The sequence below is a fragment of the Streptomyces sp. bgisy130 genome, from assembly GCF_057708345.1.
In genome coordinates this window covers 340,070-396,612 of record NZ_JBYISA010000003.1, presented here as the reverse complement: position 1 = coordinate 396,612, position 56,543 = coordinate 340,070, and the positions used below count along the sequence as shown (strand labels likewise).

Sequence of the window (56,543 nt, the reverse complement as noted above, 5' to 3'; positions counted from 1 at the left end):
GCGTAGAGCTTCTTGTCGGCGGGCGCGAGACCGTCACCGGCGGCGCAGATGACCGAGCCGACGTCGCGGAGGACGTTCAGCATCTCGTCGTTGGAGAGGGTCGCGCGCCAGCCCGGGATGGCTTCGAGCTTGTCGAGGGTGCCGCCGGTGTGGCCGAGGCCCCGGCCGGAGAGCTGCGGGACGGCCGCGCCACAGGCGGCGACGAGCGGGGCGAGCGGCAGCGTGATCTTGTCGCCGACGCCGCCGGTGGAGTGCTTGTCGGCGGTGGGACGGGGAAGAGATGAGAAGTCCATGCGCTCGCCGGAGGCGATCATCGCGGCCGTCCAGAGGGCGATCTCCGTGCGGTTCATACCGTTGAGGAAGATCGCCATCGCCAGGGACGACATCTGCTCGTGAGCGACCTCGCCGCGGGTGTAGGCATCGATGACCCAGTCGATCTGATCGGGGGTCAGCTCACCGCGGTCGCGCTTGGTGCGGATGACGGAGATGGCGTCCATGGACGGTTCCTTTCGAACGGGTAGGTACGTTCTACACGCATAGATGCGGGGGTGGCCAGGGAGGCGGGCGGGGGCCGCCCCGGGGATGGTGCCAGGGACGGCCCCCAAGGGGCGGTGTTCTGCGTCCGGCCCCTGCGTCCGGTCGCCGGTGTTGGCTACAGCGCCCAACGGTGGGTGTGCCCGTCCGGCGCCGCGCCCGTACGAACAAGGCAGGGACGACTCATCCGAATGCCTCCGCCGGAAGCCGCAGCCTGCTGCCCTCCTCGTTGATGTCCTGGTCACCGTGGCCTTCATCGGCCTTGGGGGCGTCATCGTCCGGCGGCGCGGGCAGGCGCGCGCCCCTGCTCTCCGCGACCCGGCGTACGTCGGCGAGGGAAGTGGCCAATTCCAGGGCCAGCAGGTGAATTTCTCCGGGAGTCCATGCACGGCCCGCAAGGATGCGGTGCGCCTCCTCGCCGAGTTCGGCGGCGGAGTCGAGCTGCGCCTCCTCCATCTCGTCGGCGAGCCGGGATACATAGCCGGTCCCGTCGCCTACGAGGAAGCACGGCTTCCCGTCCGGGCTCGACCAGGGCAGGAGCCGGGGGGTGTCGGTGGGACTCATCAGCCTGCCGCCTCCAGGCCGTGAATCCAGCGCCCGGCGGGGCTCGTGCCGTACGTCGCGAGCCACCTCTCCAGCTGCTGTACATGCTGCGATCGTCGCTCTTGGCGTTCCTCGGAGATGAGGACGTAGGACTGCGCCCGAGCCCGCACCTCCGGACGCCGCACGGTCGCGTCTTCGCCGGCAGCACGATGGCGCCCCGACCTGGGATTTAACAACCGAAACAGTGATTCGAAGATGCGAGCGATAGAGTTCGGCATGTCGACCTGCTTTCCTCAGGTTGGCCGTTCCCCCGGGCCGTCCCAATACGGTCGCGGGGGTCCCTTCGCCGCAACTGTCGCGCCGTGGCAAGCAGTCGTCTTCCCATCCATGGGTATCCCCATCATGGGTAGGCTGCTGGCCAGACCATTGCTGCACACTGTCACCAGCAGGCGCGACGGGACCCTCTATGACGGCTTACCAACCGGCTACGGCGTTGCCGCGAGACTTACTGAGCCGGGACGACGTGAGAGCCGCGATTTCGGCTCACGATTTCGGCATGGTCTTCCGTTTCGCACGTAGCGAAGCCGGAATCAGCTATTCAAAGATTGCGGCTGAGTGCGATATCAAACCCGAACGAGTTGGCGCTCTGGCGCGCGGGCACGGCAGCGTCACGAGCTTTGAAAAAATCGCAAAGATCGCAGATGCACTACGCATCCCGGGTGCCCTGCTCGGCCTCGCTCCACGCATGTGGGAGTCGATCGCGCAGCCTGGCCGCCCGCCCGTCGTGTCCGCACACACCCCCACCGAGAGCCAGGACGGAGAAGACACAGTGCGGCGTAGGGAATTCTTCAAGGCATCGGCCGGCGCTGGTTTGGCTGTCGGTCTGCCAGAGTTCAGCCAGATCAGCATCAGCCGACGGATCGGCGGCACCGTCCCTGACCAGCTGCGCAGGCGCACGGCACGCCTGCGACGCCTTGACGACGTTCTGGGTGGGGGTGACACCTACCGCGTCTATCTCGGCGAGCAACTGGCCACCAAACGCCTGATCCGAGACTGCGAGTACGACGAGAAGACGGGGCTCGCTCTCCTCTCGGTGCTCGCCGAACAGGCTCAACAGGCAGGGTGGGCCGCATTCGACAGTGGCAACCACACCGATGCCCGCAGCCTGTACGAAGAGAGCTACCAAGCTGCCACCCAGGCTGGAGATACCGCCCTCGCAGGCAACGCGTTGGCCTTCCTCTCCTATCAGAAGATCAGTGGAGACCGGCAAGCAGGAATCGAGACCGCCCTCACTGCATGCCGCACTGCTGGCCCCGACGCTCCACCTGGCGTACGTGCGCTGCTGCACGAACGACTTGCCTGGGCTTACGCCGTCGCGGGGCAGGTGCACGGCACGGAACAAGCTCTCAACGATGCGGAAACTGCACTCGACGAACCCGACGGGATGCTGCAACCGGATTGGGCGGCATGGGTCGACCGCAACGAACTTCAGATCATGACTGGTCGCTGCTGGACAGAGCTGCGCCGCCCGCTCCGCGCTGTGCCCGTATTGGAGGACGCCCTGGCCAGGTACGAGGACACCCATGCCCGCGATAAGAGCCTGTACCTTTCTTGGCTCGCGGACTCATACATGTCTGCCGGAGAAGTCGAGCAAGCGGCAAGCACCGCCCGACACTCCCTGGAGCTCTCGGCCGGTGTGGCGTCCGTGCGCCCACGCCAACGCATCGAACCGACCCTGCGCAGACTCAGCTCTCATCGCGAACTACCTGCAGTGGCCGAGGTACTGGAACTGGCCGGGGCCTGACGTCAGTCCGGTGCCGTGGTCGTCTCCAGCCAGTGCAGATACGCATGCGCCCCGGCAACGATCGGAACTGCGGCAACTTCCGGATTCTGCCAGGGGTGGTGCTTGAGCAGATGCGCCTCTACCTCGTCGTAGCGGTCGGCGCGGACCTTGAGGACGAGTTGCCATTCCTCGCCCGAGCCGAACTCGCCCTGATGCCAGAACACCGACCCGACCGGGCCAACGATCTGCGCCCCGGCTGCGAGCCGCGCCGAGACGACCGACTGCGCCAGCTTCACCGCCGCTTCACGGTTCTCCGTTGCTGTGGACACCTGAAGAAAGTCAGTCATGCGGCGACTGTAGTGGCGAAGACATCAGCTCTCACCGTGAACTACCCGCAGTGGCCGAGGTACTGGGACTGGCCCGGGTCTGAGGACGAGTTGCCATTCCTCGCCCGAGCCGAACTCGCCCTGATGCCAGAACACCGACCCGACCGGGCCAACGATCTGCGCCCCGGCTGCGAGCCGCGCCGAGACGACCGACTGCGCCGGCTTCACCGCCGCTTCGCGGTTTTTCGTGTGGGAGAGCCACCGCACCGGAGCAGTGACCGGAAGCCTTCGGTCGCCCCACAGAACATGTTCATGTCACGCAATACATGGCCAAACCACCCCATTCGGCGCCATCCGCTCCCTTTCGATGCCCGCATTGGGTATCAATAGATGGATTAGCAGCGATTTGCCGAGATGTGAATATGGATGAATTCGAAACGCGAATGAGGCAATTCAGGTAGTGACGTGGATCACTTGACACATTCACCGGATAGGTCTTCACTTTCCATGGCAGTTGAAATGAATGCCGGGAATTCTGACCGGTCTCTATATCTTCTGCCGTTGAGCAGGTATCTCGTTCGCCACGCAGATGGAGGTGCTCATGAAACTCGTTCGCATCGTCAAGAAGTTCCGCCCGGAAAAGAGTCTCAAGGCATACGCCTGGTACGGCTGGATTTAACTGGACAGTTTCCCTGCCGGGCTCGCGTCGGTCAGGAATTCTGGCCGGCGCGAGCTGCCTACCCACGGAGTTCATCTATGCCTGTGCACCGCGTCGGCGAGAGCGGTCGGCTCATCGAGTTCGCGCCGAGAATCGACGAACTGTTAAGCCGCTATCGTGGTGCATCGCTTTTCCGTCTGGAGCCCGACACGATCGGTATATCCGACGCCGAGCTGATGGACAGCTTACTCCGTAGCAGGCCGGCCAACGCGGAGGAGAGGCCCACCTTCAAACCCGTCCAGGGACGGCTCGTTACCCGTACGGATGCGTCCACCTTTATGCAAGCCGTGGGCTCGGACGTGCGGAACGCGCTGCACCGTCCCCTCGATGAGGCGTTCGACCTGACCGGCCGCTGGCCGCATGTGGCGCACGTTTACCTGCGGAATCTCGTTTTCGGAAACGAACGTCTGCGATTCCGGGTTCTGGTCGACCGCAGGCTGGAGTTGACACCGAAACTGACCTGGTCGGCCGTCGCCTCTGGCGCCGCTTTGCTGGGCAGACCCGGGCAGGGCGTGCCGCTGTCAAAACTTGCCGCTCTCGTGCTCGATTCCAAGACCTACAGTGACCGGCGCTATGCCATGTACCTGTATCGGCGGGTGGCAGCACCGGTGTGCTTCACCGTATCCGCGCTGGTCACCAACGCCCTGTGGCTCGGGGCTCCGTTCAGCGATGACGTATCGAATCGGAACATCCTCCTTGAGGCACTCCGGCTGCTTCCCCCCTCATGGAACATCTTGCGCATGGCTTCTCCGGAGTTCTCGGACGTGGACGCACGGATCGGCCCGAAAGACGATGTCCTGTTGCTTCCCCTGCTGAGCCACCGCGACCCCAAGCTCTGGGACGAACCCGACGCGTTTCATCCCGACCGCTGGGAAAAGCTGGACGGAGACAACCACCCCGGATATCTCCCCTTCGGCCACGTAAGCGAACGATGCTGGGGCCGGCATATGGTCCTTCCCCTGGCCGAACGGCTCCTGGACATCGTGCGCCGGGACGGACTGGTGGTGAGTCCGGGCCAGACCAGGGGGAAGGTCGAACTCGACGGATTGCTCGAAGTGTCCGAAGTGCAGATGACTCGGCCGATGGCTCGACCGTGACGGCTGATCATCCGTCCCACGTGAACGGCCGCGATGACACGAGTTCGACCTCAGTAACCCATGTGCCCGCCCGGCCCCTTCATGCGGCTGCCACAGACGTTCGGCGGCGTGGCAAACGGAGTTGACGTGCGGAAGGGACTCGGGTGTTCTGCTGCGATGTCTGATCTTCGTATTCAGCAGCCGGAGGGCGATGCTGCCCTCAAGGACTGGCAGTACGTCCACAACGTGATTATTCCTACCCACCTGCTTTCGCTGGAGGAGGTGCGGGAGCGGGCACAGCGTCATCACTTGGAGGTCGCGTATGCCGGTGAGGAACTCATTGGATGCAGCACGGTGCGCCCGCCTGCGGAGGGCACGCTGACGGTGACCGTGATCGCCCGTGTGCTGGAAGCTCATCGTGGTCGGGGGTTCGGGGAGGAGCTGTATGCGCGCGGGCTCGGCCGGGCGCGGGAGCTGGGCGCCGAAGTGATCGAGACCGTGGTCCTGTCCTCCAACGAGGACGGGCTGCGGTTCGCGCGGAAGCACGGGTTTGTCGAGACCGAGCGATATCTGCTGCCGGGGGACAGCATTCCCTGGGTCGATCTGCGCCTTGACCGGGCCTGACGCCCCGGGTGGCGGGGGTGGGTGGCGGGGGTGGAGCCACTTGCTGATCGCTTGCGGCTCCATGCCGTACCGCGCGGAGCCCCCTCACCCCCTCAAATGCCCCGCCCCGAACGCATCCGGCAGCAGTTCCGACAGTGGGCGAATGCCCGCCGTCGTGTCCACCAGGAGCTCCGGGCCGCCGTGTTCCCACAGGAGTTGGCGGCAGCGGCCGCAGGGGACGAGCAGGGCGCCCGCGCCGTCCACGCAGGTGAAGGCGGTCAGGCGGGGGGCGGGGCCGGCGTTGTCGGGGCGACCGGCGAAGAGTTCTGAGATCAGGCCGCATTCGGCGCAGAGAGCCAGGCCGTAGGAGGCGTTCTCCACGTTGCAGCCGGTGATGGTGCGGCCGTCGTCCACGAGGGCGGCGGCGCCTACGGGGTAGCCGGAATACGGGGCGTAGGCCCGGGACATCGCGTCCCGGGCCTGCGCGCGCAGTGCGGTCCAGTCGACCGGCACCGGTGGTGTCATGTTCCTTGTCCTCGGCGGTAGGGCTTGCCGTTCGCCTTCGGCGGCCGGAGCCGCTGGGAGAAGAGGGCGAGTACCAGCAGGGTGGCGATGTACGGGCTCGCCTCGACCAGTTCGAGCGGAACGGTGTCGGCCAGGAAGTACCAGATGACCAGAACGGCGGCGGCTATGCCGGCCACCACGCCCTGCGTGCGCTTGGCGGCACGCAGCCGGAGCAGTGCCAGGACCGCGAGGAGGGCGGCCAGGCCCAGCAGCAGCGCGTGGACGGTCGGGCCGCCGCTGCGCAGCTGCATGGCGTCCATGAAGCCGAACAGGCCCGCGCCCATCGCGACGCCGCCCGGCCGCCAGTTGCCGAAGATCATCGTGGCGAGACCGATGTAGCCACGGCCGCCGGTCTGGCCGTCCTGGAAGAAGTGCACACCGATGGAGAGGAAGGCACCGCCGAGGCCGGCCAGGGCGCCGGAGACCAGCACCGCCGCGTACTTGTACGAGTAGACGTTGACGCCCAGGGTCTCGGCCGAGATCGGGGCCTCGCCGCAGGAGCGCAGCCGCAGTCCGAACGAGGAGCGCCAGAGGACGTAGAAGGTGCCGATGAACAGGCCGATGGTGAGCAGGGTCAGCCAGGAGACGTTGGTGACCGCGGCGCCGAGGATGCCGGCGATGTCGGAGACCAGGAACCAGTGGTGGCCCTCCAGGGTGTTCAGCGCGTCCGACAGGCCGGGGACGGTGAACGTCGGCATGTCGGGCATCGGCGGCGACTGCTTGTCGTTGCCGCCGGCCAGCATGGCCGCGCTGCCCTCCTGGCCGAACCAGATCGTGGCCAGGTACTGGGTGGCACCGAGCGCCAGGATGTTGACCGCGACGCCGGAGACGATGTGGTCGACGCCGAAGGTGACGGTGGCGATGGCGTGGATGAGGCCGCCGAGCGCGCCGCCGATGACGCCGGCCGCGGCCGCCGCCCAGGGGCCGTGCTGCCAGCCGACCCAGCCGGCCGCGAACGAGCCGAGCATCATCATGCCTTCGAGGCCGATGTTGACCACGCCGGCCCGCTCGGACCACAGGCCGCCCAGACCCGCCAGGCCGATCGGCACGGCGGCGCTCAGCGCGGCGCCGAACTGGCCGGTGGAGGTGAGGTCCGCGGTGCCGGTGATGGCCCGGAGGACGGAGACGGCGACCAGCCCGACGGCGATGATCAGCAGGATCCAGGGGTAGGTCAGCTTGCGCCGGCCGCCCTTCCCGGGGACCGCGAGCTTCGTCGCGGTCTTGAGGTCCGTACTCACGCCGACACCTCCGGCTTGCCGCTCTTGTCAGACTTGTCGGCGTTGTTCGTGCGGGACAGGGCGGCCAGCTCCTCGCCGACCTTGCGCTGCTGAAGGCTCAGCCCGTAGCGGCGCACGATCTCGTAGGCGATGACCACGCAGAGGACGATGACGCCCTGCATGACGCCGACGATCTCCTGGGCGTAGCCCTCGAACTCCAGCCGGGAGCCGGTGCGGTCGAGGAACGCCCACAGCAGGGCACCGAAGGCCATGCCGATGGGGTGGTTGCGGCCGAGCAGCGCGATGGCGATGCCGGTGAAGCCGATACCGGCCGGGAAGTCCGTGCCGTACTGGAAGGACTCGCCGAGCAGGGTGGGCATACCGACCAGACCGGCCGCGGCGCCCGACAGCAGCATGCTGCACAGGACCATGCGCTTGACGCTGACTCCGCTGGCCTCGGCGGCCGGCTCGGAGGCGCCCACGGCGCGCAGGTCGAAGCCGAAGCGGGTGCGGTTGATCCCGAACCAGTAGAGCGCCCCGGCCAGGATCGCGATCACCACGAAGCCGTAGACCGGCTTGGGGTGGGTCGGGAAGGAGAAGAAGTGGCTGGACTCCGGCAGGAACTTGGTGTGCAGGAGGTTGCCGTCCTTGATGGCGAGGCGGCCGTCCTGGAGGAAGTAGCCGATGATCGAGGCGGCGATGGCGTTCAGCATGATCGTGGTGATCACCTCGCTGACGCCGCGGGTGGTCTTCAGCAGACCCGCGATGCCCGACCAGATGGCGCCCACCAGCATCGCGATGACGATGAGCAGGATGATCTGGAGCGCGCCGGGGAGGGCGATGGCGCCGCCCACGGCCGCGGCGGCGAAGGCCGCGAGGCGGTACTGGCCGTCGACGCCGATGTTGAAGAGGTTCATGCGGAAGCCGATGGCGACCGCCAGTGCCGAAAGGTAGTACGGCACCGCCTTGTTGATGATCCAGACCTGGCTGTCGCTGTAGTGACCGTAATCGGCCATGATCGCGTAGGCGCGGAACGGGTTCTCTCCCGACGCCAGGAAGATCAGCGACGAGATCACTATCGCGGCGACGATGGCGAGGACGGGCGCGGCGATCGCCAGGATCACCTTGTCGCGGGTGGCGCTCTTGGCGATGGCGTCCACGGTGGGGTTCTTGGTGGAGGTGCTCACTGCTCGTCGCCCTCCTGGTCACCGGCGTCCTGCGACGCACCGTCTTCCGGCGTGCTGTCTTCCGACGCGCTGAGGTGGCCTCTGGCGGCACCGGTCATGGCGGAGCCCAACTCCTCCGGGGTGATGACGGCGGGGTCCGCGTCCGCGACCAGCCGGCCCCGGTACATCACCCGCAGGGTGTCGGACAGCCCGATCAGCTCGTCCAGGTCGGCAGAGATCAGCAGCACCGCCAGGCCCTCGCGGCGCGCCTCGCGGATCTGTTCCCAGATCTGCGCCTGCGCACCGACGTCGACCCCGCGGGTGGGGTGGGCGGCGATCAGCAGCTTGGGGTGGTGGCTCATCTCCCGGCCGACGATCAGCTTCTGCTGGTTGCCGCCGGAGAGCGAGGACGCGGTGACCTCGATGCCGGGGGTGCGCACGTCGTACTGCTCGACGATGCGCTCGGTGTCCTTACGGGCGCCGGGGATGTCGAGGAGCTTGCCCTTGCTGTTGGGGCGCTCGGTGACATGGCCCAGGATGCGGTTCTCCCACAGCGGGGCTTCCAGCAGCAGGCCGTGGCGGTGGCGGTCCTCGGGGATGTAGCCGATGCCGCCCTCGCGCCGGGCGCGGGTGGAGGCGCCGGACAGGTCCGTGCCGTCCAGGGTGATCGTGCCGTGGTCGGGGCGGCGGGTGCCCATGACGGCCTCGACGAGCTCGGCCTGGCCGTTGCCCTCGACACCGGCGACGCCCAGCACCTCACCCTTGTGGATGGTGAAGGAGATGCCGTCCAGAACGGTGCGGACCACGCCGTCGGAGTCGGTCGCGGAGAGGTGGACGTCGCTGACGCGGAGCATCTCCTCGTCCGTGACGGTCGATTCGCGGGTCTCGGGGGACGGCAGTTCGCTGCCGACCATCAGCTCGGCCAGCTGCTTGGGGGTGGTCCCGGAGGGTTCGACCGAGGCCACGGTGGTGCCGCGGCGTATGACGGTGATGTCGTCGGCGACCGAGAGCACCTCGCCCAGCTTGTGCGAGATGAAGATGACAGTCAGGCCCTCGGACTTGAGCTCCCGCAGGTTGTCGAAGAGCGCGTCGACCTCCTGCGGGACCAGCACGGCGGTCGGCTCGTCGAGGATGAGGGTGCGGGCGCCGCGGTAGAGGACCTTGAGGATCTCCACCCGCTGGCGGTCGGCGACACCGAGGTCCTCGACCAGGACGTCGGGCCGGATGTTCAGCCCGTACGCGTCCGAGAGTTCCTTTATCTTGGCGCGGGCGCCGGCACCGATGCCGTGCAGTTTCTCCGCGCCGAGAACGGTGTTCTCCAGGACGGTGAGGTTGTCGGCGAGCATGAAGTGCTGGTGCACCATGCCGATGCCGCGCGCGATGGCGTCGCCCGGGGTGTGCAGGGTGACCTGCTCGCCGCCCAGCGCGATGGTGCCCTCGTCCGGCTTCTGCATGCCGTAGAGGATCTTCATCAGGGTGGACTTGCCGGCACCGTTCTCGCCGCACAGGGCGTGGACGGTGCCGCGGCGCACGGTGAGATGGATGTCGTGGTTGGCCACGACGCCGGGGAACCTTTTGGTGATTCCGCGGAGTTCTACAGCGGGGGCGTCCGGGACGGCGGGGCCGCTGCTCGTGGATGCTGCGTTGATGGCGCACTCCCCTCAGGGATGAAGGAGCGGAAAGGACGGAAAGTCAGGGACCGGAAGGTCACAAGGGGGGGGACGTGGGGCGCGTCCCCGGGGTCCGGCGCTGCGGCGACCCGGGGCGGCGGTGGTCCCGGGCTACGGCGTCTCCTTGACCTTCACCTTGCCCTCGATGATCTTCTTCCGGGCCGCATCGATCTGCGGCTGGATGTCCTTGATGAACCCGCCCGAGGTGGCGAGCGACACCCCGCTGTGCTTGAGGTCGTAGGCGTGGATGCCGGTCAGCGGCTTCCCGTCCTCGGCGCTCTTGATCAGGTCGAACACGGCCACATCGACGTTCTTCACGACCGAGGTGAGGATCCGGTTCTTGTAGCGGGCCAGACCCGGCTGCTGGTACTGGTCCGAGTCCACGCCGATCGCCCAGGCGCCCTTGACCCTGCTGATCGCCTCGATGGTCCCGGCGCCCGACTGCCCGGCCGCCGTGTAGATCACGTCGATACCGCTGTCGAGCATGCCGCCGGCCTTGGCCTTGGCGGCCGCCGGGTCGTTGAACCCCTTGTCGTTGTTGGGGTACAGGTACTGCGAGGTGACCTTGGTCTTCGGGTCGGTGTCGCGGACCCCCTGCTCGAAGCCCGCCTGGAACTTCTGGATCAGCGCGTTGTTCACGCCACCGATGAAGCCCACCTTGTGGTTCTTGCTCTTCAGCGCGGCCGCGACCCCGGCCAGATACGAGCCCTCGTGCTCGGCGAAGACCATCGCATCGACGTTCTTGCCCTCCGGCACGGCGTCCACGACACCGAAGGTGGTGGCGGGGAAGTCCTTGGCCACGTTCTGCACGGCCTGGCTGTAGGCGAAGCCGACGCCGATGACCGGGTTGTAGCCGGCCTCGGCGAAGGAGGTGAGCCGCTGCTCGCGGTCCGCCTCGGTCTCGCCGTTCTTGGCGGTGAGCATCTTGACGTTGACGCCCAGCTTCTTGGTCGCGTTGTCCGCACCGCGGGCGGCCGCTTCGTTGAACGAGTGGTCGTCCCGGCCGCCGATGTCGAAGGCCAACCCGACTCCCGCGTGTTTGGCGCGGTTGGCCTCGGCAAAGCTCTGACCGCACGCGGTGGCGGTGAGCGCGAGGCCCGCGGTGGCGGTGGCCGCGGCGGCAATCCTGATGACCCGACGCACGGGGCCTTCCCTTCGCTCTAAGCGCCCCCTTTGGCGCTGGCTTCTCGGGAGATTAACGCGCGTAGACCTGGCGCAAAACCCTCCACTGCGTGGACGTTATCGATTCGAGGCGTAGGGCACCTGAACGATCACGGGCGGGCAGGCTGCACGGCCCGTCCGGGCAAGCTGCCGGCACGGGCCGTTATGGAGTCATTACGGGTGGTGTCCTGCTATGGGGTACGGGCCGCCCGTCCCCCGTACGCAGCCGCGCTCAGTCCGCGAGATCCCCGTCCAGGAGAGCCGCGCCGGTGAAGAGTTCGACGCCGACCTTGATCGCCTGCTCGTCCACGTCGAAGTCGCCGCGGTGCAGGTCGCGGTGCGTGGGGTCGGCGGGCGGGTGGACGCCGAGGCGGGCCATGGCGCCGGGGACGTGTTCGAGGTACCAGGAGAAGTCCTCGCCGCCGAGGGACTGCTCGGTGTCCTCGATGGCGCCCTCGCCGCGGCGGGCGGCCATCGCGGAGTGCAGCAGCTGGACGGTGACCGGCTCGTTGACCACCGGCGGCACCCCGCGAACGTAGGTGATCTGGGACTTCGCGCCGTGCAGCGCGGCGACCTCGTCGATCGCCGCATGGACCAGGTCCGGGGCCTGCCGCCAGGCGTCGAGATCAAGACAGCGGACGGTGCCGGAGAGTTCGGCGTGCTGCGGGATGACGTTGCAGGCGTGGCCGGACGCCAGCCGGCCCCAGGTGACGGCCAGACCGGCGCGGGCGTCGACCCGGCGGGCCAGCAGCGCCGGGACGTCCAGGGCGACCCGGGAGGCGGCGGTGACCATGTCGGTGGTCAGGTGCGGGCGGGCGGTGTGGCCGCCGGGGCCGTCCAGCTCGACCTCCAGCCGGTCACAGGCCGAGGTGATCGCTCCCGTACGGAGCCCGATCCGGCCGGCGTCGACGCGCGGGTCGCAGTGAACGGCGAGGATCCGGCCGACGCCCTCCAGGACGCCGGACTCGATCGCGTCGGAGGCGCCGCCGGGCAGGATCTCCTCGGCGGGCTGGAAGAGCAGGCGGACGGGGCGCGGCAGGGCGCCGGTGCGGGCCAGCTCGGCCAGGACCAGACCCGCGCCGAGGACGACGGCGGTGTGCACGTCATGGCCGCAGGCGTGGGCGCGGCCGGCGACCGTGGAGGCGTAGTCGACGGTCTTGGTGTCCGGGATGGGCAGCGCGTCGATGTCCGCGCGCAGCGCCAGCAGGGGGCGGTCGGGGGCGGCGGCGACGGCCCGCCCGTCGGCCGTGGCGTCCCGGGTGCCGATGTCACAGATCAGGCCGGTGCCGGTGGCCAGTACCCGGGGCCGCAGACCGGCCCGCTCCAGCCGTTCCTTGAGCGCCGCGGTGGTCCGGAACTCCTGGTTGCCCAGTTCGGGGTGGCGGTGCAAGTCGCGCCGGAAGGCGCTGAGTTCGGCGCGCAGCGCCTCGGGAAGGGCGCCGGGGAGCTGATCCCCGGCGGGGGTACGGGCGGCGCTGACCTCTCGGGACATCACGTGGTTCACCTGTGGAAGGTTACGGGCCCGAAGGGGGCAACTGTCCTTCGATCAACAAAAGTTCAGTCCGTTAGGGGAAGAAAATCAGGCCGCTCGGCGCATGGAGGGTTTATGCCACGGGTATGCAGTAAGGCTTCCCGCGCTCCGTCATCCCGCGGACATCGGCTGGGTGAACGGCAGTCGCTGCACGTCGCGGGCGGTGCCGGTGACCCCGTCGAGGAAACCCTGGGCCCGCGGCGAGGCGTTGGCCGTCAGCCACTCCGGATCGATGTCACAGACCGCGACCTTGACGTCCGTTCCCCTCAGCGCCAGCGGCAGGGTGTGCACCACGGTGGAGGGGAAGCTGACGATCAGCCGCCCGATGGGCCCGCGCCGGGCGATCAGTTCGAGCGGCAGATCGGGCCGGACGATCTCCAGCCCGGTCTCGCCCACGAGCCGGCGCAGCTTCTCGGTGCTCTCCTTGCGGTGCGCGAAGTAGCGGGTGGCGCCGTGCGTACGGGCCAGGCTGCCGACCGCCGCCAGATAGCGCTCGGTGTCCACGACCCCGGTCTCCACCAGCGAGGTGCCGACGATGTCGGCGGCGCGAGTGAGCCGGGGCGGGCCGAAGCGGCCCCGGGTCCAGGCGAACTCGTTGGTGGTGACCTCGACTCCCGGGGGCGCCTCGACCGGCATCGAGCTGAACAGGCCGACGGTGCGCCGCCCGCCCTCGGGAGCCGGGGTGAGCCGGCGCCGGGCGGTGGCCGAGAACGGGGCGAAGATCAGGTCCCGGGCGCCGCGGCCGCTGCCGTTGCGGTGCCAGCGCACCAGCTTTTCCCCGCGGGCGAGTTGGGAGATGAACTCCATGGTGGCGGTGCCGTCGTCGACCACGACCAGATCGCGCGCCCGGGCGAGGGAGAGCAGCAGCTGGACGTAGCGGGAGAACGGGTCGCCGATGACGACGCGGTGGGCGCGGCGCAGCAGCGGGGTGAGGCCGCCGATGGTGCGCATCGGCGCGGTCGGACCGCCGCGGGCCTCCTCCCAGCGCACCGTATGGCCTTCGTCGCGGGCGAGTTCGGCCATCCGCCGCAGCTGGCCGCGGGTCATGGGGTCGTGCGGGGAGAGCACGACGACGGTGAGCCCGGTGGCCTGTGCCGTGTGCGCCCATTCCAGGACGTTCAGCAGCTGCACCGGGCTCTCGACGAACGCGAGGGTGCCGGTGTCCCGGGCGCCCGCGCGCGGCTCACCGGAGCGCGCGGTCCGGTGACGCTGCCGCGGCACCCCCCGGAGACGACGGGCGGGAGTATCCGTCGTCTCCGGGGGCGGAACCTCGGCGCCGGGCGTGCCGGGCACGGCGCGGGTCCCTTCGGGTGAGGTCACCTTGGCTCCCGTCGGTTCGTCGGCCGGGCGGTCAGACGGCGGCCGGCTCGGCGGCCTCGGCCTCGGCCACCACGCCGGTGACGCGGCGCAGCTTCTTCATCGGGCCGAGCTCGCTCTCGTAGACCTTCTTGACGCCGTCACCGAGGGACTCCTCGATGGTGCGGATGTCGCGGACCAGGCGGGACAGGCCGCCGGGCTCGACGGAGGCGGCCTGGTCGGAGCCCCACATGGCGCGGTCGAGGGTGATGTGGCGCTCGACGAAGGTGGCGCCGAGGGCGACCGCGGCGAGGGTGGTCTGGAGACCGGTCTCGTGGCCGCTGTAGCCGATCGGGACGTTCGGGTACTCGTCCTGAAGGGTGTTGATCATGCGGAGGTTGAGCTCCTCGGCCTTGGCCGGGTAGGTGCTCGTGGCGTGGCAGAGCAGGATGTTCTCGCTGCCCAGGACCTCGACGGCGTGCCGGATCTGCTTGGGGGTGGACATGCCCGTCGAGAGGATGACGGTGCGGCCGGTGGCGCGCATGGCGCGCAGCAGCTCGTCGTCGGTGAGCGAGGCGGAGGCGACCTTGTAGCAGGGCACGTCGAACTTCTCCAGGAAGGCGACGGACTCGACGTCCCACGGGGAGGCGAACCAGGCGATGCCGCGCTTCTTGCAGTACTCGTCGATGGCGCGGTAGCCGTCCTCGTCGAACTCCACGCGGTGGCGGTAGTCGATGTAGGTCATCCGGCCCCAGGGGGTGTCGCGCTCGATCTCCCACTGGTCGCGCGGGGTGCAGACCTCGGGGGTCCGCTTCTGGAACTTCACCGCGTCGCAGCCGGCGTCGGCGGCGGCGTCGATCAGCGCGAACGCGTTCTCCAGGTCGCCGTTGTGGTTGATGCCGATCTCACCGGTGACGTAGACGGGGCGGCCGGGGCCGGCCTCGCGGTTGCCGAGGGTGCGGAGGCGGGAGTTGCTGCTCATGGGGAGGTTCCTTCGCGTTGATACGGGGTGTGGGGAGGGGGTCTGGGTGGGTTACAGGGACGGGCCCAGGAGCCAGGCGGCGATCTCGCGGATCGCGCCGCTGCCTCCGGGCGTCGCGGTGACGGCGCGGGCCGCGCCGCGCACCACGTCGTGCGCCCCGGCGACCGCCACGGGCCAGCCGACGAGGTCGAAGCACGGGAGGTCGTTGACGTCGTTGCCGACGTAGAGCACGCGCTCGGGCGCGATGCCCGCTTCCTCGCACCACTGCTTGAGGGCGAGGTCCTTGCGGTCGATGCCGTGCAGCACGGGGACCTGGAGCTTGCGGGCCCGTGCGGCGACGACCGGGTTGGTCTCGGTGGACAGGATCAGCAGCTTCAGTTCCGCCTTGCGCAGCGCGGCGACGCCGAGTCCGTCGCCGCGGTGGACCGCGACGATCTCCCGTCCGTCGGAGTCGATCAGCACCCGGTCGTCCGTCTGGGTGCCGTCGAAGTCGAGGACGACGGCGTCGATGTCGTCGCGGGTCGGCAGGGCGCCGGGCCGCGGGGCGTCCAGCAGCGGTGCCAGGGCGCGGGCGCGGGCCAGGTCGTGCGGGTCGTCGATCTCCAGCACCCGGGCCGGGTCGGTGCGCACGAGTTCGGTGCGGCCGAAGAACCGGTGGCCGGCGGCGCGGAAGCCGGCCGCGTCCATGCCGTAGGCGGCGCCGGTCTCCAGCAGGTCCTGGGGGCGGTCCTGGCGGCGCGGCCGGAAGGACTTGTCGTGGTTGACGCCGTGGCCGCCGGCGGCCGCCCCGGTGTCCTCGGTGACCTCGGTCTCGGCGTCCCGCCAGACGAAGCCGTGGAACGGTGCCACGGTCAGCGCGCTGTCGGCGCCGCCCTCGACGACCGCGGCGGCGACCCCGTCGATGTCCTCGCGGACGATGAACGGGCTGGTGCACTGGACCAGCAGCACCGCGTCGACCGAGGCGCCCTGCTCGGCCTCGTAGGCGTCCATGGCGTGCAGGACGGCGGCCTCGCTGGTGGCGGTGTCGCCCGCGATGTCGCCGGGGCGGCGTACGACGACCGCTCCGGCGCCGCGGGCGGCTGCCGCGATCCCGGCGTCGTCGGTGGACACCACGACATCGGTGACCAGGCGGGCGGCGCGGCATTCCCGGACCGCGCGGGCCACCAGGGGCACTCCCCCGACGGCGGCGAGGTTCTTGGCGGGCACGCCCTTGGATCCGCCGCGGGCGGGTATGACGGCCACCACGGTCGGGGGGCTGCTCTGCGGGTTCGGCGGCATATCGGGCTCCTTCCGGGAGCTGGCCTGGGTGGTCACAGCTGTCCCCAGCGGCGGATGGCGGGGGCGACGCGCTGGACGCCGTGGCGGTAGGCGCCGCGGGCGGCCTCGCGGACCGTCTCGCGGGCGACCCGGCGCAGTCCGCCGGTCTCCTCGGGGGCGTCCGTGTGGCCGGCGATCGGCTCGCCGTGCGGGTCCAGGCCGTGCCGGGCGAGGAGGCCGGGGAGGTAGCCGGGGGCGGTGCGGGCTGTGTAGTAGGGGGTGACCGGCGGCAGCCGGTCGGCGGTGCGCAGCGCGCTGACCCGGTCGCGGGCCGCGTCGAAGGCCTGCTCGTAGTCACCGTCCGCGGCGACGCCCTGGCGGGCGAGCCACTGCGGGTCCGGCTCCGGGCGGTGTCCGGCGTCCAGCTCGTCCCAGGAGGCCAGGCAGCCGGAGCCGAGGAAGTGGTGGTTGCCGAGGACCTCGCGGATGCCGAGGTCGGTGAGGACGGCGGTGGGGATGCCGCGGTGCAGCGACTCCAGGGCGGCGGTCGAGCTGACCGTCACCAGCAGGTCGGTGCGGTCCAGGACCTCGCCCATGTTGCCGTACACCAGGCGGCAGTTGGCGGGGAGTCCGCCGGGGGCCTTGGCGGCGAGCTTCTGGTAGGGCAGTTCCTCGATGTGGGTGGTGTGCTCGCCCGGCTTGCTGCGGAGCTTGATCAGCACTTCCCGTTCCGGGTGCCGGCGGGCGTGCTCGACCGCTCTGCGCAGCAGGTAGGTGCGGTCGGCGCGGCTCTCCGGGACGGACGGCTGGGCGGCGAACACCACGGTGTAGGGGGTGTGCGCGCCGGTGTAGCGCGCGCCGCCGAGGAACGGCAGGGCGCACTCGACGACCCCGCTGTCGTCGGCACCGACCCCGCGGTACACCTCGCGGAAACGGTCCGCGTCGTGCCGGGAGTTGGCGAGGACGACATCCGCGCCGTGCCGCAGCAGCAGCCCGTCGGCGAGCTTCTCGTAGACGACACCGACATAGCCGGTGACGACGACGGGGCGGGTGTCCGCGCCTCGCCAGGCGTGGGCGAGGCCGTGCAGCATCGCCTGCACCGCTCCGCCGACACAGGCCAGCACGACGACGTCGTAGCGCGTACGGTCGATGGACCGGACGAAATCCACGCCCCTGATTTCGCGCAGCGAGTCCGCACGGGCGCCGACCTCGTCGAGCTGGCGGACCGTGGGAGTGGCGCGGCCGCGGAGGAGGTAGCCGTCGAGCCGGATGTCCGATTGGATTCGGTACGCTGTCAAAGCGCCCCATTTCCACCGGGTATCCGAGTCGGCGAGTACGGCGACCCGCGGCGAAGAGTAGGTACGTGATGGCACGTCCAAGACGCTAGGAAGGCATTCCGTTGGACGGGCCAACTGGGCCGCAACAAAGGGTTAACAGCGGGTCGACGAATGGCTAACCGGCCCGATAGTCGGCCCGGTTAACCATCCCGCCATTCTTCGTTCACCTTGAGGTCCGCACCCGGTAAAGACGAATGCCGCCTGCGCCCCTAACGTCACCAGGGTGGTTAAGCTCTCCGTCATCGTGCCGTTCTACAACGTGCAGACATACGCGCCCGACACCCTGAAAAGCCTGGCGGCCAATGCCCGTGAGGACTTTGAATTCCTGCTCGTCGACGACTGTTCCCGCGACGAGACCCCGGAGATTCTCGCGCGCGCCGAGCGCGAGCTGCCGGGCGCCAGACTGCTGCGGCACGAACAGAACGGCGGCCTGGCCACTGCCCGGAACACCGGCCTGGACGAGGCCCGCGGCGAATACGTCACCTTCCTGGACGGCGACGACTGGCTCGCCCCCGGCTATTACCCCCAGCTCCTCTCCACCATCGAGGAGTTGGGATGTGACTTCGTCCGTACCGACCATGTCCAGTGCACCGCCCGCGCGCGCACCGTCCACCGGGTCCCGCACGGCCGGCGCGGGGTGGTGATGGACCCGCGCGAGGTGATCCTGCCCGCCGACCGCTCCACCTCGGTCGACTACGCGTACGCCTGGGCCGGGATGTACCACCGGCGGCTGCTGGACGAGGGGGTATTGCATTTCAAGGACGGGCTGCGCACCGCGGAGGACCGCCCGTGGATCTGGCGGCTGCACCGTGAGGCGAAGTCCATGGCGGTGGTCGGACTGCTCGGTGTTTTCTACCGGCGCGGTGTGGCCTCTTCCCTGACGCAGATCGGTGACGTGCGGCAATTGGACTTTATTCGCGCCTTCGACCAGGTGATCGAAGAAACGGCGCAGGACCGCGATGCCGCTCTTCTGCTGCCGAAAGCGGTGCGCACCTATTGCGCGATCATTTCCCACCACCTCGGTTCGATCGAACGGTTCGAACCGCAGGTCGCCCGTAAATTGCGCACGATGAGCGCCGCGGCCATGAAACGCATGCCGCAGGACGTACTGAAGGAAGCCCTGGATTCGATGGATGTGCAGCGCGCGTCCCGGCTGCGGCGGCTGCGCCGTCGCCCCGTCCCGGCGGAGGTCGCCGCCTGATGTCCACCCGACCGCTGACCCAGATCTTCATGGCGTCCACGCTCTACGGCGCGGCGACCCTCGCCGCCGCTCTGGACGCCGACTGCTTCGCCCCGGCCGAGCGCCGGCTGCTGCTGCTCAGCAACAACGCGACAACCCCGGAGACCACCGCGTCACTGGACACCATGCCCGGCTTCGAGCGGCTGCGCGGCCGCTTCGACCGGGTGCTGTCGTGGAACGAGACGATCAGCCCGTTCCACCCGGGCGGCTGGTCACCGCGCCCGGACGATGTGCCGCTGTGGGAGCGGCATCTGCGGCTGCTGTGGGGCCTGGGCGACGACCGCGTCGAGCTGGTCGTGGAGTCCATCCAGGTCAACCCGGCGATGGCGCTCGCCCAGCTGTTCCCCGACGCGCCGATCGATGTCTACGCCGACGGCCTGATGAGCTACGGCCCGACCCGTAACAAGCTCGATCCGCTGATCGGCACCCGGATCAGCCGGCTGCTGCATCTGGACCTGGTGCCGGGCCTGACGCCGCTGCTGCTCACCGAGTTCGAGGTCCCGCCGCAGACCGTGTCGACCGACGCCTTCACCAAGGTGCTGGCCGAACTCTCCGACGCCAGTGGCGAGGTGGCCGTCCCGGAGGGCGGTGCGCTGCTGCTCGGCCAGTACCTCTCCGCGCTGGGCATCCTCACGCCCGAGGAGGAAGAGGAGCTGCATGTGCGAATGGTGCGCGGCGCGGCCGAGCGCGGCCACCGCGAGATCGTCTTCAAGCCGCATCCGTCCGCGCCGGCCCGCTGGTCGCGGCTGCTGGAGCGGGAGGCCGAGAAGCTGGACATCGCGCTGACCGTGCTGGACAGCCCGGTGCTGGCCGAGGTGCTCTACCAGCGGATGCGGCCCGCGCTGGTCGTCGGCTGCTTCTCCACCGCGCTGCTGACGGCCGCCACCTTCTACGGGCTGCCGACGGCGCGGACCGGCACCGGACTGCTGCTGGAGCGGCTGTCGCCGTATCAGAACAGCAACCGGATGCCGGTCACGATCGTGGACGCGCTGGTGCCGGACCTGGCCGACCGCAGCGAGCGCCCGCGGGCGCATGCCACCGCCGAGAACATCGAGGGCCTGGTCACCGCGGTCGGCTATGCGATGCAGCACCAGATCTATCCGCAGCTGCGGCCGTCCGCCGAGCGCTATCTCGCGGCCCATCTCGACCCGGTCACCCGGCGCTACTTCAAGCGCCGCCGGCTGACCGCGCTGGCGCTGCCCGGGGCGATCCCGTCGCAGCTGTCGTTCATTCCGCGCAATGCCACCGTCCGCCGGGTCGCCCGCCGGGCGCGCGCGGTGCAGCGGCGGCTGAAGAAGCGGGCCGCGTTCGGATGACCGCCGCCCCCCAACTGACGGCCGGTGCGCCGACCGCCGCGCCGGATCTCGTCACGCCCGCACCGCAGCCCGCTATACGGGAGCGCAGCCGCAAGGGTCCCTCGCGGCTGCGCGCCCTCGACGGGCTGCGGCTGCTCGCCGCCCTGATGGTCGCCGCGTACCACTACGGGGGGCGCGACGGCGAGATAGCGCAGGCCTGGGGCGGTTCGCCCGCCCACCAATTCCCCACCGCCGCCCCGCTGTTCGCCTATGGCTGTCTGGGCGTCCAGATCTTCTTCGTGATCAGCGGCTTTGTGATCTGCCTCAGCGGCTGGGGGCGGACGCTGCGGGCCTTCATCGCCTCGCGGGTCTCCCGCCTCTATCCGGCGTACTGGGTCGCGATCCTCCTGGTCACCGCGGTCTTCGCGCTCCCCTGGGTCGCCTACAAGGCGCTGTCGCCGAGTGACGTACTGACCAATCTGACCATGCTTCAGCAGCCGTTGGGCGTGGACCGGGTGCTGGGGGTGTGCTGGACGCTCTGGGCGGAGATGCGCTTCTACGCGCTCTTCGCGCTCTGTGTCGTCCTGCCCGGCGCCACCCGCGGCCGCGTGGTGCTCTTCTGCGCGGGCTGGACACTGGCCGCCGCGCTCGCCCAGGCCGCCCACGAGCCCCTCCTCGACACCGTCCTGATGCCCGAGTACGCCCCGTTCTTCATCGGCGGCATCGGTCTGTATCTGCTGCACCGCTACGGCGCCCGCGATCCGATCGCCTGGGCGATAGTGCTGGTCAGCTGGCTGATCGGGCAGCATTACGCGGTCGCCAGGCTGTGGCACTCGGCGTCGGCCGAGGGCTTCTCCTACCGCTCGACGGCGGGCATCGTCGCCGTCGTCACCCTCGGCTTCGCGCTCGTCGCGGCGGTGGCGCTGGGCAAGCTGCACTGGGCGAACTGGCGCTGGCTGACCGTCGCGGGCGCGCTGACCTACCCCTTCTACCTCGTGCACGAGCATCTGGGCTGGGTCGTGGTGCGGGCACTGCACCACGGCGCCGGGCTGCCCTCCTCTGTGACGCTGCCGCTGACCGTGGGGCTGATGCTGCTGCTCGCCTGGCTGCTGCACCGCTTCATAGAGCGCCCGCTGACGCCGGTGCTGAAGCGGTCGATCGACCCGCGCCGCTGACCGCCCCGGTTCAACTCCGCTGTTCCGGGGCGAGCGTCGCCTCGATCCCGGCGATGACGATGCGCAGTCCGGCCTCGAAGTTGCGCTCGATGTCGCCGAACATCTCCTCACCGGCGGCCGCCGCCAGCGGATAGCCCGCGCCGATCTCCCGCGCGCGCAGTTCCACGTCGTAGGCCGGATCGCGGTGCTGCGGCGCAGCAGGGTCCGGGTGGACCGACTGCTCCTCGATCACCAGGCCCATGGTGAAGCCGTAGACCGCCCACCATGCCTGCACCGCCTGTCTCAGCGTGAAGCCGGCGCCGGTGAGCAGGGTGAGGAGATTTTCCAGCGGCCCGGAGTAGCTCGCGTCGGTCATCCGGGTGCCGCTGAAGACCTTGCCGCCGTCGCGGTATCCGAGGAGTTCGCGGCGCATGCCCCGGCAGGCGTCGCGGAGGATCTCCTGCCAGGTCCGGCCGGAACCGGTCGTCGCGCCCTCCCCCATCAGCGACTCGGCCATCCGCCGGAACATCTCGGTGGCCATCTCGTCCAGCAGTTCCTGCTTGTTCTTGAAGTGCCAGTAGAGCGCGGGGGCCTGGACGTTCAGCTCCTTGGCGATGCGCCGCAGGGTGAGCCCGTCGAGGCCCACCTCGTTCAGCAGCCGCAGGGCGGTGTCGACAACCTGTCGCCGGTCTATGCGGGAAACCATGTTGACAACTTAACACCGTTAAGGCCATGCTCGGAAACATGGAACTTAACAACGTTAAGGAGCCGGCCGGTGTTACGGGCGACCTCCCCACGACCGTTGACGTACTGATCGCCGGGGCCGGCCCGACCGGACTCGCCCTCGCCGTCGACCTCGCCCGGCGCGGACTGCGCGCCCTGCTCGTCGAGCGGCAGGACCGCCTCTCGCCCGGCGCCCGCGGCACCGGAGTGCAGCCGCGCACCCAGGAGGTCTACGACGACCTCGGGGTGCTGGACGCGATCCACGCGACCGGCGGGCTCTACCCCGAGGTGGGCCTCTGGGAGAACGGCCGGATCGCCAGTACGACCGTGATGATCGAGCGGGTCGACCCGACACCCGCCATGCCGTACTCGAACGCCCTGATGGTGCCGCAGTTCCGCACCCAGGAGGTGCTGCACGCCCGACTGCAAGAGCTCGGCGGCGCGGTGCTCTTCGGCACCGAACTCACCGGATTCGCCCAGGACTCCGACGGGGTGACGGCCCAACTGCGCGGCGCCGACGGGGTGCAGCGCAGCGTGTGCGCCGCCTATCTGGTCGCCGCCGACGGCGGGCGCAGCACGGTACGCCGGGCGCTGGGCATCACGATGAGCGGCCCGTCGCTGCCGCCGGGCGGCGCGGTGCTCGCCGATGTCCGGGTGGACGGCCTGGACCGGGACCACTGGCACCGCTGGGTCCTGCCGGACAACCGGTTCGTCTCCCTCCTCCCGCTCGCCGGCACGGACTACTTCCAGACCCTCATGGTGACCAACTCGACGGACACCTCGCCCGAGGCGGTCCGCGCCGGACTCGCGGCGCACACCCACCTCGACGCCGGGCAGATCCGCGAGGTGCTGTGGTCCTCCCTCTTCCGCCCCAAGGCGGGGCTGGCCGACGCCTTCCGCGCCGGCCGGGTCTTCCTGGCCGGCGATGCCGCGCACATCCACTCCCCGGCGGGCGGCCAGGGCCTCAACACCAGCGTCCAGGACGCCTACAACCTCGGCTGGAAGCTCGGCCAGGTGCTGCGCTACGGCGCCCCCGAGAGCCTGCTCGACAGCTACGAGGCCGAACGCCGCCCGGTCGCCGAGCGCATCCTCGACACCAGCACCCGGCTGCACCGCTCCGGCTCGCTGCGCCGCGGCCGCGATCTGCACCAGCTCGACATCGGCTACCCCGACAGCCCGCTGACCCGGGAGCTGCGCACGGACGTCCCCGAGGGCGTGCCCCGCGCGGGCGACCGGGCCCCCGACGCCCCGTGCACCACCGCCGACGGTGCCCCCACCCGGCTCTTCGACGCCTTCCGGGGCCCGCACTTCACCGTGCTCACCCTCGGCGCGACCGACCTCGACGCCGGTGCGCTGCCGGCCGATCCGGCGCAGCTGCGCGTCGTCCGCGTCGGCGGTCCGGACCCCGATCTGCTCGACACCGACGGCCATGTCCGCGACGCCTACGGCAGCGCCCCGGCCGTTCTCCTCATCCGCCCCGACGGCTATCTCGCCCTCGCCGCACCGGCCGAGGACGCCACGGCTGCCACGGCCGCCGCCCTCGCGGCCTGCGTCGGCAGCGCCGTACCGCAGCCGGCCGGCTGACCGGATGCGCACGAGGCCGTACCAGCGGATCTCCGCTCGTACGGCCTCGTGCCGGGGACAGGCGCCCGAGGGGGGGCGAGGCGCCCGGGGCGGCGATCCGCCCGGAAAGAACAGTGATCCGACGGACCGGACCCCTGAAGGGTTCCGCCCTAAAGGACCAGCGACAGCAGCAGGACGCAGACGATCCCGACCACCGAGATCAGCGTCTCCATCACCGACCAGGTCTTCAGCGTCTGGCCGACGTTCATCCCGAAGTACTCCTTGACCAGCCAGAATCCGGCGTCGTTGACATGGCTGAAGAAGAGCGAGCCGGAGCCGATGGCGAGCACCAGCAGCGCGGCGTGCGGGGTGCTCAGCTCCGCGGCGAGCGGGGCGACCAGCCCGGCGGCGGAGATGGTGGCGACGGTCGCGGAGCCGGTCGCGAGCCGGATGGTGACCGCGATCAGCCAGGCCAGCAGCAGCGTGGAGAGGTGCCAGCCCTTGGCGATGTCCATGATCATCTGGCCGACGCCGGCATCCACCAGCGTCTGCTTGAAGCCGCCGCCCGCGCCGACGATCAGCAGCACCCCGGCGATCGGGGCGAGCGACTTCTCGACGGTGGCGGCGATCCGGAGCCGGGTGAATCCGGCCGCCCGGCCGAGCGTGAACATCGCGACGATGACGGCGGTGAGCAGGGCGATCAGCGGCGAGCCGATGACGTCGAAGACCTTCTGGACCTGGTGCTCGGGGTTGTCGACGACGATGTCCACCAGCGCCTTGGCGAGCATCATCACCACCGGCAGCAGCACGGTCGCCACGGTGATCCCGAAGCCGGGCCGCTTCTCCAGGTCGTCGGAGGCACGCTCGGGCACCAGGTTCTCCGGCGGCTGGATGTCGACCCAGCGGGCCGCGTAACGGGAGAAGACCGGGCCGGCGATGATCGCGGTCGGGATGGCGACGACCACGCCGAGCGCGAGCGTCAGACCGAGGTTCGCGCCGACCGCGTCGATCGCCACGAGCGGCCCGGGGTGCGGGGGTATCAGCCCGTGCATGACGGACAGTCCGGCCAGCGCCGGGATGCCGATCCGCATCAGCGAGAAGTTGCCGCGCCGGGCGACCAGCAGCACGACCGGGATCAGCAGCACGATGCCGACCTCGAAGAAGAGCGGCAGCCCGACGATCCCGGCGATCAGCACCATCGCCCAGGGCATCGCCTTCCCGCTCGCCTTCGCCAGGATCGTGTCGACGATCTGGTCCGCACCCCCGGAGTCGGCGAGCAGCCGCCCGAGGACCGCACCGAGCGCGATCAGTACGCCGGTGCCCGCGACCGTCGTGCCCAGGCCCGCGGAGAAGCTGGTGACGGTCTTGTCGAGCGGTGCGCCGGCCACCGCGCCGAGCACCAGCGAGCCGATGATCAGCGAAAGAAAGGCATGCAGCTTGAACTTGGTGATGAGCAGGACGATGACGGCGATGCCGGCCAGGACGGCGATGCCCAGCTGTGCGTGACCGGCCGTGGTGATCGGCTCGGCCGCGTCCGCTGCGAGCATCTCGACGCTGAGATGTGTCACGGCGATTCCCTTGGTTGGACGGAGGGGGAAAGGGGTGCTGCGTTACCTGTGGGGGGAGTTGGGGTGAGGGGGGCGTCCTAGTCGTCCGCCGCGCCCCTCGCGTGCAGTGCGGCCACCGCCCGCCCGGCGATCTCCTCCGGGGAGCCGGACACCTCGACGAGGACACCGGCCTCGTCGGGCCCGAGCGGTTCGAGCGTGGCGAACTGGGAGTCCAGCAGCGCGGCCGGCATGAAGTGGCCCGTGCGCCCGGCCACCCGCTCCTCGATCAGCGCGCGCTCGCCGGTGAGGTGCAGAAAGACGAGGCCGGGGGCGGCGGCGCGCAGCCGGTCGCGGTAGGCGCGCTTGAGCGCGGAGCTGCTGACCACCCCGCCGTGCCCGGCCCGCTCGCGCGCCCAGGCTCCGATGGCGTCGAGCCAGGGGCCGCGGTCGGCATCGTCCAGCGGGTGGCCCGCGGACATCTTGGCGATGTTGGCCGGCGGGTGGAAGTCGTCCCCCTCGGCATACGGGACGCCCAGTGCGTCGGCGACCAGCGGGCCGATCGTGGTCTTGCCGGTGCCGGCCACGCCCATCACGACGATCACGTCGGGGGTGCTCATCCCGTGGTACCTCGCTGTCTTCCTCGACCTCGTGCGGCCCCCACTGAAACCCATTAGGTACGACGTATTCAAGAGCTCGTGATGCAAACGTCATACTTAATTCGCCGAGCCCGGGAACGTAGGCTTGCCCCATGGAAAACGAGGGGAAGGGACTGCACGCCCGCGTGCTGGAGTCCCTCGGTCCCGCGATCACCGCGGGGGACTACCCTCCGGGCACGATCCTGCGCACGGACGAGCTGGAGCAGCGCTTCGACGTCTCACGCACGGTCATCCGCGAGGCGATCCGGGTACTGGAATCCATGCAGCTGGTCGCCTCCCGGCGCCGGGTGGGAGTGACCGTCCGCCCCACCGAGGAGTGGAACGTCTACGACCCGCGGGTGATCGGCTGGCGGCTGGCCGGCCGGGACCGCCCCCGGCAGCTGCGCTCCCTGACCGTGCTGCGCTCGGCGGTCGAACCGGTCGCCGCGGGCCTGGCCGCCCGGCACGCCACCCCCGAACAGTGCGCCCGGCTCACCGAAGAGGCCATGGGCATGGTCGCCACCTCACGCGGCCAGCAGCTCAACGCCTATCTCGTCCACGACATGGCGTTCCACCGGGTGGTGCTGACCGCCTCCGGCAATGAGATGTTCGCCCGGCTCGGCGATGTCGTCGCCGCCGTCCTGACCGGCCGCACCCAGCACCGGGTGATGTTCACCGACCCCGACCCGGCCGCGGTCACCCTCCATGTGCAGGTCGCGGAGGCCGTACGGACCGGCGACGCGGCACGGGCGGAATCGCTGACCCGCGAAATCACCGCCGGCGCGATGGCCGAACTGGACGTGCTGGCACCGTAGTTGGGTGCAGGGCAGGGGGCATCGGCGGCGTAACGGCCGCATACCGGCACCGTCATCAGCCCGCACCGTCATCAGCTCTACGCCCGGCAGCGCCCCGGCTCAGAACAGCGGTTGCTGCCCCGGGAACGGCGGCTCCTCCGGGTCGAACAGCTTCTCCGCGGGTGCCATCATCGGCGCCATCCTGCGCGACCCCGGGCAGGAGATCAGCTCCAGCACCGTCCGCCGGCCGGGCGGGTCATGGCGGGCGAAGCGGCCGCCGACGACGGCGATCTCTCGGGTGCAGATGGGGCACGCGCGGCGGGGTGACGACATGCCCCCAGTCTGACGCAGCCGACGCCGGGCCTCACAAGCCGCCGGCCCCTGGGGGCGAGCGACCGCGGCGGGGCAATTTCAGCGCCTCGTTCCCTCGGAAATCAACCGGGGATCAATTCCAGCCGTCAGGACGGTCCATATTACAGCGCCATGGCCGGCCCGCAGCGAGTTGACGGGCAAAAACCGCAGGGCTGAACTGGATAGACCGATCATCAGGGGGGTAGGGCTGACAACCATCCAGATCCGGAGGGAAGTTCATGACTTTCAAGAACATCTTCGACAGCGGCGGAAGTGAAGCCAAGTCCGCCGAAGAGTCCGCCCAAAAGGTCAATGAGAAAATTCCTGGCGCCTGGCCCGAACGGGAAGGGGTCGACCCGGAGCTCTACGACGGCATTCCGGAAACCGCGCGCGACCCGAAGATCATTCGCGAGACGTCGCCCGAGGCGCTCAGCATCATGAGCAACTTCCTCACCCCGCTCTTCCAGAACACCCAAACAGCAGCCGCCACGCAGCGGGAAGCCAGCGAAAACCCCGAATCGACATCCGGTATGGCGTCCTCGGCCAAGGACGAGGCATTCAAGAAGGTGGAGGTGGAGATCGAGGGCAAAGACCAGCCAAAGACCAGCGACGAAAAGCTGGCGGAGTCGAGAAAGGGCAACTACACCTCGGTCAAAAATGTCCAGAGGGCTGCCGATGGGTCGGTCAAGTGGTGAGGGCGGCCTGACGACTTCCCATTCGGTCACGCCGACGCCGGGCCGGAAAACAGCTCACGCACCGGACGGCACGGACCGGTATGTCTCCCCCACCGGGTTTTCGTTGAACAAGGGGCGGTTCGGCGACTTTCCCGGGGATGAGGATGCGGCGCACCAGCGCGGGTGGCGCGCTTACATGACGGTGGGTGTACCGCTCGTCGAAGAGCGCGGCGACATTGCACAGCCCCCTCCTGACGTGATCTCCAAGCAGACGTTCGTCAATCGAACCGACCCCACCCCCACCACTTGGTCACACACCGTCGAATTCTCGATTTCGAACACCATCAGCTGGTCGCTCCAGGGACAGATGCAGCTTACTTTCGGAGCAAAAACCACCGCATCACTGCAACAGCAATTGCAGAAGAGCATGGCGATGAACCAGTCCGAGAAGATCACCCTGAAGAACAGCAAGGACAATCAGGGTACGGACGCGGAGTCGCAGTCACAGGCGACAAGCACGACAACGGCCACGAGTACCGCCACCGGCACCGGGGAGTTGTCGGCACAGCTGATGCTGGGGATCACTGCCTCGGTCAGTGGTTCGCTGACCACTTCGTTCAAGACCTCGTCCACGCTGAGCGGGCCGGTTGGCAGCCGGGTCGACGTCCTGGCCACGCAGCGCCGTCAGGTGCGGAGGTTCGACTACGAATTCCCGGTCTCCTTCGGCGGGTGGGTCGCTTTGCACTACCCCGAGCCGGTGGAGGTCAAGGAGACCTGGCAGGACGGCCCGCAGGCCAAGGAGCCGAAATACTCCAAGGTGCTTGCCTGGAAACTCGGCGAGACCGGTACGACTGCGGAGACCTTCGACCTGACCGATGACGGCAAGCCGTTCATGCAAAAAGGGGAGGCCGAGGTCGTTTCCACCCTCGCCGGGGTGCACGAGGTCTTCGAGCTGGAAAAGCTCAACTTCGATATGAAGGATCACCCTCTTCACAAGGACGGCAGCGAAGAGCGGACGAGCCCGAAAGTGGCTCCCGTCGAGCTCGCCACCGGGTTGGGGACGGCCGATGGCCTCGCGCTGGACCTGCCGGGCAACAGGGCTTATGTCACCGACGTCGAAAGCGGGAAGCTGATCGAGTTCGACCTGACCAGCCGGCCGGCGAAGAAGCAGCGCACCTGGGATGTGCCGAGGGCCGCCGGAGTGGCGCTGAACGGGGGCAAAGCGTACATCGGCCAGTACGACCGCGGCGGGCTGTACGAGGCCGACCTGACGGCAGACGGCGGCGCCCCGCAGGTCGTGGCCAGCAACCTTGGGAACAGCGTCCGCGTGGCGCTGGATGGCGCGGTCCACGCATACGTCGCCGATTCGAGCGGCGGCAAGTTGCACGAGGTCGTCGTGGCTGACGGCGAGGCCAAGGGCCGTCGGCGCGTGGTGGCCGACGGTCTCGGTGCGGTCTGCGGCATCGGGCTGGACCGCGACCACGGCTGGATCTACGTCAGCAACCGGCAGGGCAAGCTGTTGCGGCTCTCCGGTGTGCTGCCCGGTGCCCCGGCCAGGTCGTAGCGCAGGGCCGCACCACCCGCCCGCCGCTCAGAAAGCATCCGTCGGCACATACGTCCCCCACACCCCCCGCAGCGCCTCGCACACCTCCCCCACCGTCGCCCGTGCGCGCAGTGCCTCCCGCATGGGGTAGAGGACGTTGTCCGGGCCCTCGGCGGCCTTCTGGAGATCGCCGAGGGCCGCGGAGACCGTGCGCTGGTTGCGGCGGCCCCGCAGGGTGGCGAGCCGTTCGACCTGCTGGGCCTCGATCGCGGGGTCGACCCGCAGCGGCTCGTAGGGCTCCTCCTCGTCCAGCTGGAAGCGGTTGACGCCGACCACGACGCGCTCGCCGGCGTCCGTCTCCTGCGCGATGCGGTAGGCGTTGCGCTCGATCTCGTCCTTCTGGAAGCCCCGCTCGATGGCGGCCACCGCACCGCCCATGTCCTCGACCCGCCGCATGAGCGCCACGGCGGCCTCCTCCACGTCGTCGGTCATCGACTCGACGGCGTAGGACCCGGCGAACGGGTCGACGGTGGCGGTCACATCGGTCTCGTACGCGAGCACCTGCTGGGTGCGCAGCGCGAGCCGGGCCGACTTGTCCGTGGGCAGTGCGATGGCCTCGTCGAAGGAGTTGGTGTGCAGCGACTGGGTGCCGCCGAGCACGGCGGCGAGCCCCTGCACGGTGACCCGGGCGAGGTTCACCTCGGGCTGCTGGGCGGTGAGCTGCACCCCGGCGGTCTGGGTGTGGAAGCGCAGCATCATCGACTTGGGGTTCGCCGCCCCGAACTCCTCCCGCATCACCCGGGCCCAGATCCGGCGCGCGGCACGGAACTTGGCGACCTCTTCGAGCAGCGTGGTGCGCGAGACGAAGAAGAACGACAGCCGGGGCGCGAAGTCGTCCACGTCCATTCCGGCGGCCACGGCCGTGCGCACATAGGCGATGCCGTTGGCGAGCGTGAAGGCGATCTCCTGCGCGGGCGAGGCGCCCGCCTCGGCCATGTGGTAGCCGGAGATGGAGATGGTGTTCCACCGGGGGATCTCGGCCCGGCAGTACTGGAAGATGTCCGCGGTCAGCCGCAACGACGGCTGCGGCGGGAAGATATAGGTGCCCCGTGCGATGTACTCCTTGAGCACATCGTTCTGGATGGTCCCGTTCAGCTGACCGGCCGCCACCCCTTCCTCCTCCCCCACGAGTTGGTAGAGGAGCAGCAGCAGCGCGGCGGGTGCGTTGATCGTCATCGACGTCGACACCCGGTCCAGCGGGATGCCGCCGAGCAGCACCCGCATGTCCTCGACGGAGTCGATGGCCACCCCGACCTTGCCGACCTCGCCGGAGGCGATCGGGGTGTCCGAGTCGTGCCCCATCTGCGTCGGCAGGTCGAAGGCGACCGACAGCCCGGTCGTGCCGTGGGCGATCAGCTGCCGGTAGCGGGCGTTGGATTCGCGCGCGGTGCCGAAGCCGGCGTACTGCCGCATCGTCCAGGGCCGCCCGGTGTACATCGACGGATACACCCCACGGGTGAAGGGGTAGGCCCCGGGCGCACCGAGCCGGCGCTCCGGGTCCCAGCCGTCCAGCGCCGCCGGCCCGTACACAGGCTCGATGGGCAGACCGCTCTCGTTGTGCCGCACACTGCCCGACTCGTGCGCCATGGGGGTACGCCTCCCAGTGGGTGACCGGTTCGTCAGGGTTTACGCCTTGCTCACAGCATGCCCGCAGGTTCGCCGCCGCGCAGCACTGGGAAGAGTCACCGGTGGCCGGTCGGGCCGCCGAGATCCGGGGGTTGCGCATGCAGCGGAGCAGGGGAAGACGTACGGCGCCGGCGGTGGCCGCGGTGCTGGTGGTGGCGGCGCTCGCGGTGGGCTGCCGCCCGGTGACGATCACCGGGGCCGGTTCACCGGACGGCAAGGGCGTCCGCTACGCCCCCACCACTCCCGCTCCCCCACCCCTCGGCCGTCACACGCGGCCGGCCCCCGCCCGGCACACCACCAAGCCGCAGCCCTGGACCGCCCACCACCGGCCGGCCCCCAGACCGCTGATGGCGCCGGGCTCACGCGGCGCAAAGGTCCGCGAACTCCAGGCGCGGCTGGCCCAGCTGGGCCTGTTCGGCCGCGCTCCCACGGGCTATTACGGCTCGGTCACCGCCACCGCGGTCCGCGCCTTCCAGCGGCGGCAGGGCCTGCCCCGTACGGGCACGGTGCAGCCCGCGGCCTGGCGCGCCCTGCGGTCCCAGACCCGCCGGCCGTCGCACGCGCAGCTCGACCCGCCCACCACCCGGCCGGTCAGCGCCCCCGATCCGCGCTGTATGCGGGGCAGGGTGATCTGCATCAGCAAGCGGAGCAACACGCTCGCCTGGGTGGTCGACGGCCGGGTCGTCTCGGCGATGGACGTCCGCTTCGGCTCGCAGTACACCCCCACCCGCGAGGGCACCTTCCACATCACCTTCAAGAGCCGCCATCACCTCTCGACGCTCTACCACACGGCCATGCCCTACGCGATGTTCTTCAGCGGCGGCCAGGCGGTCCACTACTCCGCAGACTTCGCCGCCCACGGCTACCGCGGCGCCTCCCACGGCTGCGTCAACGTCCGCAACAAGAAAAAACTGGCCCCCCTGTTCAACACCGTAAAGCCGGGCACCAAGGTGGTCATCCACCACTAGCCGCACTCTCATAGAAGCAGCGGAAGCACTCTTTGACCGAAGCGAAAACTGAGCCACCCCCACCCACGGATCCACCTCCGCGAAAGCGCGCGCCGGCTTAAGGCGCAAAGAGGGGGGAGCGGCGCGGGCAGGGCCGGGGGAACGTGCCCCGCCCGCGCCAGTTGCGCTGAGCCGTGGGTACGGGGGGAACCCCGGCTCTTCGCGCAGCCGATGACCAGTCGGCTCACTCAGTACTGCGTCAGCGGATCAAAAAACGTCACACCTACGGGGTGGCGGTGTCGCTCGGGGTGGCGTCACCGGGGTCTGTGGTGGTCACCGAGGGCGTCGAGGCCGGGGTGGACGTGCCGGAGCCGGGGGTGGTGCCGGGCGTCTGGGAGGGGTGTTCGTCGTCGTCCTCGTCGCTGCCCGTGCCGCCGCTCTGTCCGGTGCCGCCGGTGCTGCCCGTGTCGCCGCCGAAGCCGTCGTCGGCGCCCGAGCTGCCGCCGTTCTCGTAGCGCGCCAGGTAGGTGCGGCAGAAGAGGTGCACCTTGTCGGCGCCGCCGGCCTTGCGTTCGAGGCTGCGCAGCGTGTCGCGGTCCATGCCGTCCCGCTTGCCGGACTCATAGCTCCGGCAGACGGCGAGCAGCGCGTTCTTCCGGTCGCCGTTGCCGGGCTGCGCGGTGCCCTTGTGGCCGGGTCTCTCGTCGCGGCCGCTACCGCCGCCGGAGGTGCCGCGGCCGGGATTCCTGGTGGCGCCGGAACTGCTGCCGGGTGCGGGGGTGTCGGAGGGTCCGGCGGACCTGCCGCCGGGGGTGGGGTCGGGGGTGTGTCCCGTGGTGCCGTCGGTCTGGGCGCCGGGCCGGCGGGTGTCGAGCGGCCCGGGGGTCTCGGCGGCGGAGACGCTGGAGGCGGGGTCGGGTTCGGCGCCGCGGAAGGGGCTGGGCAGCACGCCGGTGCCGGCGCCGACGGCGACGCCGCCGATCGCGCAGGCGGCGAGGGCCACGGCGAAGCCGCGCCGGAAGGGGCGGCCGAGGCGGGTGCGTTCGACGGAGCCCGTGGCGCGTGCGGTGCGGCCGTTCGGGAGCGGTTCGGCGGCGGCGCGGTGCTGGGCACCGCGGGCGGCCTGCCGGAACGCGGCGACGGCGGCATCTTCGCCGGGGAGTTCGGCGGTGCCGGGCGTCTTGCCCCCGACCGCGGCGGCGGCCTGGAGGAGCTGTTCGAGTTCGCGTGCGCCGTCACCGTGCCGGGCACTGACCTGTTCACCGCGCAGCAATCGCTCCGCGGTGTCCTTGTCGAGCCAGTTGTACCGGTCGTCGGCCATCACATGTCCTTCTGCGTTCGTGCGGCCGTTTCCGTCACACCTGGTACGTACGATTCCGCCATGCCGTCGCGGCGCCTTCTGCCCTGTACGGGCACCCCACTCACCGTTCCACCACCTCGGCGCGGGCCCGCCGCGGGCCGGCCGGTGGGGGCGCCTTCCTGCTGGCCGGCGCCGTCTTCGCCGCCGTCCTGACTGCTGCCCTGACTGCTGTCCTGCCGGGTGTCCCGGCCGCCGCCCGGTTCCTCGCCGAGGAGCTCGGCGAGCCGTTTCAGTCCGCGGTGGGCGGCGGTGCGTACCGCGCCGGCCCGTTTGCCGAGCACCTCCGCGGCGCTCTTGGCGTCGAGCCCGACCACCACCCGGAGCACCACGGCCTCGGCCTGGTCCTGCGGCAGCCGGGCTATCAGCCGCATGGTGCGGCCGGTGCCGAGGGCTTCGAGTGCCTCGCCCGCGGTGTCGGACGCGCCCGGGGTCTCGGCCAGTTCGCTTTCGTCGCCGCCGATCGCCGGGCGGCGGCCGCGCATCCGGATGTGGTCCAGGGCGCGGTTGCGGGCGATACGGGCGGCCCAGCCGCGGAAGCGGTCGGCGTCGCCGCTGAAGCGGGCGAGGTCACGGGTGATCTGGAGCCAGGCTTCGGAGGTGACGTCCTCTACGTCCGGTTCGCTCACCAAGGTCCGTACATATCCCAGAAGTCGGGGATGTACGGCGCGGTAGACGGTACGGAACGCCGCCTCGTCGCCGTCCTGCGCCGCCTGTACGGCCACCGTCAGCCGACGGTCGTCCGGCTGAATGTCGTCCCCTCGCACGGGTCCATCCTGTCGCACGTGGAATGTCCGCCGCCCGGTCCTTGCTGCTTTCTCGCTCTCACCCGGCCCACGCCACCGGCTCCGCTCCGTCTGTGCGCCGGAGCTGTGCCGGCTACCGCCTGCCGTCGGCCACGGTCGGCCGAAAACCCCCGGTAACCCGGTTGTTCCTGCTGACCGTAACGCGTGCGCCGGCGCGCGCCGCACCCGGGAGGGGCGCACCGCCCGCTCCGGCGGGGCCGGGAAGGCGGACGCGCACGGCTTCACCGGTACCCCGGCGAGGTGCCTGCCGGGACCCCTCCGGCACCCCCGGGGAGGACGGCTCCCCGGGCCGCGGAAAGCGCCACGAACAGTGCGCCGACCAGCGCGGATCCGCACGTTACGGGCCTGTCCGGGCCCGCGTCCAGACCACTAGCCGTACCCCTGCCCGTACCCCGTGTGACGCTTTCGCGCCGTCTGGCGCTGTATCGGATAGGGGCCGTCACCGGCCCTTCGCGAACGACGGCCGGGGCCTCTCCTGTGGGGGGTGGCGGCCCCGGCCGTCCTCGTACCTCTCTGGCCTCTGACCTGGAGTTACGTGACGGCCACGCCACCGCCGTGACCAACCACGTGACCAACGCATCTGGCGGCTCACCCGATCTTCCCCAAACCGATACGCTGCGCCGTCCCGGCGGCCGGCTTGCGGGCACCTTGGGTTCGGCTCTTTCCGTACTGGGCCATGGTGTAGCCGGGTGAGTGGTGCCTCACATTCGCGGATACCTCAACGGGATTCTCACCTGCTTCTAGACCGTTCGTGACCTTGCTGTGACGCCAGTCGTGGATGCGGAACCTCTCCGGGAGATCCAGCTCTGCCTGTTGCCCCGCCACCGCGCACGGTCAAGATGTCGCGGCGGCGTATGCGGCGTGGATCGAGCAGGCGGTGCGGCAGTCGCCGCCGAGCGCTGCGAGAACGCCCCGCTCGATCTGCAACTCGCGCGGTCACTGCCTCGAACCCTTCGCTACCGAAGGCGGCCTCCAGCCGCTCACGGAAGGTGGCCACGCGGAGGATGGGCTGCGCCTCGACGATCAGGGCGCGGATGGACATCACCAGGATCTCCAGGTTGCGGCACGGCTTTCGAAGGAGACGTTCAGGTCTCCTGGGGCAAGAGGGAGGGATCAGTCGGCGAGATGTCGTCAGGGGGTGTGGGCAACACGGCCCATACCCGGAAGCCCCCGTCCCGCAGCGGCCCCGCGATCAGCTGCCCTCCGGTCTCGGCGACGCGCAGGCGCAGCCCAGTCAGGCCCATACCGCCAGAGCTGCGAAGTGACATGGCACGGAACGGCGGGCCGTTGCGCACTTCCAGCACCACCCGGTTCTCTTCGAAGAAGAGCTCGGCCAGGACTGTTGCACCGGGGGCGTACTTGGCCGTGTTGGTGAAGGCCTCACGAATGACGTGGTAGATGAGCTGCTCGGTCCTCGTGGGCAGCACCCTGACAGGCCCGTGCTGCCGGTATTCGGCGACCATGCCCACCGCAGTCATATTGCGCACGAGGCCGGCCAAGAACTGCGCGCCGTTGCTCGGGCAGAAGGCCGCTGCCTGCCATGCGTCGCCCTGCCGCAGTACCTCAAGCATCCGCCGGAGGTCGGCCATCACTTGCTGCGCCGATTCCCGCAGCGCCAGGGCGTGCGCATGGACCCCTTCGGGGAGGTTCGGCGCCCGCTCGAGCTCGCTCGCCCTGAGCGCCAGAAACGTGGCCTGGTGGCCGATGTGGTCATGGATGTTGAAGGCCAGCCGGGTGCGTTCCTCCAGCAGGGCGAAGCGGGCGGCGCCGTCGACGGCGGCCCCGGACATCTCCAGCCGTTCTCGCAGCAGCTCGCGCACCGACTTGTGATGCCGGATGAGCCCACCGAAAACCGCCGGAAAGGCGACCTCCGCAACGACGGCGTAGTACAGCGCCTGTTCGGTGCCGCCGGCCATGCCGAGGGGATGCCGGGTGGATAGGTATACCGCAGCGGCGAGTGTCACGAGCACGAACCGGAGCCGCCCGCCGTAGCGGGCGACGGCGTATGCGGCGGCGAACAGCGACGTCCGTACGTCAGAGGCGAAGCTGGACGCAAGCCCTGCAAACAGGCACAGTTCGGGAATGCGTCGGCGCAGCACGAACGTCGCCGCGGAGCCGACAGCGATTGCCGCAGCGGCGGGGTAGCTGCGCACCAGACCGGTGGCAGTCAGAGCATCGGTCTGCAGGCACGGCACGACTGCCGTGAGCAGCACGATGCCACCGTCGCAGAGCCGGTCCCTGTGCCCCCCGTAGCGAGCGGTCAGGGCCGTCAAGGACCCCCACGCGGTTTGCCCCCAGGCGGCTCGCGCGGAATCGAGTCGCTCGTTGCCTTGGGACAACGGGATCGCAGAGTGGCCGTGTTTCAGACCGCCTCTGGCTGGACCGTCCAGATGTAGGGGGTGTTTGGTGTTCATTTCCGTATGTCTTTGTGAACCGAATGTCGACTTGAGCGCCTGTCATCGCACGGCCCCGAGCAGAACTGCTGAGTGCGATGCCCAAAGGCTCCGATTCCGGCGGGGTTTGAAGGTGACACGTGACGAATGGTGCGGGAGGAATAGTTGGCCAGTCCCTGCCGACCGTCATGCCTCGCCCGGGCGTCGACTGCGAGGTGCGCCGGGGGGCACGACCTGTGAGCCGTGGCGGGGTGTGAAACAGAGGATCATGGGTTTGCTTTCGGTATCTCGGAAGCCTGACATCGCGTCGGATCAACCCTAACCCACAAAATCCATCGAATAGCTGACGGTTTCCTTACGGTGGGAACCCAACAAAAGGTGTAGGTGCATTGCCGCATCGTCATCAGGTAAGGGCAGAAGAGCGGAGTCATCTGCCTTCCTGGGCAAGGCACGGCACAAGGACATGAATCGAGAGGTGTTCGGCAGGTACCTGACAGGCTCGAACTCCGCGCCCTTATCCATGAAAAGATCGGAACGATCGAGGATGGAATCGGCGCGTCGACGTAGCGGCGTCTAAATTAACAGGGAGGGAGTCCGCGTGACCGCATCTGTGTTGGTGGTCGACGATCAGGCACTGCTTAGGTCCAGCCTGTGCCTGTTACTGGACTCCACTCCCGAGTTCGAAGTGGTCGCCGAAGCGGGAGACGGCGCGGATGCCCTCGCGAAGGCCCGCACCCACCGTCCCGACGTCGTGCTCATGGACGTACGGATGCCACGCGTCGACGGGATCGCGGCGACGAAGCAGCTGATGCAGTTCACTGATCCGCCCAAAGTGCTGATGCTCACCAACTTCGAGGTCGATGACCGGGTGTTGGAAGCCCTGGAGGCAGGGGCCTCCGGGTTCCTGCTGAAGGACCTGTGTCCGCAACAGCTGCTCTCTGCCCTGCGGACCGTGCTCGTCGGTGGCCGGGTCATCTCGCCGGAGGTACTCGACACCCTTGTGCGTCGCGCTTCGACCACCACCAGCCGGGTCCGCACCGAAGCCCTGGCGCAGCAACTGGCCCAGCTCAACGCGAGCGAGCAGCGGGTGCTGGAGCTCATAGGCATGGGCCTGACCAATGCTCAAATCGCCCAGCGCCTGCACTTGTCACAGGCCAGCGTGAAGACCTATGCCTCCCGGATACTCAGCAAACTCGGACTGCAAAACCGCACCCAGGCGGCAATCCTCGCCTACGAGGCGGGTCTGATCGACACGCGGCGATAGGGACTGTCCGACGGAGCGTCGTGGCAGCAGGAGTCGGGGCAGTGCTGTTGCGGCTCCCGTGAGCTGGCGCTGGCGGCTTGCCCCGGCGAAGCCCCGATAACGGGCGGCAGCGAAGGGACGGATGAGTCGAGCCACGCGCGACAGTCATCGGACCGTGCCGTGCCTGTCCGGGAGCGTGAACGCCTCCTCGGCGCAGGAAGCGGCAGCTCCGGCGGTGTCCAGAAGTGTCAACTAATGGACGTCCATAGTCACCCAATTACGACTCCCGGAGAAGACGGCGGGGGTTGAGAGTTGACGCGGCGAAGGTCGCCGAAGCGTGCAGGCGACTGTTCGTGAGACCAGCGAGGGGCAGTGGCTTGCGTCCTGGGAAATGGTGCACCGAGTTACGCCCGATTCATGCGTTTTGCTCCGCTTTGGGGTGGACGCCTGCATAGCAGAACGGTCACTGGCTCACCCTTCGGGAACGACGAAGATCCTGAAGGGCATCAGCGCGATGGCCGCACCGGAAAGCCTGTCCCTGCATGCCCCGACCTGACTGAGGAGAACCTCGCCCCGGCGAGTCCAGTACCGGCCCCGCGCGAGGGCCGCGACGTACGCGGACGCGAACGAGCCGGCATCCCGCGATCCCGTTCATGCCAGCTCGCCGCGTTGTTGACGAGTTCCTTCCCGTCGGACCGGACGAGTCGAACCTTCACGAGGACCTCGTGCCGGCGGTCGCGGCCTAGGAGCACCCCCAGCCGGGGCAATCAATCTCCACCAGGGATCCGCAAAAACCTTTCACGAGAGGAAAGACCATGGGAAATCATCAGGAATGGAAACCAAGTCGCCGATCCATCGCTACATCCATAGCCGTTGTTGCGGCAACTGCACTCGTCGGCGGAAGCCGACTCATCGATTCCGCAGGCCGTCAAGGGACCCTGAACGCCGGCTCGCTACAGCTGGCCAACGATCCGGAATCCAATGGGTATCCGAACGTGGTATGGCGAGTGGACACCCGCAGCCCGGAAGAGATCTGGGGAAGTGATGGCCAAGGGCCAGGGTTCCAACCGCATGGCACCAATCGTAATTTCCTTCAGCACGTGACGCGAACGAATGCCGCAGGCGAGCGGGTCGTTGACAGTGCATATGTTTCCACCACCACCTCTCGGGAGTGGGCGGAGCGGACCCATATCAGGAATCTACTGGCCGCGGACAACGGCCTGACCGTGTGGCTGTACAGAATCCGAGCGGATAGCAATTTCTACGGCGTAAACAACTCTCTGCGTGCGGCAATTAGTGCGACCGAGAACGAGGACACGCTGGACATCCTTTCTGATACCGACGCCAGGTATAGAAGGCAGAACGAATGGGCTGCACGCGGCGGAATTCCCGTCGCGAACATTCAAGGAGCGATTCCGTACACGCACTCACTAAATGATGACGGATTCAGCGTCGGCACGGAGCAAACGAGTTCCCACTATATCGCCAGCGCGACCGTGGCCAACTCGGACACTCTTTCGATGGATGTTGAAGGCCGCACGAGAAACTCCGTCGTCCGCATGGCGAGCGTGCTTGGAGCCCTCATCGGAATCGGGTTCTGCGTACCCACTGCACGCAGCAGAAGGTCTACCGATACGACCGCGGAGTCGGGCGAGTATCAATTTCACGATATCCCCATCTCGTCGAGGTCCTTCCACCTGGGCATCAGTGCGGCCGTCGTCAAGGATCGCCGTGACATCTGGTTCATGCGCGGTAACCAAAGCGTCGTCTACAACGTGCAGCATGATACCCTCGTAAAAGACCCGAGCCCAATCTACCGTACTTTTCCCGGACTGATAGGCACACGCTTCGACAACCAAATCGACGCAGCCCTCATCAAGGAAAGCGCCACCGATGAGGCATGGTTCTTCTGCGGTGACCAGTACGTCCGCTACAACCATGCCACCAATCAAATCGTGTCAGGCCCTCGTTCCATCCGCGACGGCTGGACCGGGCTGCAAGGGACCTCCTTCGTCAACGGTATCGACGCGGCGTTCCCCCTGGACGGTTCCGATTTGGTCTACCTCTTTAGAGGTGACCAATGCATCCGCTACGACCCGTTGACCGATGCAAGCGACCCGGTGAGGTCCATCGGCGAAGCCTGGCCCGGGCTGGCGAACACCCGCTTCGCCAACCAAATCGACGCCGCCGTCGAAGTCATTGGAACGAAGCAGGTCTGGTTCTTCAGCGGCGACCAATACGCCCGTTACGACACTGAGAACGAACAGATAACTATCGGCCCGAAATCCATCAGCGAGGGATGGCCGGGGCTGCGGCCGGACTTCACCACTGACCTTGATGCCGCTGTCACACGAGGGTCTGACAATGAAGTGTGGCTGTTCAAGAGGAATCGCTGCATTAAGTACGACAGGGACAATAACACCATCCTCGCAGGACCGAACGCCATCACCGAGGGCTGGTCCGGACTGGCGGGCACCCGCTTCGCCAAGCATATTGACTCGGCCGTGGAGAAGAGCGGAACTAATGATGTCTGGCTCTTCAGCGGCAATCAATACGTGCGCTACAACACGAGCACCAACCAAATCGCTTCAGGACCGCGTTCGATCCACGACGGCTGGCCCGGGCTGCAAAACACCCCCTTCACTCATGGGATCGATGCCGCCGTCCCCACCAACGCAGCTAATGAGGTCTGGTTCTTCAGTGGAGACCAATACGTCCATTACAACACTGAGACCGATCGAATACTTTACGGCATCAAATCCATCGGCGAGCGTTGGCAGGGACTGAAGGGCACTCCTTACTCCTGGGGAATGGATACGGCTGTTGGCATACCCAAGGGCAATTCCTCACAGGATAAGGTCTGGTTCTTCGTCGGAAATAGGTGCGTTCGTTACAACACGACCGCTGACCGCTTCGACGCTGATGAGCAGTGGATCGATGCCGCCTGGCCCGCAACGGCCACCGCTCCCGCGGGCCATCCTCACGATGAATTGTGAATCGCCGATGATCTCTGCATCGAAAGCCGTTGATTGACCGTGCGGCGCAGTTCACACATGACTGAATGACCAGGTCAGGTGGGTAGATAAATCCCTCTTCGTCTTTCGGAATGCGTTTGCATCCCGAAAGACGAAGAGGGCCGTCCCGACGGGTTGGACTCCACTCAGGCTCACACCCGGTCAGCCAGCGCCTTGAAGCCCGTCCAGGACAGGGCGGGCGTCCGCGGGTCCCAGGTCTTCTGCGCCAGTGCCGCCAGCGGCAGCCGGATTCCGGTGGCCACCTGCGCCTGGGTCTGCGCCTGTGCCAGGTCGCTCCAGATCGCGAAGCGCGCCCCGGGAATCCGGTCCGGGCCGGTCAGGTTCGCGGGCACCGACACCGGCCGGGTACCGCGGATCACCAGCGGGGTCCAGCTCTCGTAGATCCGCTGGCCGGTCGGGTAGACGAACTGGTTGGGCTCGCCGAGGACGTAGTAGAGGTACTCGTCGTTGAAGTTCATGACGTTGCGGCCCTCGCGCAGGAACTCCGCGGGGTCACGGTGCCCGGCTTCCTTTCCGGTCCAGTAGTCGACCATCCGGTTCTTGTCGGGGGACACCCGCGGGCTGGAGAAGAATCCGTCGTTCCATGCCTCGATGCGGTTCTTGCCCTTCGCCTCCACGGTCTTCTGCCGGTCGTTGAGCCAGCCGGTCGTCAGGTCCGCGATGGTGCCGTTGGGTCCGTACTTCTGCCGTGCGGCCCGGGTGAGCTGCGGATATGTGGTCGACGGGGTGGACGACAGCAGGGCCTGGTACTCATCGCCGCCCAGGTGCCAGTAGGCGGGCGCGCCCTTGGGGTTGGTGAACAGCTCGCTCATTTCCTTCAGCAGCGAGTCGATCAGCGGGGCCGCCTTGGGGTTGGAGATATCGATCGCACCGGGGACCACGCTGCCCGATGCGCGGCGCAGCAGCAGGTCGGGATAGTGCTTGAGCACGGCGCCCAGGTGGCCCGGTGAGTCGAGTTCCGGGACGACGGAGATGTGCAGGCTGCGTGCGAGCGCGATGATCTGGCGGATCTGGGCCTTGGTGAGATGGTCGGCGGAGACGATCTCTGGGTGGGTGTCGCTCTGGATGCGGAAGCCCTGGTCGTCGGAGAAGTGCAGCTGGAACTGGTTGAGCTTGAGATCGGCGATCTCCCGGATCCGGGCCTCGATCCAGTCCTGGGTGTAGGGCTTGCGGGCGTTGTCCAGTGACATGCCGCGCTGCGGACGGCCGGGCCGGTCCTGGATGGTGCCCTCGGGCAGGCCGCCGGCCGCGTGCACGGCCTGTTTGACGGTGCGGGTGCCGTAGAAAATTCCGGCGTCGGTGGGGGCCGTGAGAGTGAGCCGGGTGCCGTCGGCGGTGAGGGTGTAGGCCTCGTCGGCGGCGCTCTGGACGGGCACATTGTTCGCCTGCTGGGCACCGTTCTTGCCGGAGATCTTCACCTCGATGTCGCCCGGCTGCACGGTCTGGTCGCCGTAGACGACGGTCAGTCCGAGGTCCCGGGCCATCCGCTGGGCCTCGTCGGCGACATTGCTCTGCTCGCCGGCCGGGACGACCACCCGGGCCCCCTTGGAGGGCCGCCAGCCCGGGCCGTCGGCCCGGCGGAAGTCGCGGACGGCGGGGATGACCTGCGGCGTCCCGGTCACCGGCGCCCAGGTCGGGGTGGCCGCGGCGGACGTGGGGTTGACCTTGGCGCTGGTGCTCCCGGGCGGCTCGGTGTCCGCCGTGTCGGAGCAGCCGGCGAGCAGCAGGGCACCGGCGAGCGCCGCGGCCGGCAGTGCGGACCGGGCCGCCGGGCCCGTGTGCCTCGTCGGCGTCGTCGCGGGGCGCAGGGAGGCCGAGGGCCGCGGGGCGCGCGGCGGCCGCATCGGGTTCGACATCGTGCAATCCTCACTTTTCGGGGCGAAGGCATTGCCAGGTGTGCGGAGCGGGCCGTCCATGGAACGCGCGAAAGCTCTCCCATCCGGGTGAAATTCGCGCATCCGTCGGACAGTCGTCGCCAAGCGTCGTTAGCGTGGCGTCTCCGTTCGTCACCCCCTTCACAGGGCTCTCCCGGATCCGCCGGATACCGCCGGGGGGACGTCGCACACGCACCACCGCCCTACCCGCCGCCGCTTGGTACGCATCCCGGCTTCGGTCCGCTTCTCCCCCAGCTTCCTTCAGTCGCCCGTCCCGCACCTGTCGAACCGACCTATTCGCATCCGTCCGAGGAGGCCCACGCTGTCCGGTGACATCCCGGCCACCCGGCCGACGACGCTGCGCCCGCCGCAGCCCCCGCGGCGCGGCATATCTTCACCGGTCCGCGGCGCCGCGCTGCCGCACCCCCGCGCCGAGGGCATCGGGCTCGTCCGCTTCAACACCCTGCCCCGCGAGGACGCCCTGGCCACGCTCCTGAGCTGCTGCGGCAGCCGCCGCTGGGCCGAGCGGGTCGCCGCGCACCGCCCGTATCCGGATCCGGAGTCCCTGCTCGCCGCGGCCGACGAGGCCAGTTACGACCTGACCACGGCCGAGCTGGACGAGGCGCTCGCCGAGGAGTCCCTCTCGCCGCAGCCGCTCGTCGGCGCCCGTGGCCCCGGCACGCTGGCCGCCCACACCGCGCTGCGCGCCGCGCACGCCGAGTACGAGCGGCGCTTCCGCCATGTCTTCGTCATCTGCCTGGACGGCTACCGCGACGAGGAGCTGCTCGACCAGGTGCTGTCCGGGATCCGCACCCGGCTGGGCAATGAGCCGGACGAGGAGCGGGCGGTCGCCGCGGACGAACTGCGCCGGCTGACCCGCGGGCGGCTGGCCCGGCTCACGGCCTCCGGCCCGTGACGGATCGCGGCTTGTGACCTGGAACATTCCGGTTCGTGCTTGTGTGATAGCCCGTTGGTGCCTGTTTGATCACACCTAAGGACCCCGGCGCAAGGAACCGACAACACGTCGCTACGATGGCCAGGGCCGGTGGACCGTACCCGGCCGGGCCCGACCGACAGAGAAGCCGGCTGGCCCCAATCCCCGCTCCCGGAGGGTTTTTCCGTGCCGGCTGGAACGCTGTACCGCGGCCGGGAAGGCATGTGGTCCTGGGTGGCTCATCGAGTCACCGGCGTCCTCATCTTCTTCTTCCTGTTCGTTCACGTCCTCGACACCGCACTCGTCCGCGTCTCCCCCGAGGCGTATGACGACGTCGTAGCGACCTACAAGACGCCGATCGTCAACGTGATGGAGTACGGCCTGGTGGCCGCCATCCTCTTCCACGCGCTCAACGGCCTGCGGGTCATCGCGGTGGACTTCTGGTCCAAGGGCCCGAAGTACCAGAAGCAGCTGCTGTGGACCGTTGTCGGTATCTGGGTCGTCCTGATGGCCGGTGCCTTCTACCCCGTGTTGCAGCACACCCTGCGCACGCTGTTCGGGAGCTGACGCGAGATGTCTGAAACCACCTCCGCAGAGACCACGGCGGCGGGCGGGACGGACGGCGTCTCGCTCTACGACGTGGATCACCCGGCCCCGGTCATCGAGCCGCCGCGCAAGCGCACCAAGAAGACCGGGAGCGCCTCCCGTGGCAACTTCGAGATGCAGGCGTGGCTGTTCATGCGGCTGTCCGGCATCGTGCTGGTCGTCCTGGTCCTGGGCCACCTGCTGATCCAGCTGGTCCTCGACGGCGGCGTCTCCAAGATCGGCTTCGCGTTCGTGGCCGGCCGCTGGGCCTCGCCGTTCTGGCAGGTCTGGGACCTGCTGATGCTGTGGCTGGCCATGCTGCACGGCGCCAACGGCCTGCGTACGGTCATCAACGACTACGCACAGCGGGACAACACCCGCTTCTGGCTGAAGATGCTGCTGTACACCGCGACGGTGTTCACCGTCCTTCTGGGCACGCTGGTGATCTTCACCTTCGACCCGAACATCTCCTGAAGCCGGGGCTGACTGGAACCATGAAGATCCACAAGTACGACACCGTCATCGTCGGCGCCGGCGGCGCGGGCATGCGCGCGGCCATCGAGTCGACGAAGCGCAGCCGCACCGCGGTCCTGACGAAGCTCTACCCGACCCGCTCCCACACCGGCGCCGCCCAGGGCGGCATGGCCGCGGCCCTCGCGAACGTCGAGGAAGACAACTGGGAGTGGCACACCTTCGACACGATCAAGGGTGGCGACTACCTGGTCGACCAGGACGCCGCCGAGATCCTCGCGAAGGAGGCCATCGACTCGGTCCTCGACCTGGAGAAGATGGGCCTGCCGTTCAACCGCACGCCGGACGGCACGATCGACCAGCGCCGGTTCGGCGGTCACTCCCGTAACCACGGTGAGGCCCCGGTCCGCCGGTCCTGCTACGCCTCGGACCGCACCGGCCACATGATCCTCCAGACGCTGTACCAGAACTGCGTCAAGGAGGGCGTGGAGTTCTTCAACGAGTTCTACGTGCTCGACCTGCTGCTCCAGGACGTCGACGGCGTCAAGAAGTCCGCGGGCGTCGTCGCGTACGAGCTGGCCACCGGCGAGATCCACGTCTTCCAGGCGAAGGCGATCATCTTCGCGTCCGGCGGCACCGGCAAGTTCTTCAAGGTGACCTCCAACGCGCACACCCTGACCGGTGACGGCCAGGCCGCGGCCTACCGCCGCGGGCTGCCGCTGGAGGACATGGAGTTCTTCCAGTTCCACCCGACGGGCATCTGGCGCATGGGCATCCTCCTGACCGAGGGTGCGCGCGGCGAGGGCGGCATCCTTCGCAACAAGGACGGCGAGCGCTTCATGGAGAAGTACGCGCCCGTCATGAAGGACCTCGCCTCGCGTGACGTCGTCTCGCGCTCCATCTACACGGAGATCCGTGAGGGCCGCGGCTGCGGTCCGGAGGGCGACCACGTCTTCCTGGACCTGACCCACCTGCCGCCGGAGCAGCTGGACGCCAAGCTCCCGGACATCACCGAGTTCGCGCGGACCTACCTCGGTATCGAGCCCTACACGGACCCGATCCCGATCCAGCCGACCGCGCACTACGCCATGGGCGGCATCCCGACCAACGTCGAGGGTGAGGTCCTGGCGGACAACACCACCGTCGTGCCCGGCCTGTACGCGGCCGGCGAGGTCGCCTGTGTCTCCGTGCACGGCGCCAACCGCCTGGGCACCAACTCGCTCCTGGACATCAACGTCTTCGGGCGCCGGGCCGGTATCGCGGCGGCGGAGTACTCGGCCACCGCCGAGTACGTCGAGCTGCCCGAGGACCCGGCGCAGCAGGTCGCCGACCAGGTCGAGCGGCTGCGCAACTCCACGGGCACCGAGCGGGTCACCGAGATCCGCAAGGAGCTCCAGGAGACCATGGACGCCAATGTGATGGTGTTCCGCACCGAGCAGACGATCAAGACCGCGGTCGAGAAGATCGGCGAGCTGCGCGAGCGCTACCTGAACGTGTCCATCCAGGACAAGGGCAAGCGGTTCAACACCGACCTGCTGGAGGCCATCGAGCTGGGCAACCTCCTCGACCTGGCCGAGGTCATGGCGGTGTCCGCGCTGGCCCGCAAGGAGTCCCGCGGCGGTCACTACCGCGAGGACTACCCCAACCGCGACGACGTCAACTTCATGCGGCACACCATGGCGTACCGCGAGGTGGGCGCAGACGGCGTCGAGTCGATCCGCCTCGACTACAAGCCGGTCGTGCAGACCCGCTACCAGCCGATGGAGCGTAAGTACTGATGAGCACCCCGACTCTCGACAAGCACTCCGCGGCACCGGACGCGGCCGAGGACGGCGCTTCGCATCTGATCACGGTCACCTTCCGGATCCGCCGGTTCAACCCGGAGATCTCGGAGGACGCCAGCTGGGAGGACTTCCAGCTCCAGATCGATCCCAAGGAGCGCGTCCTGGACGCCCTCCACAAGATCAAGTGGGAGCTGGACGGGTCGCTGACCTTCCGTCGTTCCTGCGCCCACGGCATCTGCGGCTCCGACGCCATGCGCATCAACGGCCGCAACCGTCTCGCCTGCAAGACGCTGATCAAGGACATCAACCCGGAGAAGCCGATCACCGTCGAGGCCATCAAGGGCCTCACGGTACTGAAGGACCTTGTCGTCGACATGGAGCCCTTCTTCCAGGCGTACCGGGACGTGATGCCGTTCCTGATCACGACCGGCAACGAGCCGACCCGTGAGCGCCGGCAGTCCGCCGAGGACCGCGAGCGCTTCGACGACACCACGAAGTGCATCCTGTGCGCCGCCTGCACCAGCTCCTGCCCGGTGTTCTGGAACGACGGCCAGTACTTCGGCCCGGCGGCGATCGTCAACGCGCACCGCTTCATCTTCGACTCGCGTGACGAGGGCGGCGAGCAGCGGCTCGAAATCCTCAACGACAAGGACGGCGTCTGGCGCTGCCGGACGACCTTCAACTGCACGGACGCCTGCCCGCGCGGTATCGAGGTCACCAAGGCCATCCAGGAAGTCAAGCGGGCGCTGATCACCCGCCGCTTCTGAGCCCTGCGGCGATCCGGGTCCCGACCCGGCCGCCGAGCAGCGCCGGCACCTCCCGAAGGGCCTCGCCTCCGTATCCAAGGGGGCGGGGCCCTTCGCCGTGCCCGCTCTCCCGCTCCTTCGCCGGATACACGAGCACCGGCGGCAGCGCCTCATCCACCAGCGCCACCGGCACGTCACGACAGAAATACGACGGGACGAAGACCAGCCCCCGCCCCTCCAGGAACAGATCCCGCTCCACCGGATAGCGGACCTCCAGCACCGGCCGCCGCCAGCGCATCACCGGCCCGAACGTCCGCAGCATCGCCTCCGCCCCGGACTGCGCCAGCGCATGCCTGCGCAACGCCCGGTCCGCGCCGACCCGTTCGGCGATCCGCGCCCAGCTCGGCGCCACCGCCCGGTGGTGGTACGTCCGCAGACTGCGCGCCAGATGACGCAGCGCGGCCGGCTCCCCGTCCGCGATCCCACGCGCCCAGCCCGGCAGCGCCCGGTGCCCGGACAGCAGCACCAGCTCGGACCGCAGCCGCTGCCGCGGGGTGCTCATCACGGCCTCCAGTCCCGGCTCGACCCCGTCCAGCCCCGCGAACGGCGTGAGGAAATCCGGGAAGTAGCCGTGCCGCGGCACCAGCGGGAACAGCGTCCGCAGCGGCCCCGGCCCGTGCCGTACGGCATGCTGCCGCCAGGCGGCCAGCGCCGGTTCGGTCCGGCTCTCCCGTAGGGCATGCAGGCTCAGCACCGTCTCCCATAACGGGTCGGCCCCTTCGGCCACTCGCGTACGCGCCAGATCCTGCGCGGTGAAGTGCACTCGCAGCACGTTCGTCCCCCTGGTTCCACGCCGCCTCCCCTGCGACGTGCACCGAGGATCTGTCCGCACAGTGGATCGCCGCAACCGAAACCCACGGGTAGCCTCAGGTCGCCCAACAAAAGGCGCCCGGCGGGGTGTTGGGGCGCCCGGCGGGGCGTTGGGGCGCTCCCTTCCGCTAGCGCTCGCCCTCCACAACCTTGTCCAGGAAGGCATCCAGGTTCCGCACCGTACGGGCGATCCGCTCCTCCAGCGGCAGCGTCTCCTCATGCCGCCCGGCGAGCTGGGACCGCTTGCGTCCCCGGACGTAGAGAGAGCACGCGAGGTCGGCGCACAGATACGTCCCGACGGTGTTCCCCTGCCGCCCCAGCGGCCCGGCCCGCCGCGCGGCGAGCAGACTGACGCCGGACCCGGGATGCCCGGTCACACACACCGAACACACCGTCGTCTTGGTGAAACTCCGCCGCACCCCCTGCGGCCGCCGCAGCGTCACCCCGATGATCCCGCCGTCCCGCGGCGCGACCAGATAACTCCGGTCCGGCGCCCCCGGATCACGCCACCCCAGGAAGTCCAAGTCCCCCCAGGGGAGTTCCGCCAGCCCCACGGGCAGATTCATCCGACTCGCCTCACCCTTCGAGCAATTCACGAAGGAGGCACGTATTGCTTTTTCACTTATGGGGTCCATGACGCCCGAAGCTAACAGCGGGCCCTGGGATCCGTCGCCCGAATTATCTCCAGGCAGGGCGGGACGGGAAGGGCACTGTCCGGGCGGCGCCCCCGGTCCGGCTCCGGTGCCGCCTCACGCCCCAAGCCTCATCATCCACGACCGGTTGGTCATCTGGTGCAGCCCGGCCTGCTGGGCCTTTGCGATCCGCTGCGCGCCGGCCTCCTCCCGTTTCCGCGCGGCCTTTTCCCAATCCGCCGGCTTCAGGAACAACATGGCATTGCTCCCCGGCACCACCAGGACACCACCGAAAGGCAGGTCACCCGCCAACCACGCGCCTTCTTCCGCCCCTTCCGGCCAACGCCGACGCCCTGCCGCATTGATCGCCAGCATCAACGGCGCCCCGTGCTGCCCTCGCGTCGTCACGCGGATGTGGTGGACGTCGCCGTACTTAGTCCACTTCGCACGCTTCATGAGCACCCGGGGATGGAATTCCAGCGGGTAGTGACGGAGCACTTTCGCGCACTGGAAGACACGGATTCCGTAAGCGGCGCGCCACACCGTCATGATGAGCACGCCCACACCGACGGGAATGGGCAGAACCGCGAAGAACGAGTTCACCCCCGTCATACGGGAGAACACCACCGGAATTGCCACCAGAAGGCCGGCGATCAGCAAACGCACCGCCATGAGCCGGGCCAGGGCAAGCCGATTGGCTCGCAGGATCTGCGCCACGTCCGGTGCCTCAGGTGGCGCCGAAGTCTGCGAGCCGTGGGCCACGGCCTTCTCCTTCTGACTCTCTCCAGGTCGGCCACGACCGGCCGCACGGAGTCTTCGCGGTGGGGCTGCGGAGGGCGGCTCAGCCCCAGGTCTGGTGGCTGGGGTTGTTGCGGCGGCGGGTGGCGGCCACGATGCCGATGATGATGCCGATGACGAGGAGTACGCCGAGGCCGATGCCGCCGTAGAGCATGATCGCCTGCTTGCCGCCCATGGGCGGGTCGGGGTCGTAGCCTTTGTCGTCACCGGGGCGGACGGTCTTCTGTGGTGCCTTGCCCTGCGGCATCGGCAGCGGGCCCTCGGCCGGGCCGGCTGCGATGGTGCGCCGGAGGGCGGGGCCGGGCTGGATGTAGCCGTGGCCGTAGTGGGCGTCCGGAAGCTTGAGGTGCTTGTCCTTCTCGGTCTGGGGCAGACCGGCGGTCTTCACCAGGCGGTTGGCGATCTGGCCCGGGGTGAGGTCCGGGAACTTCTGCTTCAGCAGGGCGGCGGCAGCGGAGACGTAGGCGGTGGCGGCCGAGCTGCCGTCCGCGGTGCGGTAGTCCGAGTCGCTCTTGCCCATCGCGACGGGGATCTTCACGCCGGGGGCGAGTAGATCCACGGCGGAGGTGGAGTTGTTGTCGTCGTCCGCCTCGCCGTACTCGTCGACCGAACCCACGCCGATGGCGCCGGGGCAGGCAGCGGGGTACTTCTTCTTCGGGAGGCCGTCGTTTCCGACACCGGCCACCACGACCACGCCCTTCTCCACGGCGTAGTGGATGGCCGGGCAGGTGTCGGCGGAGGGGGTGGTCTCGGTGTACGACATGTTGATGACGTTGGCGCCGTGGTCCACCGCGTAACGGGTCGCTGCCGCGCCGTTCTTGTACTGCGGAATGGGCATGATCTTGGCGTCGGGCGCCAGTCCCTTGACGCCTTCGGAGCCCTGACTGCCGTGACCGTGGCCGGCGATGATCGAGGCCATCGCCGTGCCGTGGTCGCGGATGTCCTCATGCGGAGCGAGATCGTCGGATCCGTCGCCGGCCGCCGTATTCGCGAAGTTCGCGCCGCCGGTGAACTGCCCCGTCAGATCCTGGTGCGTCTTACGGAATCCGCTGTCGAGCACGGCCACCGTGATGCCCTTGCCGGTGGCCTGCTGCCACAGCTGCTGAGCCCCGAACGCCTCCAACGGCCACAGATCCTTGCGTACTTGGTCTGCGGACGCGGTACCGCCGGCGGCCAGCAGCAGCGCTCCCGTGAGCGCCGCACCCACCGTCGCGCGCAGTGTTCGGGTGACCGTCATCCTTCGCTCCTTCTTGCTGTGCTGTCCAGGCGGCATTGTTCCGCCTGAGGAAAGGCCCCGCACACCCAGGTGCGGGGCCCTGCCTCATTGGCCGCATGCGACGTTATCGCCAGCTCACTCGATGACGCGAGGGGCCACCGTACGCTGCGGGGTCCAGGTCTCCTCGTCCTCGACGAGATAGTCGGGACGCTGCCCGGTGGTGCGCTCCTTGTCGCCCTTGCCCTTCCCCTTGGCTCCGGCTCCCGCGGCACCCGCGGCGCCCGGCGTGCCCTTGGCCCCCTGCTGGCCGCCACGGCTGCGGTGGAGTCCGGCGCCGCCCTGCTTGGCGCCGCCCGTCGGACCGCCCGGCTTACCGACCACGCCGCCGCGGGTACGCGCCTGCGCACCGCCTCGTCCGGCCGCGCCCGCTGCGCCCGCCTTACCGGCTCCGGCGCCCGCTCCCGGCATACCGCCGCGCATTCCGCCGGCGCCACGCCCTGCGCCCGCACCCCGCGCCACGCCGGCGCCACGTACCCCGCCGGCCCTCTTGCCGCCCGGCATGCCGATGGGGCCGGCCGGGATCGCTCCGTTGGGGAAGCCGCCGGTACCGCCGGACACACCGTGACTGCCGCCGGGCATCCCGCCGTTGATGGCGCCGCCGCCGGTCGTGGGCGGGGCGAGGGTGCCGCCCTGCACACTGTCGAGTCCGGTGGTCACCGGCAATTCGGGCCGGGCGGTCTTGAGACTGTCGAAACCCTCCGGGACGGCGTGACCACCCGCACCGTTGGGCCCGCTCGGAGTCGAGCCCGACAGCTTGGGACGACTACCGCCGATGATGGGCATGTTCACCGGCGCGGGCGACGGGCTCGTGGAGGGGTGCTTGGGCCAGTCGCCGACGGGACCACCGGGGTCCACACCCTCCTTGAGGACCTTGGCCTGACCGTCGTAGTGATGCGCAAGCTCGTCCATCACGATGACGGCCTCGACCTGGCGCTCCTTGGTCAGGGACAGGCTGTCCCGGTTGAGCTCCAGCGCCATACGGGCGTCCATCTTCGGGTTCGCCATGTCCCGCTTGAACTGCGCGTCGTCGCCGCTCGCGTCGGTCGCGCGGTCCACAACGCCCGGGTTCTTGATCTTCGCCATGGCCGCCTTCGCCTCGCGAAGGTTGTGGGCAACGCCACTCTCCGGGCCCAGCTCGCGGGAGCCGATCAGCACCCGCTCGACGACCCGGGCGTGGCCATACGTCCGGTCGATCTTCTCCAGGACCTTGGCGGCCTCCCGGCGGAACGCCCCGGCGGCCGAGCCCTCCCAGTGCGCCGTGGCGTGATCCACGGCGTCCATGAAGGACTTACGGATGCCCCCACGGCCGTCCTCACCCGCGAGCCGGTCGGCGGAGGCGCGCCAGTGGCGACCAGAGTTCTCGATGCCGTCGGGGTGGGCGTTCTCGATCATCGCCCGGAGATCGTCGAGGCCGTGGTGATGGAAGTCCGAAGGAGACGCGGGGATGGGGCGGTGCCCGTTGAACGACTTGAGCCGCTCCTCCCTCTCCTCCGCCTGGTGCTGCTTCGCCATCTTCTTGGCGCTGTCGTATTCCTGCCTGCCGTCAGCCATGCAGGCCCCCCTTCAAATCCATCGCCGTCTGCCGTACCTGCACCACCGCGGCCTGCTCAGCCATTCATCGAGTTCTTGGTGTGGTGCTCCTGGTCCTCGTACGCTCCACGGCTGGCTTCGGTCTTCTCGCCGAACCTGTGGATGAGTTCCTGGAGCGCCTTGATGACGTCCGACATGTACGTCTGCATGTCGTCGTGTGCACCGCCGAGATCGGTCGCCTCAAGGAAATTCTCCCCGAATGCCGACTTCGTGAGCGTCGTGCTGTACTTCACCTTCTGGCTGGGTTCGTCCATATCGGCCCGAAGGCGTCGGAGCTGGCGTACCACGCTGTCCAGTTCGTCGAGGTCGACCTTGAACCGCTCGCTCATTTCCGCTCTCCCCGTTACCCGCTCGTCCCCCCTCGGCCCGCCCCGCAGGCCACCTCGGTAAGGACAACGTAAAGTCAATAAATACTAGGGAGTTGCCCCCCTGTGTTGCAAGATCGAAAGTCGGGATCTGTCCGATTTAGCGCAGGATTGCGCCGCACTTTGTAGAGGGGTTGTTACCTTCGCGGCGCAACCCCTCCGCAACGATCAACGTAGCGATCTACGCGCGCAGGGAAGCGAGTTCGACCACGGTGACCTCGGGCGGTGCGCCGAGGCGTACCGGTGGGCCCCAGGTGCCTGCGCCGCTGGAGACGTAGAGCTGGGTGTCGCCGTAGCGTTCCAGGCCGGCGAGGGTGGGGTTGGTGGCGTCGGCGATGTAGGTGAAGGGCCACATCTGGCCGCCGTGGGTGTGCCCGGAGAGCTGGAGGTCGACGCCGAAGCGGACGGAGTCGTGGATGGTGACCGGCTGGTGGGCCATCAGGACGACGGCGCGGGCCGGGTCGCGGTCGCCGAGGGCCTGGTCGTAGTCGGGGCCGGCCTGTTCGGCCTGGCCTCCGATGTCGTTGATGCCGGCGAGGTCGAAGCCGGGGAGTTCGGTACGGACGTTCTCCAGCGGGTGGATGCCCAACTCGCGTACGTGGTCCACCCATTGGTCGGCGCCGGAGTAGTACTCGTGGTTTCCCGTGACGAAGAAGGCGCCGTGCCGGGACCGCAGTTCGCGCAGGGGCTCGACGGCCGGGGCGAGGTCGGTGACGTTGCCGTCGACCAGGTCGCCGACGATGGCCACCAGGTCGGGTTGGGTGCGGTTGATGGTCTCGACGATGCGCCGGGTGTGGGCGCGGCCGAGGACCGGGCCGAGATGGATATCGCTGACGACGGCGATCCGGAAACCGTGGGCGGTGCGCGGCAGTTTGGCCAGCGGGATCGTCACGCGCTTGACCACCGGCCCGCGGAGGGTGGTGGCGGTGCCGTAGCCGACGGCGGCCGTGGCGGCGAGGGAGGCACCGGCGGCGACCGCCCGCGCGAGGAAGAGACGGCGGGGCGGGGTGGCGACCGGCGGGAGGGCAGGGGTGCGGGGCGGGAGGAGCGTGGGGGAGGGAGAGGGGGGTGGGATGGGGGAAGGGTCGGGGGACGGCGGTGGGGCCTGGGGGCCTGGGCCGTGGGCGGGGCCGGTGGGTGACGTCGCGCGTGCCGGGGGCTCGTCGGCGGGCAGGGCGCGTAGCCAGATGGCGCGGACCACTTCCCCCACCAGCAGGGCGAGTGTGAGATAGAGCACCAGGGCCAGCCAGAGGTAGCCGGGCCAGGCCACTGCTTGCTGGAGGGGGAAGGGGGCGCCGGCGCGGCCGGCCAGCAGGGCGGCGAGGGTGGTCAGAGGGAGGACGAAGGCGGCGGCGGTGCCCGTACGGCGGGGCCGGCTGCCGGGGGTGGTGGTGTCACGGACGAGTCGGCACCACAGGTAGCGGTGCACGCCGAAGAACAGTCCGAGGACCGGGACCAGGATCAGCGCGAAGATCACGGCGTCTCCCCGTGCCTGTGATTCAGGAGGCGGACGAGGAGGACGAAGGCGGTTCCGGCGTGTGGTCCGCGGCTTCGCGGCGCAAGGCCCGTACACCACGGAACCCGATCACCCCGATCGCCGTCCCCAAAAGAAAGGAAGCCACCGCGAGCAGCAGATGAACCCAGAAGTAGGCGGTCGGGTCACCCGCGTCGTCGAAGGCGAGACCGCTCCCGTCCTTCCAGAGGTTTTTGACGAAAGTGATCCAGATGAACCAGCTCCACACCCCGAAGGCGAGCAGGAACCAGGACACGGGGCGCGAGAGCTTCATACGTCCCAGTATGGGCAGCGGCTCCATCCGGCGGTCGGCAGGGGCACTCTTCCGTGGGGTGCTGTCGGCGTCCGGCGCAAAGGTGGGTACGTTCACGGACGTGCCGACGACCTTCAGTGCTTCCACGGCCTCCACCGATCCGACCGCCCCGAATGCTTCGGCCACGACCGGCAGTGCCGGGCGTGCGGCGCGTCACGGCTTCCCCCTGCGCACCGTCGCCGCACTGGCCTCCTCCGGGCTGCTGGCCACCCCGCTCCTGGCCGGCACCGCACACGCCGACCCCAAGGCTCCCAAGGCGCCCAAGCCGCCGGCGAAGATGTCGCAGATCGGCGGGGACCGGCTGGGTACGCCCGGCGTCCAGGTGGCCCAGACGCCGGGCGCGCCGAAGCTGCCGGGCCCGGACGTCCTCACCGCCCGTTCGTGGATCGTGTCCGACGCCGAGTCCGGCAAGGTGCTGGCCGCCAAGAACGCCCACTGGCAGCTGGCGCCGGCCAGCACCCTGAAGATGCTGTTCGCCGACACGGTGCTGCCGAAGTTCCCCAAGGACCAGAAGCACACGGTCAGGCCCGCCGACCTCGCGGGGATGGGCGCCGGCAGCAGCCTCGTCGGGATAAGGGAGAACCTGAGCTATTCGGTCCACGACCTGTGGCTGGGCGTCTTCCTGCGGTCCGGCAACGACGCGGTGCACACGCTGTCGGCGATGAACGGCGGAACCAAGGCCACCGTCACGCAGATGCAGCGGCACGCAAAGGAGCTCAACGCCCGCGACACGCATGTGGTGACCCCGGACGGCTATGACGCGCCGGGCCAGGTCTCCAGCGCGTACGACCTGAGCCTGTTCGCCCGGTCGGGGCTCCAGAACCCCGACTTCCGCGAGTACTGCTCGACGGCCAGTGCGCAGTTCCCCGGTGACAAGGGCAAAAACGGCAAGCGGGCGACATTCGGCATCCAGAACACCAACCGGCTGCTGAGCGGCGATTACGACATCAAGCCGTATCCGGGCATCGCGGGGGTGAAGAACGGCTCGACGACGAACGCGGGGTCGACCTTCACCGGCGTCGCCCAGCGCGGCGACCGCAAGCTCCTGGTCACGGTCATGAACCCGGAGAAGAAGGAGCACAACGAGGCCTACCGGGAGGCCGCCAAGCTGCTCGACTGGGGCTTCGCGGCGGCCGGCAAGGTGGAGCCGGTCGGCCGGCTCGTCGGCCCCCGGAGCGAGGACGACGGCACCGGCGCGGTGAGCGCCAAGGGCAAGGGCAAGGGTGACCGGAGCACCCAGGCCGCGCTGGACGGCGCCGACGACCGGAGCGGCGCCTGGACGGCGCTGGGCCTCACCACCGGGGCGCTGGCGCTGCTCGGCGTCGTGGCCTTCGCCGTGCACCGCCGCTGGCCGCTGCCGGAGCTGGTACGGGGGCGGCGCCGGTCCGGCAAGTGAGCGTCGTCGGCCCCACGAGTGACCGTAGGTCCGGCAAGTGAGCGTCGGGGGGCGGGAGATGGGGCGGGGCGGCCCCGGGAGACGAGCTACGCCTCCCGCGGCCGCTCCGGCCCCTCCGCCCGCTCCGGCTCCTCCGGCCCCTCTGCCCCCTCCGACCCACCTGGCCCCGCCGGCACCTTGGGCTCGTCGCTCTCCCCGTGCCGCTCCCCGTCCGTGGCCGTCCAGGAAGCGCAGTACACCAGCAGCTTCGCGGTGAAGTTGATCCACAGCAGCAGGGCGACCGGGGTGCCGAAGGCGCCGTACATGCTGCGTGAGGCGACGCCCTGGAGATAGCCGCTGAGCAGCAGCTTCAGCAGCTCGAAGCCGATCGCGCCGAGCAGGCCGGCGACGACGACGGCGCGCCGCGGCGGATGGACGCCGGGCAGCCTGGTGAGTATGTAGGCGAGCAGCAGGAAGTCCGCGAGGACGGCGATGACGAAGCCGGCGGAGGAGAGCAGCACGCTGCCGATGCCGCCTTCCGGGAGGCCGATCGCCTCCGCCACCTTGCCCACCGCGGCGGACGCGAACGTCGAACAGGCCAGGGAGAGCACGGCGACGCCGCCCACGCCGAGCAGCAGTGCGCCGTCCCGGAGCTTGCCGAGGAAGA

The 56,543-nt window shown here is 69.1% G+C and carries 52 protein-coding genes (2 of these 52 running past the window's edge); 20 read left to right on the top strand and 32 right to left on the bottom strand.

The genetic code is table 11. The features are described 5' to 3' along the window. Positions 1–497, bottom strand: the start of a protein-coding gene (locus tag AC3EUV_RS06970) for a thymidine phosphorylase (protein WP_435602411.1). The gene continues 781 nt to the left of window position 1, outside the view; the window shows 497 of its 1,278 coding nt (coding positions 1–497); its start codon is at positions 495–497; its stop codon lies off the left edge, out of view. Positions 498–717: 220 nt separating this feature from the next. Further along, positions 718–1,098 (bottom strand): hypothetical protein, encoded by a 381-nt coding sequence (locus tag AC3EUV_RS06965; protein ID WP_432141558.1) that lies wholly within the window; start codon positions 1,096–1,098, stop codon positions 718–720. 535 nt (positions 1,099–1,633) lie between these two features. On the opposite strand from AC3EUV_RS06965, the gene AC3EUV_RS06960 reads away from it, so the two are divergent. Continuing rightward, positions 1,634–2,881: a helix-turn-helix domain-containing protein gene (locus AC3EUV_RS06960; RefSeq protein WP_432141557.1), complete on the top strand. Its 1,248-nt coding sequence runs from the start codon at positions 1,634–1,636 to the stop codon at positions 2,879–2,881. A 2-nt stretch (positions 2,882–2,883) separates the two neighbouring features. On the opposite strand, the gene cutA (AC3EUV_RS06955) is transcribed toward AC3EUV_RS06960, so the two are convergent. Together cutA (AC3EUV_RS06955) and cutA (AC3EUV_RS06950) are read right to left on the bottom strand one after the other, a co-directional pair. Beyond that, entirely contained in the window at positions 2,884–3,207 is a 324-nt protein-coding gene (gene cutA, locus AC3EUV_RS06955) for a divalent-cation tolerance protein CutA (RefSeq protein WP_432141556.1), read from the bottom strand. 24 nt (positions 3,208–3,231) lie between these two features. Then, positions 3,232–3,453 carry a divalent cation tolerance protein CutA gene (gene cutA, locus AC3EUV_RS06950; protein ID WP_432141555.1) on the bottom strand — a complete coding sequence of 74 codons (222 nt, stop codon included), beginning with the start codon at positions 3,451–3,453 and terminating at the stop codon, positions 3,232–3,234. A gap of 322 nt (positions 3,454–3,775) precedes the next feature. On the opposite strand from cutA (AC3EUV_RS06950), the gene AC3EUV_RS06945 reads away from it, so the two are divergent. From AC3EUV_RS06945 to AC3EUV_RS06935, 3 genes are all read left to right on the top strand, one after another. Further along, the gene (locus tag AC3EUV_RS06945) at positions 3,776–3,865 is read left to right on the top strand and encodes a tryptorubin family RiPP precursor (RefSeq protein ID WP_217366279.1); all 90 of its coding nucleotides are present in this window, start codon (positions 3,776–3,778) and stop codon (positions 3,863–3,865) included. A 77-nt stretch (positions 3,866–3,942) separates the two neighbouring features. Further along, positions 3,943–5,001: a cytochrome P450 gene (locus AC3EUV_RS06940; protein ID WP_435602410.1), complete on the top strand. Its 1,059-nt coding sequence runs from the start codon at positions 3,943–3,945 to the stop codon at positions 4,999–5,001. A gap of 156 nt (positions 5,002–5,157) precedes the next feature. After that, positions 5,158–5,604: a GNAT family N-acetyltransferase gene (locus AC3EUV_RS06935; RefSeq protein ID WP_435602409.1), complete on the top strand. Its 447-nt coding sequence runs from the start codon at positions 5,158–5,160 to the stop codon at positions 5,602–5,604. Between the two features lie 84 nt (positions 5,605–5,688). Here the strand turns inward: AC3EUV_RS06935 and AC3EUV_RS06930 are convergent, their stop codons facing one another. The 10 genes from AC3EUV_RS06930 to AC3EUV_RS06885 form a co-directional block, all read right to left on the bottom strand. Continuing rightward, positions 5,689–6,108 carry a cytidine deaminase gene (locus tag AC3EUV_RS06930; RefSeq protein WP_435602407.1) on the bottom strand — a complete coding sequence of 140 codons (420 nt, stop codon included), beginning with the start codon at positions 6,106–6,108 and terminating at the stop codon, positions 5,689–5,691. Then, complete coding sequence (locus tag AC3EUV_RS06925; protein ID WP_435602406.1) at positions 6,105–7,385, bottom strand: ABC transporter permease; 1,281 nt, start codon at positions 7,383–7,385, stop codon at positions 6,105–6,107. The genes AC3EUV_RS06930 and AC3EUV_RS06925 overlap by 4 nt, the downstream gene beginning before the upstream one ends. Then, entirely contained in the window at positions 7,382–8,524 is a 1,143-nt protein-coding gene (locus AC3EUV_RS06920) for an ABC transporter permease (RefSeq protein WP_432141599.1), read from the bottom strand. The genes AC3EUV_RS06925 and AC3EUV_RS06920 overlap by 4 nt, the downstream gene beginning before the upstream one ends. A gap of 23 nt (positions 8,525–8,547) precedes the next feature. After that, positions 8,548–10,089, bottom strand: a complete 1,542-nt coding sequence (locus AC3EUV_RS06915; RefSeq protein ID WP_432141550.1) for an ABC transporter ATP-binding protein — start codon at positions 10,087–10,089, stop codon at positions 8,548–8,550. 222 nt (positions 10,090–10,311) lie between these two features. Beyond that, the gene (locus tag AC3EUV_RS06910; protein WP_432141549.1) at positions 10,312–11,343 is read right to left on the bottom strand and encodes a BMP family lipoprotein; all 1,032 of its coding nucleotides are present in this window, start codon (positions 11,341–11,343) and stop codon (positions 10,312–10,314) included. 250 nt (positions 11,344–11,593) lie between these two features. Beyond that, positions 11,594–12,853 carry an amidohydrolase gene (locus AC3EUV_RS06905; protein ID WP_432141598.1) on the bottom strand — a complete coding sequence of 420 codons (1,260 nt, stop codon included), beginning with the start codon at positions 12,851–12,853 and terminating at the stop codon, positions 11,594–11,596. 150 nt (positions 12,854–13,003) lie between these two features. Then, positions 13,004–14,212: a hypothetical protein gene (locus AC3EUV_RS06900; protein WP_432141548.1), complete on the bottom strand. Its 1,209-nt coding sequence runs from the start codon at positions 14,210–14,212 to the stop codon at positions 13,004–13,006. A gap of 31 nt (positions 14,213–14,243) precedes the next feature. After that, positions 14,244–15,170, bottom strand: coding sequence for an N-acetylneuraminate synthase family protein (locus AC3EUV_RS06895; protein WP_432141547.1), 927 nt, complete (start codon positions 15,168–15,170; stop codon positions 14,244–14,246). Positions 15,171–15,221: 51 nt separating this feature from the next. Further along, entirely contained in the window at positions 15,222–16,448 is a 1,227-nt protein-coding gene (locus AC3EUV_RS06890; protein ID WP_432141546.1) for a cytidylyltransferase domain-containing protein, read from the bottom strand. A 32-nt stretch (positions 16,449–16,480) separates the two neighbouring features. Beyond that, positions 16,481–17,800 carry a DUF6716 putative glycosyltransferase gene (locus AC3EUV_RS06885; protein ID WP_432141545.1) on the bottom strand — a complete coding sequence of 440 codons (1,320 nt, stop codon included), beginning with the start codon at positions 17,798–17,800 and terminating at the stop codon, positions 16,481–16,483. A gap of 187 nt (positions 17,801–17,987) precedes the next feature. Here AC3EUV_RS06885 and AC3EUV_RS06880 point away from each other — a divergent pair, with 187 nt between their 5' ends. Genes AC3EUV_RS06880 through AC3EUV_RS06870 form a run of 3 tightly spaced genes read left to right on the top strand, consistent with a single transcriptional unit; the run spans position 17,988 to position 21,474 of the window. Beyond that, positions 17,988–18,965, top strand: coding sequence for a glycosyltransferase family 2 protein (locus AC3EUV_RS06880; RefSeq protein ID WP_435602404.1), 978 nt, complete (start codon positions 17,988–17,990; stop codon positions 18,963–18,965). Then, the gene (locus AC3EUV_RS06875) at positions 18,965–20,320 is read left to right on the top strand and encodes a polysialyltransferase family glycosyltransferase (protein ID WP_432141543.1); all 1,356 of its coding nucleotides are present in this window, start codon (positions 18,965–18,967) and stop codon (positions 20,318–20,320) included. Before AC3EUV_RS06880 ends, AC3EUV_RS06875 begins: the two co-directional genes overlap by 1 nt. After that, positions 20,317–21,474, top strand: coding sequence for an acyltransferase family protein (locus AC3EUV_RS06870; protein ID WP_435602403.1), 1,158 nt, complete (start codon positions 20,317–20,319; stop codon positions 21,472–21,474). Before AC3EUV_RS06875 ends, AC3EUV_RS06870 begins: the two co-directional genes overlap by 4 nt. Positions 21,475–21,484: 10 nt before the next feature. On the opposite strand, the gene AC3EUV_RS06865 is transcribed toward AC3EUV_RS06870, so the two are convergent. After that, positions 21,485–22,159, bottom strand: coding sequence for a TetR/AcrR family transcriptional regulator C-terminal domain-containing protein (locus AC3EUV_RS06865; protein WP_432141541.1), 675 nt, complete (start codon positions 22,157–22,159; stop codon positions 21,485–21,487). Between the two features lie 38 nt (positions 22,160–22,197). On the opposite strand from AC3EUV_RS06865, the gene AC3EUV_RS06860 reads away from it, so the two are divergent. Further along, the gene (locus AC3EUV_RS06860; protein ID WP_432141540.1) at positions 22,198–23,760 is read left to right on the top strand and encodes an FAD-dependent oxidoreductase; all 1,563 of its coding nucleotides are present in this window, start codon (positions 22,198–22,200) and stop codon (positions 23,758–23,760) included. A 149-nt stretch (positions 23,761–23,909) separates the two neighbouring features. Here the strand turns inward: AC3EUV_RS06860 and AC3EUV_RS06855 are convergent, their stop codons facing one another. Together AC3EUV_RS06855 and AC3EUV_RS06850 are read right to left on the bottom strand one after the other, a co-directional pair. Continuing rightward, positions 23,910–25,307 carry a GntT/GntP/DsdX family permease gene (locus AC3EUV_RS06855; RefSeq protein WP_435602402.1) on the bottom strand — a complete coding sequence of 466 codons (1,398 nt, stop codon included), beginning with the start codon at positions 25,305–25,307 and terminating at the stop codon, positions 23,910–23,912. Between the two features lie 77 nt (positions 25,308–25,384). Next, positions 25,385–25,903, bottom strand: a complete 519-nt coding sequence (locus tag AC3EUV_RS06850) for a gluconokinase (protein WP_435602401.1) — start codon at positions 25,901–25,903, stop codon at positions 25,385–25,387. Positions 25,904–26,034: 131 nt separating this feature from the next. Here AC3EUV_RS06850 and AC3EUV_RS06845 point away from each other — a divergent pair, with 131 nt between their 5' ends. After that, positions 26,035–26,736, top strand: coding sequence for a FadR/GntR family transcriptional regulator (locus tag AC3EUV_RS06845; RefSeq protein WP_435602400.1), 702 nt, complete (start codon positions 26,035–26,037; stop codon positions 26,734–26,736). A gap of 99 nt (positions 26,737–26,835) precedes the next feature. On the opposite strand, the gene AC3EUV_RS06840 is transcribed toward AC3EUV_RS06845, so the two are convergent. Beyond that, positions 26,836–27,048: a hypothetical protein gene (locus AC3EUV_RS06840; protein ID WP_387232956.1), complete on the bottom strand. Its 213-nt coding sequence runs from the start codon at positions 27,046–27,048 to the stop codon at positions 26,836–26,838. 257 nt (positions 27,049–27,305) lie between these two features. Here AC3EUV_RS06840 and AC3EUV_RS06835 point away from each other — a divergent pair, with 257 nt between their 5' ends. Further along, positions 27,306–27,761, top strand: a complete 456-nt coding sequence (locus AC3EUV_RS06835; RefSeq protein ID WP_435602399.1) for a hypothetical protein — start codon at positions 27,306–27,308, stop codon at positions 27,759–27,761. Continuing rightward, positions 27,724–29,304: a YncE family protein gene (locus AC3EUV_RS06830; protein WP_435602397.1), complete on the top strand. Its 1,581-nt coding sequence runs from the start codon at positions 27,724–27,726 to the stop codon at positions 29,302–29,304. The genes AC3EUV_RS06835 and AC3EUV_RS06830 overlap by 38 nt, the downstream gene beginning before the upstream one ends. A 27-nt stretch (positions 29,305–29,331) precedes the next feature. On the opposite strand, the gene AC3EUV_RS06825 is transcribed toward AC3EUV_RS06830, so the two are convergent. Beyond that, positions 29,332–30,930 carry an acyl-CoA mutase large subunit family protein gene (locus AC3EUV_RS06825; protein ID WP_435602395.1) on the bottom strand — a complete coding sequence of 533 codons (1,599 nt, stop codon included), beginning with the start codon at positions 30,928–30,930 and terminating at the stop codon, positions 29,332–29,334. A 137-nt stretch (positions 30,931–31,067) separates the two neighbouring features. Between AC3EUV_RS06825 and AC3EUV_RS06820 the strand changes: the two genes are divergently transcribed. After that, entirely contained in the window at positions 31,068–31,937 is an 870-nt protein-coding gene (locus tag AC3EUV_RS06820; RefSeq protein WP_435602394.1) for a L,D-transpeptidase family protein, read from the top strand. Positions 31,938–32,199: 262 nt separating this feature from the next. Here AC3EUV_RS06820 and AC3EUV_RS06815 read toward each other — a convergent pair whose 3' ends face one another. The 3 genes from AC3EUV_RS06815 to AC3EUV_RS06805 form a co-directional block, all read right to left on the bottom strand. Then, entirely contained in the window at positions 32,200–33,237 is a 1,038-nt protein-coding gene (locus tag AC3EUV_RS06815) for a hypothetical protein (RefSeq protein WP_432141532.1), read from the bottom strand. After that, the gene (locus tag AC3EUV_RS06810; protein ID WP_432141531.1) at positions 33,237–34,040 is read right to left on the bottom strand and encodes an RNA polymerase sigma factor; all 804 of its coding nucleotides are present in this window, start codon (positions 34,038–34,040) and stop codon (positions 33,237–33,239) included. The genes AC3EUV_RS06815 and AC3EUV_RS06810 overlap by 1 nt, the downstream gene beginning before the upstream one ends. A gap of 1,124 nt (positions 34,041–35,164) precedes the next feature. Beyond that, on the bottom strand, positions 35,165–36,292 hold the full coding sequence (locus tag AC3EUV_RS06805; protein WP_432141530.1) for a sensor histidine kinase: 1,128 nt from the start codon (positions 36,290–36,292) through the stop codon (positions 35,165–35,167). A gap of 778 nt (positions 36,293–37,070) precedes the next feature. On the opposite strand from AC3EUV_RS06805, the gene AC3EUV_RS06800 reads away from it, so the two are divergent. Together AC3EUV_RS06800 and AC3EUV_RS06795 are read left to right on the top strand one after the other, a co-directional pair. Further along, positions 37,071–37,736, top strand: a complete 666-nt coding sequence (locus AC3EUV_RS06800; RefSeq protein WP_432141529.1) for a response regulator — start codon at positions 37,071–37,073, stop codon at positions 37,734–37,736. Between the two features lie 794 nt (positions 37,737–38,530). Continuing rightward, positions 38,531–40,711: a hemopexin repeat-containing protein gene (locus tag AC3EUV_RS06795; protein ID WP_432141528.1), complete on the top strand. Its 2,181-nt coding sequence runs from the start codon at positions 38,531–38,533 to the stop codon at positions 40,709–40,711. 170 nt (positions 40,712–40,881) lie between these two features. Here the strand turns inward: AC3EUV_RS06795 and AC3EUV_RS06790 are convergent, their stop codons facing one another. Beyond that, complete coding sequence (locus AC3EUV_RS06790) at positions 40,882–42,606, bottom strand: beta-N-acetylhexosaminidase (RefSeq protein WP_432141527.1); 1,725 nt, start codon at positions 42,604–42,606, stop codon at positions 40,882–40,884. A gap of 235 nt (positions 42,607–42,841) precedes the next feature. Between AC3EUV_RS06790 and AC3EUV_RS06785 the strand changes: the two genes are divergently transcribed. The 5 genes from AC3EUV_RS06785 to AC3EUV_RS06765 all read left to right on the top strand — a co-directional run bounded on the left by AC3EUV_RS06785 (position 42,842) and on the right by AC3EUV_RS06765 (position 47,165). Beyond that, positions 42,842–43,540 (top strand): 2-oxo-4-hydroxy-4-carboxy-5-ureidoimidazoline decarboxylase, encoded by a 699-nt coding sequence (locus tag AC3EUV_RS06785; RefSeq protein WP_435602393.1) that lies wholly within the window; start codon positions 42,842–42,844, stop codon positions 43,538–43,540. A 204-nt stretch (positions 43,541–43,744) separates the two neighbouring features. Continuing rightward, on the top strand, positions 43,745–44,125 hold the full coding sequence (gene sdhC / locus AC3EUV_RS06780; protein WP_085924814.1) for a succinate dehydrogenase, cytochrome b556 subunit: 381 nt from the start codon (positions 43,745–43,747) through the stop codon (positions 44,123–44,125). Positions 44,126–44,131: 6 nt separating this feature from the next. Then, positions 44,132–44,617 carry a succinate dehydrogenase hydrophobic membrane anchor subunit gene (locus AC3EUV_RS06775; protein ID WP_327224914.1) on the top strand — a complete coding sequence of 162 codons (486 nt, stop codon included), beginning with the start codon at positions 44,132–44,134 and terminating at the stop codon, positions 44,615–44,617. A 20-nt stretch (positions 44,618–44,637) separates the two neighbouring features. After that, the gene (sdhA, locus tag AC3EUV_RS06770; RefSeq protein WP_432141526.1) at positions 44,638–46,392 is read left to right on the top strand and encodes a succinate dehydrogenase flavoprotein subunit; all 1,755 of its coding nucleotides are present in this window, start codon (positions 44,638–44,640) and stop codon (positions 46,390–46,392) included. Then, complete coding sequence (locus AC3EUV_RS06765; protein WP_432141525.1) at positions 46,392–47,165, top strand: succinate dehydrogenase iron-sulfur subunit; 774 nt, start codon at positions 46,392–46,394, stop codon at positions 47,163–47,165. The genes sdhA and AC3EUV_RS06765 overlap by 1 nt, the downstream gene beginning before the upstream one ends. Here AC3EUV_RS06765 and AC3EUV_RS06760 read toward each other — a convergent pair. From AC3EUV_RS06760 to AC3EUV_RS06725, 8 genes are all read right to left on the bottom strand, one after another. Next, the gene (locus AC3EUV_RS06760; RefSeq protein ID WP_432141524.1) at positions 47,149–47,976 is read right to left on the bottom strand and encodes a hypothetical protein; all 828 of its coding nucleotides are present in this window, start codon (positions 47,974–47,976) and stop codon (positions 47,149–47,151) included. The two genes, AC3EUV_RS06765 and AC3EUV_RS06760, sit on opposite strands and share 17 nt — an antisense overlap. 166 nt (positions 47,977–48,142) lie before the next feature. Next, positions 48,143–48,649 (bottom strand): FBP domain-containing protein, encoded by a 507-nt coding sequence (locus tag AC3EUV_RS06755; protein WP_432141523.1) that lies wholly within the window; start codon positions 48,647–48,649, stop codon positions 48,143–48,145. A gap of 114 nt (positions 48,650–48,763) precedes the next feature. After that, positions 48,764–49,363, bottom strand: coding sequence for a hypothetical protein (locus AC3EUV_RS06750; RefSeq protein WP_435602392.1), 600 nt, complete (start codon positions 49,361–49,363; stop codon positions 48,764–48,766). A 124-nt stretch (positions 49,364–49,487) separates the two neighbouring features. Continuing rightward, positions 49,488–50,681, bottom strand: a complete 1,194-nt coding sequence (locus AC3EUV_RS06745; protein WP_435602391.1) for a S8 family serine peptidase — start codon at positions 50,679–50,681, stop codon at positions 49,488–49,490. Between the two features lie 114 nt (positions 50,682–50,795). Then, positions 50,796–52,271: a hypothetical protein gene (locus AC3EUV_RS06740; RefSeq protein ID WP_435602390.1), complete on the bottom strand. Its 1,476-nt coding sequence runs from the start codon at positions 52,269–52,271 to the stop codon at positions 50,796–50,798. A 56-nt stretch (positions 52,272–52,327) separates the two neighbouring features. Continuing rightward, a complete protein-coding gene (locus tag AC3EUV_RS06735; protein ID WP_435602389.1) occupies positions 52,328–52,639 on the bottom strand; it encodes a hypothetical protein in 312 nt (103 codons plus the stop codon). A 217-nt stretch (positions 52,640–52,856) separates the two neighbouring features. Next, positions 52,857–54,152 (bottom strand): metallophosphoesterase, encoded by a 1,296-nt coding sequence (locus AC3EUV_RS06730; RefSeq protein ID WP_435602388.1) that lies wholly within the window; start codon positions 54,150–54,152, stop codon positions 52,857–52,859. A gap of 22 nt (positions 54,153–54,174) precedes the next feature. Next, complete coding sequence (locus tag AC3EUV_RS06725) at positions 54,175–54,462, bottom strand: SCO4848 family membrane protein (RefSeq protein ID WP_432141517.1); 288 nt, start codon at positions 54,460–54,462, stop codon at positions 54,175–54,177. A gap of 10 nt (positions 54,463–54,472) precedes the next feature. Here AC3EUV_RS06725 and AC3EUV_RS06720 point away from each other — a divergent pair, with 10 nt between their 5' ends. Continuing rightward, on the top strand, positions 54,473–55,897 hold the full coding sequence (locus AC3EUV_RS06720) for a D-alanyl-D-alanine carboxypeptidase family protein (RefSeq protein ID WP_435602387.1): 1,425 nt from the start codon (positions 54,473–54,475) through the stop codon (positions 55,895–55,897). An 86-nt stretch (positions 55,898–55,983) separates the two neighbouring features. Here AC3EUV_RS06720 and AC3EUV_RS06715 read toward each other — a convergent pair whose 3' ends face one another. Then, a protein-coding gene (locus tag AC3EUV_RS06715) for a YihY/virulence factor BrkB family protein (protein ID WP_435602386.1) crosses the window boundary here: on the bottom strand, positions 55,984–56,543 show its 3' portion. 403 nt of this gene lie beyond the right edge of the window; only the last 560 of its 963 coding nucleotides appear in the window; its start codon lies off the right edge, out of view; it ends in the stop codon at positions 55,984–55,986.

What these genes read in the sequence shown, in the direction of transcription:
- AC3EUV_RS06965 (WP_432141558.1), bottom strand. Translation starts at nt 1,098, where the DNA reads ATGAGTCCCACCGACACCCCCCGGCTCCTGCCCTGGTCGAGCCCGGAC.
- AC3EUV_RS06960 (WP_432141557.1), top strand. Translation starts at nt 1,634, where the DNA reads ATGGTCTTCCGTTTCGCACGTAGCGAAGCCGGAATCAGCTATTCAAAG.
- cutA (WP_432141556.1), bottom strand. Translation starts at nt 3,207, where the DNA reads ATGACTGACTTTCTTCAGGTGTCCACAGCAACGGAGAACCGTGAAGCG.
- AC3EUV_RS06945 (WP_217366279.1), top strand. Translation starts at nt 3,776, where the DNA reads ATGGAGGTGCTCATGAAACTCGTTCGCATCGTCAAGAAGTTCCGCCCG.
- AC3EUV_RS06940 (WP_435602410.1), top strand. Translation starts at nt 3,943, where the DNA reads ATGCCTGTGCACCGCGTCGGCGAGAGCGGTCGGCTCATCGAGTTCGCG.
- AC3EUV_RS06935 (WP_435602409.1), top strand. Translation starts at nt 5,158, where the DNA reads ATGTCTGATCTTCGTATTCAGCAGCCGGAGGGCGATGCTGCCCTCAAG.
- AC3EUV_RS06930 (WP_435602407.1), bottom strand. Translation starts at nt 6,108, where the DNA reads ATGACACCACCGGTGCCGGTCGACTGGACCGCACTGCGCGCGCAGGCC.
- AC3EUV_RS06905 (WP_432141598.1), bottom strand. Translation starts at nt 12,853, where the DNA reads ATGTCCCGAGAGGTCAGCGCCGCCCGTACCCCCGCCGGGGATCAGCTC.
- AC3EUV_RS06895 (WP_432141547.1), bottom strand. Translation starts at nt 15,170, where the DNA reads ATGAGCAGCAACTCCCGCCTCCGCACCCTCGGCAACCGCGAGGCCGGC.
- AC3EUV_RS06890 (WP_432141546.1), bottom strand. Translation starts at nt 16,448, where the DNA reads ATGCCGCCGAACCCGCAGAGCAGCCCCCCGACCGTGGTGGCCGTCATA.
- AC3EUV_RS06875 (WP_432141543.1), top strand. Translation starts at nt 18,965, where the DNA reads ATGTCCACCCGACCGCTGACCCAGATCTTCATGGCGTCCACGCTCTAC.
- AC3EUV_RS06870 (WP_435602403.1), top strand. Translation starts at nt 20,317, where the DNA reads ATGACCGCCGCCCCCCAACTGACGGCCGGTGCGCCGACCGCCGCGCCG.
- AC3EUV_RS06865 (WP_432141541.1), bottom strand. Translation starts at nt 22,159, where the DNA reads ATGGTTTCCCGCATAGACCGGCGACAGGTTGTCGACACCGCCCTGCGG.
- AC3EUV_RS06860 (WP_432141540.1), top strand. Translation starts at nt 22,198, where the DNA reads ATGGAACTTAACAACGTTAAGGAGCCGGCCGGTGTTACGGGCGACCTC.
- AC3EUV_RS06850 (WP_435602401.1), bottom strand. Translation starts at nt 25,903, where the DNA reads ATGAGCACCCCCGACGTGATCGTCGTGATGGGCGTGGCCGGCACCGGC.
- AC3EUV_RS06845 (WP_435602400.1), top strand. Translation starts at nt 26,035, where the DNA reads ATGGAAAACGAGGGGAAGGGACTGCACGCCCGCGTGCTGGAGTCCCTC.
- AC3EUV_RS06840 (WP_387232956.1), bottom strand. Translation starts at nt 27,048, where the DNA reads ATGTCGTCACCCCGCCGCGCGTGCCCCATCTGCACCCGAGAGATCGCC.
- AC3EUV_RS06835 (WP_435602399.1), top strand. Translation starts at nt 27,306, where the DNA reads ATGACTTTCAAGAACATCTTCGACAGCGGCGGAAGTGAAGCCAAGTCC.
- AC3EUV_RS06830 (WP_435602397.1), top strand. Translation starts at nt 27,724, where the DNA reads ATGTCCAGAGGGCTGCCGATGGGTCGGTCAAGTGGTGAGGGCGGCCTG.
- AC3EUV_RS06825 (WP_435602395.1), bottom strand. Translation starts at nt 30,930, where the DNA reads ATGGCGCACGAGTCGGGCAGTGTGCGGCACAACGAGAGCGGTCTGCCC.
- AC3EUV_RS06820 (WP_435602394.1), top strand. Translation starts at nt 31,068, where the DNA reads ATGCAGCGGAGCAGGGGAAGACGTACGGCGCCGGCGGTGGCCGCGGTG.
- AC3EUV_RS06815 (WP_432141532.1), bottom strand. Translation starts at nt 33,237, where the DNA reads ATGGCCGACGACCGGTACAACTGGCTCGACAAGGACACCGCGGAGCGA.
- AC3EUV_RS06795 (WP_432141528.1), top strand. Translation starts at nt 38,531, where the DNA reads ATGGGAAATCATCAGGAATGGAAACCAAGTCGCCGATCCATCGCTACA.
- AC3EUV_RS06790 (WP_432141527.1), bottom strand. Translation starts at nt 42,606, where the DNA reads ATGTCGAACCCGATGCGGCCGCCGCGCGCCCCGCGGCCCTCGGCCTCC.
- AC3EUV_RS06775 (WP_327224914.1), top strand. Translation starts at nt 44,132, where the DNA reads ATGTCTGAAACCACCTCCGCAGAGACCACGGCGGCGGGCGGGACGGAC.
- sdhA (WP_432141526.1), top strand. Translation starts at nt 44,638, where the DNA reads ATGAAGATCCACAAGTACGACACCGTCATCGTCGGCGCCGGCGGCGCG.
- AC3EUV_RS06765 (WP_432141525.1), top strand. Translation starts at nt 46,392, where the DNA reads ATGAGCACCCCGACTCTCGACAAGCACTCCGCGGCACCGGACGCGGCC.
- AC3EUV_RS06755 (WP_432141523.1), bottom strand. Translation starts at nt 48,649, where the DNA reads ATGGACCCCATAAGTGAAAAAGCAATACGTGCCTCCTTCGTGAATTGC.
- AC3EUV_RS06745 (WP_435602391.1), bottom strand. Translation starts at nt 50,681, where the DNA reads ATGACGGTCACCCGAACACTGCGCGCGACGGTGGGTGCGGCGCTCACG.
- AC3EUV_RS06740 (WP_435602390.1), bottom strand. Translation starts at nt 52,271, where the DNA reads ATGGCTGACGGCAGGCAGGAATACGACAGCGCCAAGAAGATGGCGAAG.
- AC3EUV_RS06735 (WP_435602389.1), bottom strand. Translation starts at nt 52,639, where the DNA reads ATGAGCGAGCGGTTCAAGGTCGACCTCGACGAACTGGACAGCGTGGTA.
- AC3EUV_RS06725 (WP_432141517.1), bottom strand. Translation starts at nt 54,462, where the DNA reads ATGAAGCTCTCGCGCCCCGTGTCCTGGTTCCTGCTCGCCTTCGGGGTG.
- AC3EUV_RS06720 (WP_435602387.1), top strand. Translation starts at nt 54,473, where the DNA reads ATGGGCAGCGGCTCCATCCGGCGGTCGGCAGGGGCACTCTTCCGTGGG.